The following is a 57,671-nucleotide window of genomic DNA, read 5'->3' on the forward strand; positions in this document are numbered from 1 at the left end:
TATGTTTGGCATGGTTTCCAGCCAGTTGTGAGTGCATTAGTTATTGTAAAATCCTCTGCCACTTTTGCAAGAGGTCTGTTAAAGTTGTCATAATAGCAACTTATTGTTGGCTAAAAACTGCCCAAACCCATTGGAAATACAGTGGTTTTGAACTTATACTTGACTATTTTCCGGACTTAGAAGGATTTGAGAAATGCAGTTTTTGAGGATGATAAGTCAGCAGTTGAGTCGATTTACGGCATTGGTTATTATTTTAGCGGCCGCAGTGACATTTATAGAGCCTGCGACTTTTTCTTGGGTGACAGGTGATGCCCAAGTCATCGTTCTGGGTGTCATTATGCTCGCAATGGGTATGACACTAGGTAAAGAAGACTATAAGGTGTTGGCCCAGCGCCCGCTTGATATTTTTATCGGTTCAATTATCCAATATACCATTATGCCGATTTTAGCGATTAGCGTGGCCAGATTGTTTGATTTATCACCTGGGTTGACACTGGGTCTAGTATTGGTTGGTACTTGTCCTGGTGGTGTGTCTTCAAACATTATGAGCTACCTTGCCAAAGGTGATGTGGCGTTTTCGGTAGGTATGACCACCGTATCGACCATCATTGCACCGTTAGTGACGCCACTTTGGCTAAATTATTTGGTTGGTCAATCTGTAGAGATGGATGGATGGGGTATGTTCCGCTTTATGCTACTAGTGACATTGTTGCCAGTCGCTATCGGCTCTATGTTAAACATACTATTCCAAAACAAACACTGGTTTAATGATGTACGTGCGGTGATGCCAGGCGTGGCTGTTTAGCTTTCGCCGCTATCGTCGGTGGTGTTGCCGCTGTATTTGGCGATCAGTTCTTGCAGTCAGGGCTAGTCGTTATCTTGGCCATTGCGGTACACAATATCGTCGGCTATATATTGGGTTACTACTCAGGGGCCTTATTTGGTATGAGCAAACCCAAAAAACGCACCATATCTATCGAGGTTGGCGTACAAAATGCAGGTCTGGCCACGGGCTTAAGCACTAAGTTTTTCCCTGGTAATGCAGAGTCCGCCATCGCTGCCGCCGTTGCTTGTATTTGGCATTCTGTTTCTGGCTCTATACTGGCCAATATCTTTGCTTGGTGGGATAAGCGTCAAGAAGCGAAAAATCCTACTGTCAGCGACACCTAAAGAGACCATAGAGCTTGGCAAACCAATCAGAAATCATTAGTACCAATAAAGGTAATACTGAGCTAGGTAATATTGAACTAGTTCATAAAATTAAAACGCTATGAGTTAAAGCGCTATGCTAGATTATTGTTTCTAGCATAGTGTTCTCTAATAATGTACCTCTTAACATAGAGACTTTTAACATAGTGTTTTTTAATATAGCGCTCTCCAGCATAGTATTTTTAGCATAGCACTATCGACAATTTGCATGAACTGCTAGCCTCTCTTCTAGGTTCTCACCTAACGCAGTCTATCGTAACTCATTTCCAAAACGTTTACGCACCTGACGCAAGTATAAAGCTGGCGCAATACGCCACAGTAAACTGCCAAAGCGCGAGAGAGGGTCCGGCAATATCCAACGTTTGCGCCGCTGCAAACCTTGATCGATCTGTTCGGCCATCCACTCAGCACTACGCATATTACCGATCATTGAGCGTGGATGCTTTGCGATACTGCCATCACGGCCGAGCGCGTGGTTCTCGATAGGTGTATCAAGAAAGCTAGGATAGACCATAAGGATATGTATACCCTCAGACTCTAGCTCCAAGCGCAATACTTCAAAGAACTGTGTCAGCGCCCCTTTTGCCGCACAGTATGCAGCCCGTCCAGGAACGGGCATCCAGCCAGCCATTGAGCCGATACAGATAATTTGGCCTTTAGATTCTCTTAGCATCGGTAACGCAGCCATGGTCAGCTCCACTGCTCCTTGCCAATCTACCGCCATAACTTTGCGGAACACCGCAGGATCAGTCTGATGTGCTGGTGATCGATGGGTAATCCCAGCATTATTCACCAATAAATCAAGACGGCCAAAGCGCTCGCTAACTTGCTCAATAAGGGCAGCAATATCATCAATTTGAGTGATATCAGTGACGACTGTCATGACTCTAGCAGAGTCCTCTAACTCACGAGCGCGGGCGATCAGCGCTTGCTCATCTATATCAGCGAGTACTAAGTGATGCCCAGCGGCATACCAGTACCGTGCCATCGCCCAACCAAGTCCTGATGCAGCACCAGTGATTAAAGTAACATTTATTGATGATATTGATGGCATCGATGATTTTCTCCCTATCAAGGTTTACGCAATTCATTGCATTCGATGAAGTACTCGAAGGTTTCGGCAGACGTTTTTGCCAAAGAGTAACCAAATTCTTCTTTGAGCCGCCTATTACTCAGTACTGGTCGATAACGCAAAAAATTAACCTGCTCTGGTCCAGTTGGCTTACCGGCCCACTTTGCCACTTGTAAGCCAGCTTTAACCAAACCCACTGGCAGGGTCAATAGCGGTTTATTAAGTCGGCTTGCGATGTCCTTCATCGTCAGTGCGCCATCGCCTGCCATGTTGTAGATGCCAGTTTTATCCTCGCAAATACCTATTTCCATCGCGCCGATCACGTCTTGATCCCAAATAAACACAAAGGGCGACTCACTGCCTTTGAGCGCAAGTACACGCGGCGCCATAAACAGACTGGTAACTTGATTGTGCGTATCAGCGCCTAGTATGGTGCCAGGTCGAAAGATTAGCTGCTGTAGTTGTGGATGCTGCTCGCGAAAATCTGCAAGCATTTCCTCGACTTGTCTTTTGTGATCCGAGTAGGCAAACTCAGGATTACCGCGTAGTGCATCTTGCTCATCAATCCATTCAGGATTGTCAGCGTGATATCCGTAGGCAGCACCCGAGCTGGTGAGCGTTATATGTGCGACACCTGCTTTGATGCAGCAATCAAGTACGTTGCGCGTACCATTGACATCGATATCATAGTCACGAGCACGATCTTTTGACGCTTGCAAGATAGAAGCGAGATGCACGACATGGGTGATGCCCTCTTCTTTTAGTAACGTTGCCAAACCCTCATCACGCACGTCTAATACGTGGATTGGAAAGTCTAAGTCATCGCGCTTGCGAATATCTGTACCGACGACATGGTAATGATCAGCCAGGCGATTGCCCAACTGATGGCCGATGTAACCTGCGGCACCAGTGATTAATATCCGTTTATTCACTATGCTTTTGTTCGTTACGCTTTTATTCATACGGTATCCGTGCCCAAATTTGTGAAAGTGTCAGTCCTGACACCAAATGCCATACGCCCCAGAACGCCGTGATCAGCATCATGCCGCCTGCCTCTGAAAAAAAAGTAAATAAAATAACCAGTCCTAGCCCTGAGTTTTGTATTCCTACTTCTAAAGTCACCGCGCGCCGATCCGCGACTGGCAACTTAAGCATCAGCCCCATGCCATAACCTAACGAAAGCGCCAAGCAATTATGGCCAACGACCAACCAAAAAAAGCTATGGAAACGCTCTAAAAATAGCGCGAAATTGCTAGAAAAAGCGATTGCCACAAAAGCCATAAGCACAAGCAGCGAGAAAATACGTAGCGGTTTTTGGATACGCACGACCAGATCAGGCGAGCGTCGCCCCGTTACCATCCCTAGTACTAAAGGTAACGCTAGCACTAATAGAACCAGTATCAGAATACTGCTAGGCTCAATCGTTATCTTTGTCAGATACTCACGCGTGTGTGGGTTAAGCCAACCATAAAAAGCAAAATTGACTGGTGTTAATATAGCAGCAGCGAGACTTGATACTGCAGTCATACTGACTGACACCGCGACATTACCGCGTGCCAGCCAAGTCATAATGTTAGAAAAACTGCCACCTGGGCAAGACGCGACCAAAATCATTCCTAGCGCCAACTCGGGATCGACATTCAACGCCCACGTAAACAGACACGTGGCTAGGGGCAATAGAAAGAATTGAGCAAACAGACCTGCTATCGGCGCAATGGGAGACAAAACGACACGCTTAAAATCTTCGAGACGTAAACTCAATGACACGCCAAACATCATCAGCGCCAAGATGAGATTTAGCAGAATCAAGCTCCGTGGCTCAAACGCCACTGCCGCTATCATACCTCTAACGCCAATACAGGCTGCTCTGTTTCAAGCTCGGCAATATGCTTGGACAGCGTTTCTAAGTATTCATCTTTGTTCACGTAATATGCCATACGTGCAAGCTTAATATAATCATAACCACCATCGAGTGTCTTGCCAGCTCGCTTACGTTTCACTTTATTGAACTGTTTAACGGCTGCTGTATTTTTCTGACGCTGCTGAATATATAATGCGACAAGCCGTGCTTGTTGATTTCGACCCTCCCAGCCCAGCCCTGCTGCCTCAACCATACCCATCATAAATAAATTATCATGCTTAGGATGAAAGACATTCATATAAAGCTGCGGCGCGTCATGATTGGCAGGCCAATTGAGCTGCGCGCGCTCAATAAATGGATAATCAAGCAAGTATCCCGTCGCCATAAGAATCAAATCATAATCCTGACTTTCACCATCACTAAAAGTCACCGTATGCCCATCGATGCGGCGAATATCACGGCGCGCTTTAATATCACCATGACCCAAATGATGTAATACCAATGAATTGACCACAGGGTGTGATTCGTACATGCGATAGTTTGGGTTTGGCAATCCATAATCAGAAGGCTTTCCGATAACCATACGAATCATCGCCGCATCCATACGCTGCTTAACTGGACGCGGTAACTTTAGTTTTCCGCCTAGTGTGTCAATCGGCTGACCCTTGATAAATTTGGGCAGAAAGTAATAACCGCGGCGTAGACTGATATCTACCGACTTGGCATGATGTACCGCATCAACGGCAATATCAGCGCCCGAGTTACCACAGCCAACGATCAACACACGTTTGTCATTAAACACTGACGGGCTACGATATTCAGAAGAATGCATCAACGTGCCTGAAAATTCGCCTGGCAAGCTTGGCATATTGGGAGTATGCAAAGTGCCATTTGCGATGAGCACACCATCAAACAGTCGCGACTGCTTTTGACCATTACACTCGCTAACTAAGCGCCAACCATCCTCTTCAGGCACCATGCTGATCACGCGCGTAGAGAATTCATAATGTGATTTTAGATTGAACGTATCTGAAAAGTCGCGGAAGTACTGACGGAGCTGGGTATGATAAGGATACGCCGCGACTGAGTCACTCATAGGAAACTCTTTGAACTCCGTCATACGCTTGGACGAAATCAAATGGGCACTTTCATACATGGTACTGTGCGGATTGTCGATATCCCATAGACCCCCTACATCTGTATGTAGCTCAAAGCCGACAAAAGGAATATTGAGTTTTTGCAAATTTCGGGCTGCAGCGAGCCCCATTGGACCTGCTCCAATTACTGCGTACATAAGCGCCACCTTAAAAATCCATTTCAATTATATAAATCAGTCAATTCCGTTTGACTGCACCTTTGGTGGGCGATACCAGCGTACTCCATGCCCCTGATAAAACAATAGCATACATTGATACGTGAACTGGCTCAAATGAATAAATTGTCCATATAGACTACTTATAATAGGTAAACCCATCCTCTGCTTTATACTTCTTTTTTACTTATCCTAAAAAACCTACTCTTCACCAGATGTAAAAGCACTGCCCTATTTATAAAGGATGCTATTAGCACCTTATCAAGCAACAGCCCTACTTTACCCAACCTAGTATATTTAAAATTGACTCAGTAATTCATTGTAATAGAAATGATTATCATTATAATAAGCATTTAACTTACATGCTGGAAATATTCATGCAACTATCTCGCTTATCTGCTGCGTTATTTAATCTTTCGAATGTATCTGGTTCTTCTCTACGATTAGCATCTATACCCTCGCGATTGGTATCGACGAAATCACCCTCTCTAAAAACACTATACTCAACCTGTCTATCTACTTCTGTCATCGTATTAGCAACGAGTCAATCAGCATGGGCACAGGCAGATGATGTAGATGCTCAAACCACTCCTAACGTGGTACTTGATACCATCGTAGTCACCAGTAGTGCTGATGCGTCAGCAGATGGACTACCAAGCGCCTATGAAGGTGGCCAAGTTGCGACCGGCAGCCGCGTCGGAATCTTGGGTAACCAAGACATCATGGATACGCCGTTCTCTACCACCTCATACACCAATGAATATATCGCCAATCAGCAAGCGCAAAGTGTAGGCGATCTACTCAAAAAGGATCCTACTGTTCGTGTAGCAAGAGGTTTTGGTAACTTTCAAGAAGCCTATTTCATGCGTGGCTTTATCACCACATCAGATGACACCATGTACAATGGTCTATACGGCATACTACCTAGACAATATATCGCAACTGAATTGTTCGAGCGCGTCGAGGTTCAGCGCGGTGCCTCAGCAATGTTGAATGGTGCGGCACCGAGTGGCGGTAACGCAGGTGGTACAATCAATTTGCTACCGAAACGTGCTGGTAATGAGCCACTACGTGAAGTGACGCTTGGTTATGGTCAAGGTGACCAAGGCAAAGTCGCAGTAGATGTTAGTGATCGCTTCGGTGCTGATGACGCTATTGGGGTTCGCTTTAATGCTGCTTATCAAGATGGAGACAGCGCAATAGATGATGAGTCTTCGACCTTGGGTCTGGCGGCGCTCGGTTTGGATTATAGAGCGGATCAGTATCGCCTATCGGCCGATTTGGGCTGGCAAGACAATAAGCTGTCAGAGACTCGTCCTAGTGTCAATCTTGGTGGGGTGTCTAGTGTACCAAAAGCACCAGACGGCTCAAAAAATTGGGCGCAACCTTGGACCTACTCCGATGAAGAGGATGTCTTTGGTACCATTCGAGGAGAATATGATTTTACTGATAACATTACCGCTTATGGTGCTTACGGTGTGCGAAGTGGCGAGGAAGAAAACTCACTAGCCACGTTAACTGTCAACAACGTTGATGGTGCGGGCACGATTTATCGCTTTGATAATTCCAGAAAAGATTTAGTACAAAGTGCCGAGCTCGGTCTGCGTGGTAAATGGCAAACGGGTGAAGTGGCTCATAATTGGGTACTAGCAGCTGATCTCTATGACCAAGAAGAAAAAGGTGCATTCGCGTATGATTTTGGTAATCAACCCGCGACCAATTTGTACCACCCTACCGACTACGCTGAGGTCCCTTTTACAAGCACAGCAATCTTCGGTGGTAACTTAGACGATCCAAAACTAACCAACAAAAAGCAGTTTCAAAGCTTTGCGTTAGCAGACACCATATCACTGTTCGACGATAAGCTAAAAACTACGGTAGGCGTGCGTCATCAGAACTTAAAAACAACCAGCTATGACTATAATACCCAAGCCAAAACAGCTAGCTATGATGAAAGCGCATGGACACCAAGCGTCGGTATCATTTATCAGCCAACGATGGACTGGTCTGTATATGGTAATTATATCGAAAGTCTAGCACCAGGAAAAAGAGCGCCTCTAACTAACGATAATGACGCTGTCACTAATGGTGGTCAAAATCTAGATCCGTACGTGAGTGAGCAAACTGAACTGGGTGTGAAATACGACAATGGTATGATTGGCAGTAGTCTCGCTGTCTTCCGAACTGATGAACCGCGTGCTTATATCAACAACTCAAATACGTTTACTGATGCTGGAGAAAATCGTCATCAAGGTGTGGAGTTGACTGTCTTTGGTAGCCCAAGTGAAAACATGCGCCTTAATGCGGGTGTTACTTACTTAAGTGCTAAGCAAAAAGACACTGGTGATAGTGCATTAGATGGCAATCGAGTGATTGGTGTGCCTACCTTACAGAGCAATGTCAACCTAGAGTATGATTTAGCCGCCGTTGAAGGACTGACATTGACGGGCGATATTATCCACACAGGCTCTCGTTATTCGGATAATGCCAATACCTTAAAGGTTGATGGTTATACTACCTTAGACCTTGGTGCACGCTATCGCACTATGTTGGCAGGACAAGACGTTACTCTAAAAGGCATGGTAACCAATGTCACAGGTGAAGACTACTGGCAGTCAGTAGGCGGTTATTCAGATGCAGGCTATCTAAATGCAGGTGAACCAACGGCCTTAAAAGTATCGGCAACGTTCGATTTTTAAGCTTTATTAGTAGGCTTTCTTAGGTTTTATAAAAGGGATTAGGCGCGACCTACTCCCTTTTCTGCTATCAAAAATTTATTTTATTACTGAGTTACTATGTCTTCTCGTACCACAGCGTCTTCTCATACCACAGCGTCCTCTCGTACGACCGCTTCTTTATATCATATGATTTGGGCGAATTATCGTCTGCCTTTTCTCAAAGTCATTTTGCTAAATTTGGTCAATGCCGCTGTCAGCGTCGGTATAATTGCCTATATCAATCACACCTTTATTAGTCAGCCAGTATTTGACACTTTATCTTGGCTCAGCTTGGGGCAGTTCTCCCTGCTGGTACTATTACTGCTAGTGACGACGTTTTTGTCGCAATATGCATTGACGCGATTGGGGCATCGATTTGTCTATGAGCTTAGAACCAAATTGGTCAAACAAATCATCGATACCACCGTGCCTCAGATAGATCATTTGGGTAGTGCACGCTTACTTGCCAGCTTATCCTCAGACATTCAATCGATTACTGTTGCTTTTGTCCGTATGCCGGAGCTGGTACAAGGTATTATTTTGTCTGTTGGCGTTGGGCTATATCTGGGCTGGTTGTCATTGCCATTATTGTTCATTGTCATGTTTTGGATTGTGATGACGATTTGGATAAGTACCATATTGGTCAAGCATGTCTATACGCATTTAACCGAATTGAGAGAGATTAATGACGCGTTATATCAGGATTATCAATCGATAATAGAAGGTCGCAAAGAGCTAGCACTTAACCAACACCGAGCAGAAAAACTATATACAGATGACTTCTTGGCTCATGCCAAATCGTACGAGAAGACCGTAACCAAGTCTGATACTTTTCATTTATCAGCGGTGAACTGGTCCAATATTATGATGTTCGCATCGATTGGTATCGTGTTTGCAGTAGCTAATTATCTTGATATACCGATGGGAGTTGCCACTACTTTTTCTTTGACGATTTTGTTTATGCAGTCGCCGCTCCTACATGCGGTTGGTGCTTACCCAACATTGCAGACCGCCCAAGTTGCGCTAGAAAAGATACAGTCTTTAGAATTGGCCGAGCATCAGCCAAGCTTTGCAACAGACACAGTTGCACAGGACTGGCAGTCCATAACTCTGAATAATATCAATTATCGCTATGTAGGCAGTAGTAGTCATGCAACAGACACAGCAGTTAATGATAATGCTCAAAATAGCGATAACAGTGCTAACAACCAAAACCCTGCCAATAATATCTTAAAGTCCGTCAATTTAACCTTGCAACGAGGTGACGTGGTTTTCTTAATCGGTGCGAATGGTAGCGGTAAATCTACCCTTGCCAAAATCATTACTGGTATCTTTACTCCTACCACAGGAACGGTACAAGTCGATGGACAATGCGTCGACTCAGAGAACAATGCCGATTTTAGACAGGTGTTTTCTGCAATTTTTAGCGACCAGCATCTATTTAAGCAGCTGATTGGAGATCAAGGCAATGAGCCTGATACGGTTCTAGTGTCTGACTGGCTGCATAAGCTCAATCTACAAGAAAAAGTAAGTGTGTCTGACCATAAACTCTCTACAGATAAGTTGTCGCAAGGTCAGCGCAAACGCTTGGCTATGCTAATCGCCGTCGCCGAACAAAAGGACATCTTACTGCTCGATGAGTGGGCAGCCGACCAAGACCCTGCTTTTCGCCGCGTGTTTTACCAAACGCTCATCCCTGAGCTAAAAGCCATGGGTAAGACACTGTTTATCATCAGTCATGATGACGGTTATTTTGAGCATGCTGATCGATTATTACTGATGAAAGAAGGCCGTCTCATTGAGCTAAATGCCGAAGAGCGACAGCGTGCCAGTAAAGATGCCATTGCTATGCTCAAGTAAGCAATGCTTTAACTACTAGCATGGACCGAGCTATTTCAATCCCATAAAACGTTTGATCAACTTTAAGCTAAGTAGCAGTTAATCTGAGCATTTTTCGAAATAATCCATTCTTAAAATCAGCAATTTTTAAGCAAAAAAAGGAGCGCCTTACTATAAGGCGCTCTTTTACTATATCGAGAACAACGATATCTTACCGTTCGCTTATTTTAACCATTTCTGCAAAAACCCAACTCGAGAAATCACCAAAAAGTCTAATAGCGCGATAGCTATAATCGCGATAATAGCAGTCGGGAATATGATGGCCACAATTAATAAAGGAATAGCAAGCGGCCACCAGACGGAAACATTTAAGCCGCGAGCTGGTGGGTTTAATCCCGCGCTATCACTCGCCTGACGAGGGCGACGCTGCCACCACATGATATAGCCACTGACACAAATAGTGATTACTGCTAGGCAAAATAGTACATTAGCCAGTACGCTCCACCATCCGAGCGTGCCCATATGCAGCGCGATACCAGCCGCCATAAACTTACCAAACGCATTATAATCGTCAAAATGAATATCAGCTAAGACATTACCCGAATAACGGTCGATATGTACCGTACGATCTGCTATCGGACTTTTCATATCATAGCTCATTGAATCTTGGCTAATGGTCCAGACGCCTGTACTACCTTGTGGTAGGTTCAATTGATAACGCCCTACAAAACCGATTTCACGAGCGTAGCGATCCACTGTATCAATCATAATCGGGATATTAGCAGCGATACCATCTTTACCCATGGTCGTGCCTGACACAGGCATCGGCGTCAGCTCAAGCACCCAAGGAACTTCTTTGGTGTCGCTTGAGTTTAGAGCACTGCCATGCGTGGGTGCTTCAGTATGCGCTTCAGACGCTGCCGCACCATGTACATGCGGCGCTGGTGTAGACTCTTGCATGGCAGCATGTTGACTGTGGTCAATCGATACGGGGACAGGTGCAACGCCCCACTTACCCGCAGGGAACTGGCTCCATGCTTGCACCACTCTCTCACCCCACACACCTGCCCATGCCATACCTGATATACAGAAAAACAGTAGCAGCACAGATATCCAACTACCCAATGTCGCATGAATCGTACGGATAAAAGAGCGTTTTTTCTTATGGCTTACCCTCTCGTTAGGTATCAACATCGCTTTGACTGATTTACGTTTTTGCCACCACAGATACCAACCAGACAAAATCATTAAAATGGTCAGTGATGCCGCCGTTTCTAACAAATAATCACCAACTTTACCAATCAGCAAATCACTGTGAATATCATTGAACGTACTATAAAGACCACTACTGGTAGGCACACTTTGGACGATATCGGCTGTATAGGGGTTGACTGCCACCATATTGTTTTGGTCGTCTGATTTTATCTGAAATAAAGCCACCGTATCGGTATCACGAGGGGCGATATATTTAACCAGTGTGCTATCAGACAAGGTGCTCAGCGCGTTCTTTGCTTGAGTAGAGACAGGTGCTTGAACCGTAGACTCTGGCACGATAACCGTTAAGCGGTCGTTATCACGTCCTACTGTGTTGGACATAAACAGCATACCGAGCGCCGTTATCGCTAAGACAATTAAAAAGGGAGCAACAAAAATGCCTGCATAAAAATGCCAACGCCACACTGTGAAATAGCGTTGGTTGTTGGTGGATTGGTTGGAGGGTTTGTCCATAAATGTGACCTTAAACAATCTTTGGTTGCTCAATGAACAACGTAAACCTATCGATAATAGTGATGTATCTGCTTGCAAGGCCAATCTTAAAAAGTCTCGCAAAGAACTAGGATGACGCCGTATGATGACTGCAATACAGCGATGTAAAAACTCTACTGTAAATAATTGTATTTAGAATGCTGCTGCATAATACGAGAAAATTCTGACAAAAACCATCGTTTAAAATACATCGTTCAAAACAGTAAGTCTGCATGGCTCTATTCGCAATACTCTGTCTTTAGCCTCTTGATAATAGTGCAAATACTTCTCAAAACTGTCTCGTTGTAATTTTTTAATGATAATAATTATCATTAGTGTTATTATTAGCGTCGTCATAAATTTGCTTTAACTGTCATAAATAATATTTAATCATTTTAGTCCAAGAGGAAATCTGATGCGGTCTCATCTAACCACTAACGTCATTCGCAAAAAATATCTCACCACAGCAGTACAAATTGGCCTGATCATGGGTATGAGTCACGCCGCTTACGCTTTAGAGACGACAGACAATACTGAAAACGATGAGGCTGCTACACCATCAGCCACCTTAGATGCTATTACCGTCTACTCAGATGGCTATCGTAGTACTGGCACCAAAACTGCATTGGACCCAAACGATGCGCCAATGAGCTATACCAAAATCGATCAAGAACTATTACAAAAGCGTCAGGCAGATAGTATCAATGCTGCATTACGTTATGAACCAGGCGTAAGCGCTGAGAGCCGCGGTACAGTCTCTATCTTTGACGAATACAACATTCGCGGATTTAAGACCTATTCAAACTTTTATGACGGTCTAAGATTGCCTTATGATGGTACATATAACCTGATGCCCCAAGTAGATATCTATGCAACTGAAGCGGTCGAGGTAGTGAAAGGTTCAGCATCTTCGTTGTATGGCTATGCAGCACCCGGCGGTATGGTGAACCAAATAGCCAAAGCTCCTAAGAGTACTCAAGAGAACGAAGTGCAGCTACGACTCGGCAATCAAAATCTAAAAGAAGTGGCCGTCGATAGTACAGGGCCTATCACGGACACATTGAACTATCGCTTAGTCGCGCTAAAACGCCAAAAAGACGGTCAAATGCAAACCACAGAAGAAGAGCGATTGCTGATTAATCCATCCCTTGAATGGCAGGCGACGGATGATGTCTCAGTACTTGCTAATCTGTTTTATCAAGACGATCCAGAGATGGTACCTTCTACCCCATTGCCTGCTGTTGGCACCGTCTACAATGCCAGCTATGGCAAATTGGGTAGCGATGCTTATGCAGGTGATGAATGGAATAAATTTAGCAAAGAAGTATTCATGCCAAGCGTCACCGTAAACTGGGATATCAATGATAAGTTAACGTTTAAACATATCACGCGCTATACCGATGCCGAAGCGCAGCAACGTAATATTTATAATTCAAAAGGTTATGTTCCCGGTAGTGACACGATACTAAACCGTATAGCTTACACAACAGATGAAAGCATGAAAAACTGGACCACAGACAACCAGCTTGCCTATAAATTCAATACAGCTAACACCTCACACAATCTACTGTTCGGTATTGAGTATCAAGAGACAGATAGCACTGCTGATTACTATAACGCTGGCGCAGATGGCACACCAAACCTTGATTTATCGAATCCAGATTTCTCACAAATCAATACTGACACTTTACCATTAGATAATTTTAATCGATACGATGATATCGAACAAAGCCAGCTTGGACTCTATGTGCAAGATGAAATGACGTGGCAAGACTGGACAGTGGTGGCAGGCTTACGACATGATAAATTCAAAAGTATCCTTGATCGAACCGATACATCGAAAGGTGAAATCCCTAGCGAAGAAATGATCGACAATGATGCGTCAGAAACCAGTGGACGTCTTGCTGCTATTTATAACTTTGATAATGGTCTATCACCGTTTATGAGCTACTCGCAGTCATTCCAGCCAGTAGTCGGTAGTAACTTTATTACTGATGAGCCGTTTGAGCCAACCACTGCCGATCAGCTAGAGGCCGGGGTGAAGTACTTGTCAAAAGATCGTGCCACTCAAGGAACAATTGCTGTATTTGACATCACACAAAAAAATGTCGTGGTTTCAGACTACGTCAACTATAGAAACCAAACCCAAACCGGTGAAATTGCATCTAAAGGCTTTGAGATATCAGGTAGCCGTATGCTCAATGACTGGGTAGATCTCGCGGCAAGCTATAGCTACACCGATGCTGAGATCACAGAAGAAGAGATTAACCCTGAAGTGGTCGGCAACACCCCTGCCCAAGTAGCCAAGCATAAAGCCACGCTATGGGCGGACTACTATGCTACGGACAAACTCACTCTCAATGCTGGTGTTCGTTATGAAGATGGTATGCAGATCGATAGACAAAATACAGATGAGCTACCAAGCGTAACGTTGGTCGATATTGGCGGTAATTATCAGATCAACCCAATGCTCGCTGTCGGCGCGAGTATCAACAATCTGTTTGACAAAACCTATGTCGGTGCTTGTTACGACATCAATAACTGCTGGATGGGACCTGAACGTCAAATGTCAGTCAGCCTAAAAGCCAATTTTTAATAAAATTTACAAGCAGCGGGTTGGTGCTATTAGTAAGCCAACCCCTAACCCGCTGTTAGAAGGAAAGCACAATATGGCAAAACCTACTCCAAGAGTACTAGAAGTTATTGGCACTAGATACATTACGCCAAATATGTGCCGTGTCACGCTTGGCGGTGCTGGCATGGTTGATTTCCCTATCGATCAAGAAAGTGCTTATATCAAACTGATATTCCCTCAAGATGCAGGTAGCCGCCCACTGATGCGTACTTATACGGTGAGCGTGCAACGTGAAGACGCAATAGATATTGATTTTGCTTTACATGAGACGGAAGGACCTGCATCGGCATGGGCACGAAATACGCAAGTCGGTGATCAGATTCTAATAGGTGGTCCAGGGCCAAAAAAACTCATTAATAATGAAGCAGATTGGTTTTTATTAGTCGGCGATATGACCGCTCTACCAGCGATTACGGTCAATTTGGCACAATTGCCTGCCGATGCTCGTGGTTACGCAGTACTTGAAGTGACGACTGAAGCAGATCGTCAGACGCTCAAAAAACCAGAGAACGTCGAGATAAATTGGGTGATTAACGCGCATCCAAATGCAGACGATAGCCCTTTACTGGACTGTGTTAAATCATTGAACTGGCTTGATGGTCAACCTGCTGTTTGGGCAGCTTGTGAGTTCCATAGTATGCGTGCACTGCGCCAGTACTTCAAAGTTGAGTGCGCAATACCAAAGACGCATTTATATGTTTCTAGCTACTGGAAAGTCGATAGCACAGAGGATCAGCATAAAATCGTCAAAAGTCAGGATGCGCAAACGGAAGATCAGTAGTTACGTATTTCGAAACAAAAAAGGAGGGGCTAATATTAGCCCCACCTTTTTTTATCAATCATCACTTATCATGCTTCAACCACCTTCCCCTCTTTAACCCGACTAATCGTCACCCCAGTAAACCCGAATAGCAGCGTCAGCAGCAGTGACAAATAACAGAAGAATGCATAAGGCAGATAGTCTAATACCGGCACCCCTAGCGCCTGACTGATAAATACTCCGCACACACTCCACGGCACCAGTGGATTGATCACCGTTCCTGCATCCTCAATCGTCCGCGACAGATTCTTCGGATGTAGATGTAAGCGCTCAAATGTCGAACGAAAGGCCGTACCAGACAATAAGATGCTCAAGTACTGCTCACCAATCAGCACGTTAATGCTCAATGCCGACATCGCTGCCGCAAAGATAGCTCGGCCTGATGTCGTCAATGTATCTTTAATACCAGATAGCAGTGCAGGCAAAATCCCTAGTGCCGTTAATAGACCACCTAAGCTTAATGCCAGTATCACAATCGCCTGAGTAAAGAACATACTCTGTACACCGCCACGCGACAGCATACCACCTACCTCACCCAGCTCTAATGACTCAGCAGGAGCATACCCTGCAAACAGATACCCACCCAATTGTCCAAAGCTTGGTGAGCTGTGTACGTAAGTAATAATAAGTGCCGCGGCAATGGTACAAATAATCGTATAAATCGCATTGACCCGAAACAGTGCCAATCCGACTAATACGACAAAGGGTAATACTGAATACCCATGTACCAGACCACTGTCTATCAGCTGACCTTGCAATATGGTCACTTGACTCAGATCAGCACTAGTCGTCTGCCCTGAGAACATCCAAAATAAGACGACTGTCAGTATCCATGCAGGCACTGTCGTATACATCATATTGCGAATATGCTCAAACAGATCGATACCCACTACAGAGGAAGCAATAGTACAGGTATCAGATAATGGCGACATCTTATCGCCAAAGAACGCACCTGATACCACTGCCCCCGCTGCTATCGCCACATTGGCATCAAACGCATTACTCATCCCGATAAACGCAACACCCAAAGTCGCAGCTGTAGTTAGACTACTACCCAAAGCAATACCAATAATAGAGGTCAAGATAAAGGCAGAAATGTAATAGTACTCAGGTGAGATCAGCTGAAAGCCTACATACATAAGCGTTGGAATCGCACCCGACATCATCAAAGCCGCAACCATCAGTCCGATAAAGAAGAACAAATAGATGGCACCAATACCGCGCATGACGCCTGATGCCATTTGTGCTTGCATGTCATCAAAGCTGAGACCTTTAAAGATACCGATAGCCAGTAGCACACAGATGGCGAGTATCAATGACAGATGAGGCACCCAGCCAAAGCCGATCATGGTGATACCCATGATACCGATAACGATGGCGGATATGATAAAGGCGAGCTTGGCACTGATTAAGGTGAGAGGTTTTGGTGGCATGACACATCCTTAAAATGCCAGTAAATACTGGCACTAAATTGGGTTTGATTTTAATTTTAATGGTAGAAGTACGATTAAAGTGACTTGCTAGTGAAGCAACTTATTACTTGCCTAGTAAGTCATCGGTCTTAGCTGCCATGACAAAATCATTACGATGCAAACCCTTGATACTATGCGACCACCAAGTGACCGTAGCCTTACCCCACTCTACCAATATACCCGGATGATGCCCTTCTGCTTCAGCGATTTCTGCCAGTTGATTGGCAAATGCCATTGCTGAGACGAAGTTTTTAAATTTGTACTGACGCTGCAATTGCTGAATACCATCCACCTCAATTAGTGACCAATCAGGAATTTGCGGTAATAATTCTTTTGCTTCGGCTTCATCGACTTTCGGTGCGCCAATGCGGCAAGCTTCGCAGCTGTTTTGTGATAACGCTGTCATAATAAAATCCTTTTATAGTGGCTGTTTTCGATGTCAGTTTTTAATGGTTGTTTTGATAGCTAGTTTCTAATACTCGTACGTTCATGTTGATATAGCTTTGCTGCTATCTCAATATTCCGCACTGAAGTGTTGGTTTTCATGTTTAATTTTGAATTGAGGTTTTTAACGAGTTTTTTCTGGATAGGTCGGCTCAAATAGTCCAAGCGACATAGCTTTTTTGACCATACCCATAATGTCACTATTGACGATATCAAATAAGGTATCTAATTCATCGATGACATAGTAGATCGGCTGTATCTGATCGATACGATAAGGCGTCCGCAACACATCGAGCAAATCAAACGCTCGGTGCTCAGGTTGAGACTGAGGTTGAGATTGCGGCTTATTTTGAGCGATTGAAAGCTCTTGCGGCGTCCGATCAAGTGCGTAGACCGTTTCAGAAGGTGAGCTTAATATACCGCCGCCATAGATTCTACGATTTTCCACGCGACTGCCGACCAAGCCAAACTCAATGGTAAACCAATACAGTCGTGCTAAAAACCAACGCTCCTCTTTTGTTGCGCTAAGACCAAGCTTACCATACGTCTCATTAAAGGCTGCAAACGCAGGATGAGTCAATAGCGGACAATGCCCAACGATTTCATGAAAGATATCAGGCTCTTCAATATAGTCCATGTCATCAAATCGACGAATAAACGTCGCCACAGGAAAGGACTTATTGGCCAGTAGTTTAAAGAATTTACCAAAGCTAATTAATGCAGGCACAGCAGCAGTTTGCCAACCTGTGGTCGCTTGCAATACCTCATCGATATCATGCAACTGCGGGATATGCGTCGTCGGTAAGTTTAACTTAGTCAAACCCTCTAGATGTGCAGTACACGCACGATTGGGCGTTTGTTCCGCTTGACGTGCCAGCAGCGCTTGCCACATCGCTTGCTCATCATCACTATAGTGAATATGACCATTACTATCTGGCTGGTGTGAGATATACGGCTGTTTTTTATTTGTCGCGTTAGAATGACTGGACGCATCGTTGCTTTGCTTACTAGTAGCAACGCTATTGGTACCGATGGCAGTATTAAGAGAATCTATCTGTGATAGGCGTTCCATGCCTGTATTCCTTTTATCGCAATGAGAGCATTACCTTTGCAATCGTGCTTGTAGGTAATACTCCTATTAAGGACAACACAAACTCCTTTTGTCTTGTCCATTGATTAAATGTGGTCTAAGCGTTAGATAATATTATAGGGTTTCAGTCTCTGGCTGACCGACTGTGCCGCGACGTACTTGGTCGCGCTCTATCGATTCAAACAACGCTTTAAAGTTACCTTCACCAAAGCCATCGGCATAATCACCTTTACGCTGAATGAACTCAAAGAATACTGGGCTACCCAAAATAGTTTCAGAAAAAATCTGTAGTAGCAGACGCGGTGCACCGCCTTCTGTCGTACCGTCTAACAAGATACCGCGCGTTTGCAAGTCAGCGACATTTTCACCATGGTTCGGTAAGCGCTCGCTCAGCATTTCATAGTAAGCAGCATTTGGTGCGGTCATAAGCGGAATACCAGCCGCTTTTAGCTTATCGATACTGGCAAACAAGTCATCACTGGATAGCGCAATGTGCTGAATACCTTCGCCATTGAAATGCATTAGGTACTCTTCGATTTGACCACCGCCCTGTTTGGCTTCTTCATTCAGTGGAATACGGATTTTTCCATCGGGTGCGGTCATGGCTTTACTGGTTAGTCCTGTGTACTCACCTTTGATATCAAAGTAGCGAATCTCGCGGAAATTAAAGATACGCTCATAGAATTTTGCCCAGTACGCCATGCGTCCACGATAGACGTTATGCGTTAAATGGTCGATAACTTTGAAGCCATAGCCGACAGGGTTTCTGTCGATATCTGCAAAGAACTCAAAGTCGACGTCATAGATAGATTCGCCATCTTTATAGCGGTCAATCAAATAGATTAGTGAGCCGCCGATACCTTTGATAGCTGGCAATCTAAGCTCCATCACCCCAGTTGGCACGTCTACTGGCTGCGCGCCCATTTCAACCGCACGCTCATACGCTTTTTTGGCATCTTTTACCCGAAAGCCCATGCTACAAGCACCAGCGCCGTGCTCTTCAACGAAGTAGCTGGCTTGGCTTTTTGGTTCGCGGTTTAGGATAAGGTTGATATCACCTTGGCGGTATAGCGCAACGTCTTTCGAGCGATGATTGGCGACATGGGCAAAACCAAGCTGCTTAAACAATGCGTCGACTGCATCAGGCTGCGGAGAAGCAAACTCTACAAAATCAAATCCATTTAGTCCCATTGGGTTGTCAAATAAATCTGCCATTGTAATTATCCTTAATTTCAATTGGTGGTAAAAAATCGATTATTAGTAAAAGTCTATAAAACGATTAGTAATCAATCTTTATTGTTGACGTTTTATTTATATTAGATTAGCTTTATTTATAAGACTAATTGTTTTTTATGATTTATTTATCAGGTTTACTTATGAATATCAGCATTCGCCAATTGACCGCATTTATCAAAGTCGCTGACAATGGCAGCTTTACTCGTGCGAGCGAACAGATGTATCTGACCCAATCTGCCGTTAGTGGATTGATTAAGGAATTAGAGACTGGCCTCGGTATCGTGCTGTTTGATCGCACCACTCGCCAGTTGTCTCTGTCAGCAGTAGGACAGCATCTACTACCGCAAGCGCGGCGCATCTTGAATGAGATGCAGCTGTTTGAAAATGAAGCAAGTAGTTTGACCAGCTTGGCCCAAGGTCAGGTGCGCTTGGCTGTATCACAGTTTGCAGCATCATCCCTACCTGCCGTCATCGCCCAATTTGCCAAAGAATATCCAAATATCGGCGTCTCGCTATTGGACTGTTCAGCCGAGAATTTGCTTAAGCATATCCAAGATATCGAAGTCGATTTAGGCGTTGGTACTGAGCTTGGTTTTATAGAAACTGAAGATGATATCGGGGCTGACTTGTTGTATCAGCTACCATTTTGTGTGGTTATGCCAGACAATCATGCACTGGCACAAAGAGACGAAATCACTTGGCAAGATTTATTAGAAACGCCGCTGATTACCTTACAAGGCCCGTTCCTAGATCAAGTAACCGCAGAGCTCGACGACTCTATCTCCGTTCACGTTCAACAAGCTCGATACAAGGTGAACTTTATGTCCACCGCGCTTGAGATGACACGCCAAGGCTTTGGTATCACGCTGTGTCTGCCTTATATGCCTGAAGTTATTGATTGGGTCAGCGCCAATAGTCTGCTGATGCGACCACTCACTCAACCAGTCAAAATGCGGCAATTCTTTATCTATCAACGTGCTTCACGGGCGCTCTCTCCGGCGACCATTGCTTTTAAGCAGTTCTTGCAAACGTATTTTGCGACCCATTATAACGACCTACATCACTCTGACTCATCGTCTAGCGAATGACGTATAGCCCCTCAAATGCCTTTGATAAGCAGATAAATAACTTATTTGGGTATTTATTTTACTAATTGCACCAGATAACCCACTCTCATGTTGAGTTAATCATCAATTTGCTCTATGATTTTCGGCTGCTCGGTTTATATTTTTATAAGGAAATGGCATGTTTGAACGTATCGATTATTACGCTGGTGATCCAATCTTAGGTCTTATGGAAAAATACTCAGCAGATAGCAATCCTAACAAGGTCAATTTAGGTATTGGTATTTATTATGATGAGAATGGCGTATTGCCTGTACTCGACTGTGTAAAAACAGCCGAAGAGCGTATTGCTGATCCTATCGCACCGCGTCCATACCTACCAATGGCAGGTCTTCCAGGCCACCGTAAAGGCTGTCAGGAATTACTGTTTGGTAAAGACGCTCAGATTTTAAAAGACGGCTTGGTCGCTACTATCGCTACAATCGGTGGTTCTGGCGCATTGAAAGTTGGTGCTGAGTTTATCCATGACTGGTTCCCACAAGCTAAGTGCTATGTGAGCGATCCAACATGGGGCAACCATATTGCTATCTTTGAAGGCTCTGATGTAGAAGTGGGTAAATACCCGTACTACGACAAAGCCAACAGCAGTATCAAATTTGAGGAAATGATTGCGTTTTTTGAGACATTGAACAAAAACGACGTCATCTTGCTACACCCATGCTGTCATAACCCAACCGGTATGGATTTGACCCAAGCGCAATGGGATACTGTACTCAACGTCGTGAAGGCACGTGAACTGATTCCATTCATGGACATCGCTTATCAAGGGTTTGGCGAAGACATGGACAGCGACGCTTACGCTATTCGTAAAGCGGTTGAGATGGGCTTGCCATTGTTTGTTAGCAACTCATTCTCTAAAAACTTATCGCTATACGGCGAGCGCGTCGGCGGCCTATCAGTCGTCTGCCCAACCGTAGACGAAACCGAGCGCGTATTCGGTCAACTTAACGCAACCGTACGCCGTATTTACTCAAGCCCCCCATCACATGGTGGACGCGTGGTCGATATCGTCATGAATGATGAAGCACTATATGAGCAGTGGGTTGGCGAAGTTTATGCGATGCGCGACCGTATCAAAGCCATGCGCCTAAAGCTAAAGTCAGTGTTAGAAGCCAAAATCCCTCACCGTAACTTTGATTACATCACTCGTCAAAACGGTATGTTTAGCTTTACTGGCTTGACGCCTGAGCAAGTCGAGCGTTTACAGACTGAGTTTGGTATCTATATGGTATCTAACTCACGTATGTGTGTGGCTGGCCTAAATACCAGCAACATCGACTATGTGGCCAATGCCATGGCAGACGTCTTAAAAGATTAATTAGTCCAAGTTACTTAACATGTTCCTCAATATGTAACTTTATAAAAAATAAACATAGATAAGAAAGGCTGAGCGATTGCTTGGCCTTTTTTTTGTGCCTAGTATTTAATCAAAATTATTTCGTCAAAACTATTTTATTAAAATCATCTAGTCAGAACCGTTTAGCTAAAACACTGACAACCACTTTTCAAAGCAGCCTTTTCACAAAAGACATTGCACAAAAAACTTGCAATCCATATATCAATAAATTACATTATACGTAAGTAATTAATTATAACGTAATTCATAATGTATATTAGCAAGGAGCAAATCATGTCAACGACTGACAGCACCCTCACCTCTTTTATCGATATCGCTGCTGACTCTGACTTTTCTATTCACAACCTTCCTTATGGCATCTTTAGCGAGACCAAAGACGCTGCTGGTGATAGCAAGCGCCGTGCAGGCGTTGCCATCGGTGAGCATGTACTGGATCTATCTGTACTCGAAGCCGAAGGATTATTAAGTTTGAACGGTGGTCCGTATTTTGACCAATCTACGCTAAATGCTTTTATTGATTCTGGTCGAGACAATTGGACGCAAGCACGTACGACGATTCAGACACTGCTGTCTAGCGACAATGACACCCTACGTGACAATGCAGACTTGCAAAAAAAGGCGCTATTTAAGCAAGCAGACGTCACCATGCATTTGCCAGTGCAAGTACCGGGCTTTACCGATTTTTACTCATCGAAAGAGCACGCGACCAACGTCGGCACCATGTTCCGCGATCCAAACAACGCCCTACTGCCTAATTGGACCGAAATGCCTGTCGGCTATAACGGACGCGCCAGCACCGTCATCGTCAGTGGAACTGATATCGTGCGTCCATCCGGTCAGCTAAAGCCTAGCCCTGACGACCGCCCTATCTTCTCTGCCTGTAAGCGCTTGGATTTTGAGCTAGAGACCGCATTTGTCGTTGGTAAAGGCAATCATATCGGTCAGCCAATCGCCGTAGATGATGCCGCTGATCATATTTTTGGCATGGTGTTGCTCAATGACTGGTCAGCACGAGATATCCAAAAATGGGAATACGTGCCTTTAGGTCCATTTAATGCTAAGACCTTTGCCTCCGAGGTTTCTCCTTGGATTGTCACCATGGATGCGTTGGCTCCGTTCAAAACAGCTTGTCCAACACAAGAACCCAAGCCACTTGCTTATTTAAATGAAAAATCGAGCGACAACAGCTTTGACATCAATCTATCGGTTGAATTACTACCTAAAAATGCGGAAACAGCGACCATCATTTGTGAGACCAATTTTAAATACATGTATTGGTCAATGGCACAGCAGCTTACCCACCACACCATCACTGGTTGCAAAGTTGAAGTCGGTGACATGATGGGTTCAGGTACGATTTCTGGGCCAACGCCTGATTCTTATGGCTCAATGCTAGAGATTGCTTGGAACGCTACCAAACCAGTCACGCTAAAAGGCGGCGAGACGCGCAGCTTTATCGAAGATGGTGATACGGTCATCATGAAAGGCTATAGCAAAAAAGACGGCATCCGTGTTGGCTTTGGTGAAGTACGCGGCAAGGTATTACCAGCACTGAGCTTTGATTTTGATAAGTAGTATTTGGAAAGTAGCGACTGATAAATAGTATTTAAGAAATAACACATACAGAGAAACAGCAAAATAGGCGTGAAAATTCTCATGCAGGCGGATAGGAAAACAAACGCATTCACCTACTCATCGTTATGTGAATACAGCCAAATGAGTGACGCGCCTTATCAAAAGGAGTTTGATATGAGCTTTCAAATTGAGAAAATCCATCATGTGGCTTATCGCTGCAAAGATGCCAAAGAAACCGTCGAATGGTATAAAAAGAATCTAAATATGGATTTTATTCTGGCATTCGCAGAAGATCATGTGCCTTCGACCAAAGCCTTTGACCCTTATATGCACGTCTTTTTGGACGCTGGTAATGGAAATGTCTTAGCGTTTTTTGAAGTACCCAATCAACCTGAGATGGGCTTTGATCCTAATACCCCAAGCTGGGTGCAGCATTTGGCGCTAAAGGTTAAGGACCGTGACGAGCTAATTGTTGCCAAAGAGCATTTAGAAAATGCAGGCATCGATGTCATTGGCGTGACCAATCACGGCATCTTTCACTCGATTTACTTTTTTGATCCCAACGGTCATCGTCTCGAGCTGACCTATGATGATCCAACCTCAGAAGACAAAGTATCGATGATTACAGATGCCATCAAGCAAGACATGCTAGATGAGTGGTCTCGTACCAAGCGTGCTCCTGCACATACACAGTTTCTGCATAGTGATGAGCTGGCTGAAGCACGCGAAGTTGCTCCTGTCGGCGAGTAACTCTCCTGTCATTCTGTTTACTGCCTTTTTAAATGATCAGTTAATCATCGCTTTAATTATAAAAGTGCTAATTGACGACATACCCTAGGTATTAATGAATAGCGAACCATATCTAACCATCATGAAAGGACTCTATGATGAAAATAAGAACCCCTCTAGGAATATTCTTAGCCGCCTCGATTGCGATGACTGGTTGCTCCAATAACGACCAAGCAGGAGGCGCGTCTACAGATGCAGGTGAAGTGACAACATTGCGGTTCTCGCATTTCATGACTGCCACTGACAATATAAACACCGAAGCGTTAGAGCCATGGGCAAAGAAAATTGAAGCAGATTCAAAAGGTCGCTTAAAGGTTGAGATATACCCTTCTGCGACGCTCAGCAAACCAGGTGCTACCTATGACGCTACAGCTAAAGGTAGCGTAGATATCGGTATGCAAGCGCAAGGATATACAGCAGGACGTTTTCCTTTGACTCAAATCGTAGAGTTGCCAGGCATCACAAATACTGCACAGCAGCAGAGCTGTATACTTCATAAACTATATGACGAGGGTGTCATTAAAGACGAGTACGAAGACACTCACTTGCTAGCGCTGATAGGCACTGGACAAGGTGCACTTCATACGGTTGATAAACCGATTCGCACGCCAGCTGATATGAAAGGTCTGCGTATTCGCCAACCTTCTGCGGTTGCTAGCCACATTATCGAAGCCACTGGTGCTGCACCTGTCGGCATGCCTGCCAGTGATACTTATACCTCTCTGCAGCGCGGTGTCATTGATGGGCTCAGCTTTACTTGGCAACCCATTCAAGCGTTTCGCCTTGATGAGCTGATCAATACGCACACCAATATTCCTTTTTATAACTCCACCTTTGTGATTAGCATGAACAAAGAGAAATATAACAGCTTGCCTGATGACCTCAAAAAAGTGATTGATGACAATTCTGGCGCAGAGCTGGCAGCACATATCTCTAAAGTATTTGACATCAGCAATGCCAAAGCGATGGCCGCCGCCAAAGCAAAAGGCGATATTATGATTGATATTCCTGATCCACTCAATGACCCAGATTGGAGAGGCCCATTAATGGAAGGCTCTCAGCATTACCTAGATGAAGTAAATGCAACTGGCCTAGACGCTGACAACGTATACGAAAAAGCAAAAGCGGCCAGTAGCGCCTGTATGGTCTAAAGGATACATATCAGATGACTATGGCGTGAATTGAAGGCACGCCCCAGCTTATAGCACCACATACTGGCTAGGCAATTTGATAACGCTGTGCTATCGCCAGTATTTGCTTAACCACATTATGTTGCTCACTCATAGGCAATTGCTCTGTCGTTCCAATGATAGTGATGGCATATTCTAGCGGTAAATCTTCACTATCAGTTTTGTCACTACTCGTGGATGGTTTAGTAGCACTATTGGCAAGCTGTGGCAATATAACAGGAATCGTAATGGCGTTAATCCCCATAAGCATATCGCCCGTCACTGTCGCATAGCCTTGAGTACGAATGTTGGCTTGTAGCTGGGTAAAGTGCTGCCATTTCTCGGTCATATCTACGGTGGTATTACTCGTATGCCACTCAGCTGTGACCAATGGCTGAATGACGGCATCAGGTTGATAACTGGCAAATAACTGCCCTGTGGCCGATGTCGTCAGAGGCATACGTGAGCCAATGCGAGTAATGATACTAATCGGACTGTCTGGCTCAACGGACTGAATAATAATAGGGCCTTCGCTAAACCATTTGGCAATTTGCACACCGCAGTTTAAGGTGTCTTTGATTTCAGTAGCCACTTGCGTGAGACGTGCCAAAAGATTGTTTTGGTTGAGTTCCGTATGTCCTAGTGATGCCAATGCATTGACTCTATCGCCAAGCCCATAGCGACCATCATCAAGCTTACGCGCATAGTTTTTGCGGATGAGACTGACCAAGTAACGATGGGATTTTGCTGGGTGCATTTGCATGGCTTCAGCGATATCTTTTAGCATCATAGGCTCATTACGGTCGATCAGCACATCGAGTATCGACAGCCCAATCTCAAGCGACTGGACGCCACTTTGGTTTTTACTGGTGATAGAACTGTCTATAAGGGGTTTGTCTGCTGGCATGATTTGCTCGATTCTGGTGTGCTTGGTTATTTTCTAATGACGGTCTGCTTGATAATGGTTTTTTCAATAATGACTTGCTCGATCAAATACCAGTGAGATACAGACCTTACTTCATAATATTTATCTTTACAAAAACACATCTACATAAGGACATGAATCATGATGACACTTTATGGCTACTTTCGTAGTAGCACGTCTTACCGTACTCGTATCGCTATGAACTTAAAAGGCTTAGATTACGATGATATCACGATCAATCTGGCACAGGATGAGCAATTAGAATCTGCTTTCAAAGCGATTAATCCGCAAGGATTAGTACCTGTCCTACAAGCTGAAGATTTATTATTATATCAAAGTCCAGCTATCTTGGAGTGGTTAGAAGAGGTCTACCCTGAGCATCCATTATTACCTAACGATGCTGCTGGACGTATGCAGGTACGCGCGCTGAGCGCCATGATTGGTTGCGACATCCACCCAATTAATAATCGCCGCATTTTACAGTACCTACGCAATGAGCTGTCAGTAGACGAGGAAAATGTGATTGCATGGTGCAACCGCTGGATCAGTGAAGGATTTTCTGCTTTAGAGACACGCTTAGCTGCGGATAACAATCGCGGACAATTCTGCTATGGGGACAGTCCTACTCTCGCAGATTGTTATTTGATTCCGCAAGTCTCTTCTGCTCGCCGCTTCAAAGTAGATTTGAGCGCTTATCCCAATATCGTCGCTATTGATACTCATTGCCGTACACTAAAAGCGTTCGCAGATGCCGATCCTATGATGCAACCTGATGCGCCGAAGCGTGAAGCCTAATTTAAGACAGTTTTTATAGGATACCTATCTTTATAGAATATTTATCTTCTCAGCCAAATATTAAGTGACTTAAAATTAACACTTAATATTTGGTCTAGCTTTATTCTTCACACCTTCATATTTTCGCAGCTTAATCTCTAACTTTATCGCTTAACTTTGCCTCATTGATTACTATTTATTCAATTTTTACAATATAATTTTTAATATATTCATATTAACGGTTGTATGGTGGGCAGCTGTTGGTTATTCTTTATATAAGCATTTGTCATCTCTCAAATTTGTACTTTATCAGCTATAGAAAAAAGTACTGTCTTATTCATCACAATAAGGTTGAACAATATGAATGATATATCCTCAGCAAAGATAACCACCCTACCATCGGATGCAGCAAACAAGATTTATGCATCAGCAATCATGTTCAGAGATGAAACAGAAAGCGCTAGAAAAATTGCACCCGTGGTGGCCAATAAACTTTCAGAATTTGCATTATTTAGAATGGGGTTGCCTAAATCGTTAGGAGGATGGGCAGGCAACCCAGTAGAAACGCTAAAAACTTATGAGACGTTGGCCAGTGCTGAGGCCTCCGTTGCTTGGATCGTTTGGAACAACCATTTGGCCTGTACATTCGGTCGATTTTTGGACGAGTCCAGTATGAAAGAAGTATATAGCGACCCCTCTCATATTTATGCCAATTCCGCACGTCCTGAAGGCGTGGCCCAAACAGTAGATAATGGCTACATGGTATCAGGACAATGGACACTCGTCTCTGGAAGCCAATTGGCTGACTGGTTTGTGCTCCGTTGTCTCGTTATCTCCGAAGGCTCTCCTACGACCCTTGGCCCAGGTGCAAACTTAAAGCTATTTTTTATTCCCAAGAAAGACGTAAAAATCATTGATACGTGGGATGTGGGCGGTCTAAATGGCACAGGTAGCCACGATATAGTCATCAAAGGCGCTTTTGTCAAAGAGGCTTATGCAGTTGACTTTGATAGTCCTGTGGCTGTCGATACTGCCTACAGTCGTCTGCCTATCGGCTGTATCAATGCTGCTGGCTGTGCAGCGATGGCGCTAGGCGTATTAAAAGCCGCCATGGACGACTTGGTTGATATGTGTCTTGAAAGGGTAACGCCTGATAAGAGTCCAGATTTACGCGACCGTGCAACGGTACAGGCTACTATTGCTAAGAGCAAAACAATACTAGCATCGAAACGCGCCCAACTGCATTATAGTGTCGAGGTACTGTGGAAAGAGGCACAGCAGCAGAACACCTTTACTGATATACAGCTTGCAGATGTATGGGCAGCTTCTTGTGAAGGCGCAAGAGAAGCTCGTGACATAGTATCTGAAATTTACGCAGTAGCAGGCACAGCCTCCCTATATAAGAAGCATAAGATAGAACGAGCGCATAGAGACATTCATGCGATTTTGCAGCATGGCATTATTCAGCCTCACTGGATGAATCAAGCAGGTATGGCCTATGTTGGACTGACACCGAATGGTGCAATGTTTAGAATATAACAGCGTCTTAATTATAAATCATAAGCGCTTGTAAGATACAACTTACAAGCGCTTATGATTTATCGATAGCTTTATTACTTTAATTGTTTATCTTTAAGCCGTAAAAAAGCAAGACATTGGATGTCTTGCTTTTTTATAGCCTACCGATAACTACAATTGAAAGGCTTTGTTAATCAAAATGGAAGCCTGCACCCACTGCACCGCCTACGTTGCCTTGAGTATCTGCTGTACCATTTACCTTGATGACCCAGCGACCGTCATTAGATAATTTAGAGAAACCAATTGCTACAGCACTCTCTCCATTATAGGTACCGACACCGCCACCGATCAATGACTTACCTGCGATATAAGCCTGAGGCATTGCCGACATTGCCATTGCAGCTGAGATACCTGCGTTTGCATCGTCTTCTACTTCGTCGATTTTGTAGCCAAGATCGCTCATATTGTTATTGAGTCGACTATCAAGCGCGCTAAGCTGACTATAATTGACGGCGTCTGTTGCTTCGACCCCATCAGCGACACCAGTCATACGTTGGTTACCAGCATATAGACCTTGAGACGTCATACTTGGCCCATCTTGCATACTGATGCCCTCACTATTGATAACCGTTGTCCCAACTGTGACACTATCAACGCTGATATTACCGTTTAGGTCAAACTTAATACTACTGCCATCTGCTGTGGTGGTGATGTTATTGCCACCAGTGAAGCTGAGAACGCTACCATCGCCAATTGGTTTGTTAATATTGGCACCACTGTCTGCGCCAAAATTGAGTCCAGCATTTAGCTTATCCGTATTGGTTTTGATATTCGTGGTATTGGTCGTGATATTGCTGGTATTCGTAGCAATATTTGTCGTATTGGTCGCGATATTGGTTGTATTAGTGGTAATGCTCTCTGTGTTAATTTGCACATTTTCACTAATTTCAATCGTACCTTGTCTGATAGAAGCAATCGCACCATCAATATTGCTTTCACCCGTTCCACCAATGTCACTGTTGGTAAAAGTACCATCTTCGGCATTGTAAACAGTGTCACCACCGATAATACTGCTGATACCAGTTCCTTGAGCATAAAGCTGACCACCATTTATAGCGTCCTGACTTGTCGCCGAAACTTCCCCATTTTGAACGTTGGTAATTTTGGTATCAGCGGCATCAATACCACTTTTTGTGATGCTTGGGCCACCTGCAATGGTCAGTCCATCGTCATTCATAACCGTACCACCAGTGGTTACGCTATTCAAAGTAATATCTGGGTTCAGATCAAAGCTAATATCATTAGCATTGGTAGGTATGGCTGCAGCTTGCAATGATGGACTACTATCGAAAGCAGCCACATCACTCACTGATTTCCTAGATACCTTGATATTACCGTCTTTACTGCTAAGGTCGACAGCATCTCCTTGTTTTACCATCGTAGCGATATCACCTTGAGCGGTGATGCCCCAACCTTGATCCAAGGCAATGGCGACATCTTTTAACTGCCCAACATTGACAGCATCCGTATTTAGCACACCTTCCCCAACGTTGCGAATGGTGTTGCCTCCGTTATCTAGACCACGGCTACTCAATGAGACCTGCGAAACCATTCTATTCACGCCATTTCCAACGAAGGTAAAGCCTGCATCACTCATGATGCTATTGCCTATCTGTATACTGCCATCATCTCCGAGGTCTAACTGATTATTCAGTTTCACTTGGACGCCAGTCGCAGAAGCGACAGTAGTCAGATTGTTATCTCCTGTGACATTGATGGTATCGCCTAATGCAAATTGCTGATCATTGGCACTATTGCCGTCACCAATTTTGATGCCTTTAGCGATTTCATCATTAGTCATAGTGAGCTGTGCAAAGTTTACGGCATCGGTTGGGGCAATTCCCTTATCAACTTTGATAATTCTATTATTACCATTATCAAGACCTTCGTTGCTTAACGTAATGGTCTGATTAGGACCATCAGTGATGGTGACGCCTGCATTGTTAAGTACCGTGCTTTCCATTCTCACGCTACCGTTTTTACCAAGCATGACATCTTCAGCCAATCTAACATTTAGATTGCCCTCTTCATCAGCGATCACACCGATATTGTTCTCAGTTAACTCTGTCGCGCCTCCTTGGAGTGTCAACGTTTGACCCAACTTGCGATTGACGACAACGGTTGTATCATCTCCTGTGAAGTTCAGTCCTAGGTCCACTGTATTGTTGGTTGCATTTAATTGTCTAACATTGACGGCATCTGTATCTCCCTGACCATCATCTACATTGATGATTCTATTACCGCCATTATCAAGACCTTCACTACTCACACGAACTGTACTATCAGCAAAACTGGCACTCGTGAAAGTGACATCCTCTTTTGTAGCGATTTTAATACCACCATCCTCAGCAGTGAGAACAATGTTATCTCCTGTTAGGAAATTAGCCGTATTGTCCGTTTGGTTAAGCGTTTTGACATCAACGCCATCTATTTGAGCAACAATGGTCTGCATGGCACTGTCCGCTTTTACCAGACTGGCTTTGCTATCAGCACTTAAATCAACAGCATAATCGGTCGTGTTGGTAAACTCGTCTTTGTCACCTGCTGTGACCGTAACGGCAGAAGAGCCTGCTGAAGCAGTCACACCATCTGCATTGATGGTATAAACGTCTTGACCGCTACCACCTGTAGACTTCACAACACCCGCAATATTAGTACCTGCGGCGACCTTTGTTTTAGCGGCAGCGGAGGCACTGTTAAGTTGGCTGACATTGACAGCATCATTTGGGTCTTCACCGTTATCAACATTGATAATCTTTTTGTTGGCAGCATTGATACCACCAGATCTGGTCATGCTTGGACCATTCAGAATAGTTAGACCATCACTGGTTAGAGCAGTACTAGGAATACCTAGTGGGCCATTTACTATAATACCTGCACCAGTAACCACTGTACTGCCTAGCCAATTACCTGTCAAGACACCTAGGCTATTAACAGTTGTTACAGGACCTAAATTATAAGGAAGGCTACTACTACTTCCCATTTTGACACTTCCATTAGTGCCAAGGTCTACGTTTTCAGCTAACTTTACAGTTAGGGTATTATTACTAGCATCAGACTCTACCCCAATGTTGCCTGTAGTTAAAGCAGCAGTGGCCTCTGCACCACCTTTGATATTAAGTGTCTCACCAAGCTTACGATCCACGGGAGCTCCTCTATCACTCGCAAAGGTAATCTTGCTTTCTGATAAATCTTCAATAGATTGATTAGTAGCGTGTAGCTGACTACCATTGATAGCATCAGTACTGTCTGTATTGACTGCTCCAGCAGCAACGTGCTTGATCTGACGCTCATGTTCTACTGAACCAACAGATACTTGTGCTCCTTTATCACTTGTTACACCAGCGTAATTATAGATCTTGTTGCCGATAATAAGGTTCTTTTCCTCCGTAGCTTCACTAAGCGTAGTTGATCCTACACCTAAAGCTACAGAACCGTCTCGACTTGCTGACGCCCCCACACCAAAAGCAGAGGATGCTGCACCTACTGAGCTTGAACGGACACCGACAGCAGTAGAAAGATTACCTTCGGACCGTGCTTTAACACCAACTGCTAAGGATGCAGCGCCCCCTGCTTCAGTATGCCCATATGGATTATTTGGATCCTCTATAAGATCACTACCAGTATATGCATTGAATAAGTCGTTAACACCATCAACATTTGCAGCAGCATCTAAATCATCACCACCAATAGCAATAGATGAATGTCCTTTTGAGACAACATTCGCGCCAATAGCAATAGACTGCTCGCCACTTGCCAACGTTTGTTGTCCAGATTCCGAGCTACCAATAGCAATAGTTTGACTGCCAGTCGCCTTTGCATTGCCACCCATGGCCATAGCGTTATAACCTGTTGCGCCATCGTTGTTGGCATTGCCAATAGCTTCAGAGTCAACACTATAATATTTGGTTTTATTGTCTTTGACTATGTTGACCAATCTGTATAGCTGCGAGCCATTAATTGCATCTTTACTCCCTGCCATCACAACACCATTGGATACATTGGTGATTTTGTTATTACCATTGTTTAGGCCACTATTGCTCAAAATGACACTATTGGCTGGATTTATGACTGTAATCTTAATGCCTGAATTATCAACTAAAGTATCACCCGTTTTGAGACTGCCATCAGTCCCTAAGTCGACATTTTCATCGAGCTTTATCGTTAGCGCTTTATCACGCCTATTGGCAGTCACGCTGATATTTTTGGTATTGGGATCACCAATGACCGTTTCTCCACCCTGCACCGTTAGCGTTTGATGAAGGAATGAACTGGTATGTATTCTAGGTGTTGGGTCGTCTCCAACAAAGTAAGTACCCAATGCATTTGCCTGCATGCCAAAGCCAGCAGCTAGTAGCCCAAGCGCTATAGTGCTCAGACGTAACGTATGGATAACGGACAGGTTAGACGTTGTGTTAATGGTAGCGTTAGAGCTAACGCTAGATTTGGAAGATTTGCCACGTCCCTTCGCGTATTCACCAACGGCGGTAAAACAACTTAAGGCTTCATTCCAGATGACTTTATAGATGCGGTTCATGATGCGTACTCCCTTACAGACTTGTCAGATTTAAAAAATCAGAGATAAGATCTATGTCAGAGAGACGATATGACAAAATAAAACGGGTTATAAGCTTATAATAACGAGACCTTGTTCAAATAGTAGTTGTAGTAGTCTTTAAGGAATAAGACGTTTTGTTTTGTATAATCTTTATCACTCTCTGTATATATTAGTATTACCGAATATATACAGAGAGACAATACCGTTCATCCGTGTTTTGATACCGTTCGTCGGTTATATTCATATAAACGAATATAACTACTTTTAATTTTTTTTATTTATAATAAATTACGTCGGTTTTAAAAAGAGTCAGCTTTTATCTATTACTAAATATGCGCTTATACACATTAAAAATACATGATAAGCGCATATTAGTTACATAAATTGTTTCTGCATTATTTATCTTTTTGTCTGCTAGGTAGCACTATTTGAACCACCAACCCTTGGATACCATCTTGGCGATTATGAGCATTGATATATCCTTTATGCGCCATGACTACAGCATGGACAATGGCCAATCCAAGACCATAGCCGCCAGTATCACGATGCCGAGCAGTATCGAGCCGCACAAAGGGATGAAAAATACGCTCTAAGTCTTTTTCTGCGACACCGCCACCTTCGTCTGTTATATTAATTTGAACAGCTGGTACCTTATTGTCCATTTGTATTGCCTTTATTTCAGCAATCACTGTCGAACCCGCTGCTGTGTGCATAAAGGCATTGCGAATGACATTTTCAAGCGCGCTATACAACTGCTCTGCATTACCTTGGACTGTCCAAAATCCTTCCAAACTATCTAGCGCTGAGGCTACAGGCGGTTGCCATTGCCAATGTACGTCTTTATGTTGAAACTCAAAGCAGACATCCTCTCCAATATTGCTAATGATGTCGGATATGTCGACTGCTTCACTTTCCAAATTATCGACGGTATATTGCTGCATTTGTAGAGACTGAATATGAATGATTTGCTCAATTAGCTCATTCATTCGTGTAGATTCTTTATCGATACGGTCCAGATAACGATTGGCATTGGGCGCAAAGTCTCGAGTCAGCTCAGTCGCGACATCCAGACGAGCAAGCGGCGAACGCAGCTCATGTGAGATATCACTAAGCATTTGCTTACGTGCCAGCTCACTATCGACGAGCCTCGTTGATAGATGGGCAACGTCTTTAGCTAGTAGCCCCAATTCATCATCGCCCATCTTGGACAGTTCTGGATTGGCTTGATAATTACCATCGATCATACGGTGTACGGTATTTTGTACACGGCCAATTCGCTGGGTCAGCGTACGACTGAGCCATATGCAGACCAATACACTAAAGATAACGATCAATAGCAAACGGATTGGAAAATTACCGTGCTGTATCTCTACCACGTCTGAAAAACGCAAGTGCGGACGCAACTGTATGATGATTGACTGACCATCAGGTAATTCAACAGACATATCGGCCAGTTCAGGACGAGTATCGATATCAGCCACTGCTGCGCTACTTGCCGTTCTTGGCTTTAGGAGTTTTTGCCAAAAAGACGGCTCATCTTTTGGTATCTCAGTGTCGTGTTCACGCAGTCTATTGTCAGCATTGCGACCTTCTAGACCATAAACGCTATTCTCTACTCTAGGTGGCCTAGGTGGTATTTGCTGCAACGGTTGTATCGCACGATCCATTAGCCGCCGACCACTTTGCAACTGTCCTTGCGCGCGATCGTCTTTGTCACGATAACGCGGGAATATAATAGCGCCCTGCTCATCATAGACTCTGATTTGATTCATCAGCTGGCGGTCTTGACGATACATCTGCCTGACAGAGTCTACATCACCAGCCCGTAGCGCCGCGACCATCTCTTCACGCTTTATCAATAGACTATCGATTTGTACATCCATACGAGAGGTCAGCTCTTTTTCAGCTAACCAGCGCTCTACCATGATAGACAATACAGAGGTGATTAAAATCGTCAGTAATAAGCTCAGAAACATACGCCAAAACAAGGTAATGCGCACCTTAAACTTAGGTGCTTTTTTGAGGGTCTGCTCAGAAGCTTTCATCGATATGTCCGTCATTACAGCACCAGTTGATAACCTTTACCACGCACCGCTTTTATTGGTTCATCGTGGAAAGGTTGAAGTTTTTTGCGTAAGCGAGATACATGCACATCAAGGCTACGGTCAAACGGCTGCAACTCACGCTGCAAGATATTTTCTGACAGCCATGCTTTACTCACCACTTCCCCTTTTTGTTTGAGTAAGGCAACAAGTAGATCAAACTCTGTACCAGTGACTTGTAGCGTTACCCCATCTATCTGACAGGCGCGTTGGTTTTGATCGAGATGCAAACGACTCTCTGGCAACGGAGTATGCTCTGATGCGGTCGTATTGGTACGTTTAATCACTGCATTGATACGCGCTAGCAGCTCTCGAGGGTTACAAGGTTTGGTGATATAGTCATCGGCCCCAAGCTCTAGACCAATAATACGATCAATCTCCTCCCCTTTCGCCGTTAACATAATGACTGGGATATCGATAATATTTGGTAATTGACGCAGCACACTCAGACCATCTAGTTTTGGCATCATAATATCGAGCACGAGTAAATCATAGACCGTATCTTCGTGTGCTACTGTCTTGAGTCGTTGTATGACCGCTGCACCATCATGCACGCAGTCACAGCGAATGCCGTGATTGTCCAAGTACTCTTGCAATAACTGAGTCAACTCTTCGTCGTCATCGCCTATCAGGATGTTTGGCATGCTTCTCTCCTTTAATTTTTAGTTATCTCTATTTACTCAATCTATAGTAATCATGACGCAATAAGTCCACGTACAAGTGTCACTGTAATATGGCTAGCGAGATTGCCGCCGTGGCATTTTTATTGCCCCTAGACGGTAGTTAACCATATTATCAGGCAAGCACTTGCCAATTCACCAGAAACGTTACCTTTCTTAATACTTCATAAATGTTCGTAACCTTTAACTGTCGTAATATACTCCTATCAACAGCAAGTATTACATTTCTAAGATGGCTGACCATAACGAGCGATAACGTTCAACAGATGCTACTTGCGAGATAAAAATTTAGTACTTATGAAATCAAACTCAATGTAATCAAGGATATTATGATGAAAAAATTACTATTAGGCTCAGTATTAGCAGCGTCTAGCATATTTACAGTAACGGCTTGCACCAGCGTTAACGCGACCACTGATACAACGCCAACTGCGCAAATGCAAAAGAACCACAAAGATGGCGCGATGAGAGGCCCAATGTCAAAACTGGATCTAACAGCGACACAGCAGGCGCAAATCAAGGCCATCATGCAAAACAAACGTGGCGATCGCACTGCTGACCGTGCAGAACATCAAGCAGAACGCGCGCAAATGGATCAGCAAATACAAGCACTGACCAATGCCAGCACTTTGAACACTGCTGCTTTAAACCGTCTGGCTGATCAACGTGCGGCAAAAGAAAAGCAACGCTTTATCGAACGTGTACAAACCCAACATGCCATCGCTCAAGTGTTGACTGCTGAGCAACGTGCAAAACTTGCACAAATGAAAGAAGATAGAAAAGGTGACGACGAAGGCCGTCGTGGTCCAGACCATCGTGAGCAACGTGGTGATCGTGCACAGCAAGGTATGTAATAAACCACTCCGGAAAAGTGTTATTTTACCCAGCTGTATACGTATAAACTAAAAAAGCGCGCCGTTAATAGGTGCGCTTTTTTATTTCTCAAATGGAATCTCAATCAATTAGATATTTTAATTAACTTTAAAAATTCTTTCTCTACAAGAATTTTAATATCCAGCCCACTCTGTATCAACTCTTCTACCTTTCGATGCTTACTGCTTTTTTCATGACCTGCTAGCAATGTTAGATCCTGAGAACCAACTACAAGATAGTTTAACTTTTTTGAAGCCCCTGCTTTGACATTAAAACCATTTTTAGCTGCTATGTCAGCAATCTCTGCTCTACTAATACTAAGGTCTCCTGTAAAACAAATATTAAGACCTGCATATCTTCCTGACTCACTCCCTACCTTCGTGATATTACTTGGATAACTTCTACTATTAAGACGTCTTTGCTGGTGATAAATACGATTATAGTTGCTATCTGTCACCCAATCATGAATTGATAGACTATTTTCTCTAAGGATAGTTACCGTTATAAAGCCACATGCTTTAGCATCTTCAAGTGCATCGTGATGGTTAAATTGGTAGTTCCACTCTTTACATACATTTGCCAGACTATAGCCTTTTACTGCGAAACGATGACATGTCCTACGTACTAATACAGTTGCATCTACCCACTGTAGCTCTGGTACTGGTAGTTTGTGAGCTTCTAAGCTTTTTATCAAAGCTCTTTGATCAAAATTAGTGTAGCTAACAACAACGTTATCGCCAATAAACTTTAGTATCTGCCCATATATATCGTACATAGACGGCGCATTTCTTACCATCCTGCTAGTAATCCCATGTACTTCTACATTTTGACCACTAAAAGAAGTTTGGGGTAATACTAAAGTGCAGTAGGTATCAATTAATTTACCGTTTAAGTATTTTGCTAGACCTATTTGACAGATAGACCCTACATCGCTATTAGCGGTTTCAACATCAATGGTAACAAAGTTCACTATATATTCCTTAATACAGTAGGCCCACTCTAAATCACCTTTACCTACTCAACCGAACCAAAACGCTCTCTGACCATCGGCAACATGTTAAATACCATTTTGCCTACTGCCGTGCCATTACCATCTTGGTAATATTGCAGCAGCTCTGGAGCATACTTTCGTAAATCAATGCTATTGCTAGTGTTCGGCGTTTGCACATTGCTTGGTAGGTTAGGAAACGCCAAGTCCTTAGTGCTGATAGCGGAATACTGCTGCAACACATCTATCCTCATACCCTTATTGTTATTCGCTTCGCTAGTGTTATCTAACTGACGACGTAAGTGCTCCCATTTGAGTTGACCACGTTTATCAAACCCGTATAGTTCCTGTACTTCTGTATTGGCAACGGTCTCACCTGTCGTTGCTTCCTCATGCATTTGGTCTTTTATCATAGCCAGTATTTTTTGTACTATAGACTTACTGGTAAATGCCTTTGGGTTTTGAATCGACTCAAACGCTGTCATCGGTTCGGGCTCTTGTACCAGCTCTGGGTATTTTTCACTGATTCGACCATAAAAAATTTGCATATATTTCTGTTGCGACGTTTGATAATCCTCAAAGTTTTGTACTCGGCGAATGATTTGATCGCTTGGTAGCATAGCCGATAACTGGTGCGCGGGCAGCTTTGGAGACAGCGAAGCAAGTGAGTCAGGGGCAACATAATTAAACTGGCTGACAGGAGCCGCATCATAAGTCGCATCTAATGCCGCAAAGTGGCTCTTGATTACTTCACCACCAAATCCTTTAGGTAACGTACCATCATCAATGGCTATTTTTAACCACTTATTTTGCCATTTTGTACCGAGTTTATCGTCCAACAATTCTGAGTTTAGAATCGCAAAATTATCTGCCCATAAGTAAATATCACCGTTTTTAAAATCCATATAAATAGGCTGGTTGATACTGCTGTGATGATTACGTGCTTGATATTGCGCACTAGCGAGCATCGTAGCCTTGCCTGCCATCGGTTGATAGATCCCTTGAGAGTCGATAGAGAGCGGCTTCAGTAGGTACTCATCTAATAACTGTGCTTTCTTCCTATCTAACGGTCTTTGTTTATCTTCATAATTATCAAATAGCGCTTGATAATCTGGTGCTACTTTTACATCGCTATCGTATTGATGGTCATCCCATGCATGATAGGCATCTACGCACTCAAAATACGACTGCCTTATGCTGTCACGCTTAGTATCATAATCTACCGCTAAGATATCTTTTTTTTGCTGTTCAGCTTGCAGGATTAGAGCAGCGTACGCTTGGTCATGCGCTTCTTCGCAGTGTTCATCTACATAGTCTGATGCCGCCATTTTCTCCGTACCAGTATTAGTATCGGCATCTATAAATTGTTGGTTATTGCCAATCTCAAGATTGCTATGGTAGCTAAATGACTGACGACGCTGTTTTTGTAGGGCTGTCTCTAGTGTTTTTTTGGCCATGCTAGGCGCTTGTTTTACAGCCGCCGTGTTGGACTGGCCCAAACTGGCAGACTGGCAACCTGTTAACAACAGCGCCCCTGTCAAAAATGCGCTGGTTATTAGCAGATTGTTTTTAGTCTTAAATGGCAGACGTTGTGCGATGGTGTGATGTACTGTTTTCATTTTTTATCCTTAATAGATATGAGCGTAAATGCAATAAGATGATGTCATTTGACTTCTATTTTTCATTCATATCATCTTGAGCATCGTCAACTCGGCTCTCATCGACAGCGTCTGCGCCATTGTCTTTATCGTTACCATACTCATCGCCGCTATAAGCACCCTCGACACTGCTATAAGCACCTTCGACACCGCTATCTTGATAGTCGTAGCGTGCATAGCGAGCCGTTTGTAATCTGTCTTTTTTCTCGCGCTGCGTAGCTATCCATGCATTGCCATCGATAGGAGGCATCGCGTCTGGACCAAAAGACTCAGTAAGCAGTGGTGTCAAGGCATGACGGTTAAAGCTGGCTTTATCGTAACGCACTTGATTTAGCATGGTTGTGGTCGACCCCATCAAATCACCACCGATATTGACACGTTGCTGCTTGGCCAGCAGTCGATCTGAGCTGTCTAAGTAATAGTAGTTGATTTGATTAAAAGAGATAGGACCGATAGCTTCGATCAGCTGCAATAGCGAACCGACATCCGCGCTTTGATAGCCTTTATTGTATAATTGCGCTTTAGCAAGTGCTGTCTTTAGTGCGGCACCATCAGGATATTTATCTGGATTGGCATCTACATATTCTTGCAGTGATTTCGTCACATATTTGAGCGTCTTGCCAATTACTTCACCGCTTTGCTGGCTACCGAAATAGACTTTTACGGCGCGAGTCGCACCGACTTCTTTGGCAAACGCGTCACCACTGATATCTACTGCGCTAAAATGCTCAGGCGCGAGCTCAGCCATGCTGTTCTGTATCGCATTAAGTACCGCATCGTAGAGCACTGCTGGTGGCAACTGCGCCGTGACACTTTCAGGTAAACCAAAGCTCACCGTGTGCGAGGTCATCTGTGCTGGTAATGGCGTATTTTCAGGGTTGACAAGTGCAACAATCGGCATAATGGCCGATGGATCTACTACGACACTGCTGTTATTAAAATCAAATGCTAACGGCATCTGTATCGATGAGCTAATCGTTGGTGTGGCGTAGTCGTAGCTATAGACGCTTTGTAGTTGGCGCTGCTTGGGACGGTATTGACTGACACTATTGAATGTTAAATGCTCATACTGATAGGCATTGGATGCAGCTATTTGCTCAGGAGTGCGGTGGAACATATCAAGTATATTGCCAATCATACCTGTAGATGACATTGGTAGGCTGCCACGATTTACCGTCTTTGTCTTAGCTTGCTGTTTTGCCATTTGCATGGCTTCATACTTTGCAGCCATTAACTTGGGACTTAAACCTGACATCCCTGAGAGCATACCTTCAGTACTGCTGCTGTATTCATCATAACTATCATAGTCCTCACTACTGTAATTATCGCTGCTATAGTCATCTGCTGTATCGTAGGCATACTCGTTATCGCTGTTGGTATCACTGCTCGTAGGCTCATTCTCCCCTGCTTCAGCCAATATAGCAGCAATGGCCTTTCTTTCTGCTTCAGCGTCTGCTCTAGACTTATCATAGTTACTAGGATAGTCGGACTCTATCGAATCTTTTGCGTCATCATAATTGTAGTTAATACCCTCTACCACACAGACTTCATAAGCGTCATCATCTTCGTTTTCATTGCATTTATTCGACTCTACACCTACCGCTGCTAATTCTGCTCTAGCCTCAGCTTGCGCCTCATCATCGCTACTATCATATATACCCTCAGGCTGATACGTATAGGTTTCTATAATCGTTCTGAGCAAGCTACTAGATCCTGCATCGATACTATCTGGGTCAATGAACGGTGCTGAGCGATAATTGGCTGTGGCGACTGCGACATGCTCGGTCGCCAAGTGCTGACGAATGGCTGCAAGCAAGTGTGATTTGGCTTGGTTTTCGGTATTTGGGTGCTTCTCTTGATCAAACAGCTGCTCATAACGCGCGGCCTGAGCATTTTGACTGGCAGTAAAGGCTTGACCCTGACGTTGGCTCTGCGCGGTATCTGCGACACTAAAGTCCATCATGATACTAGAGACGCTGACGCTGCTATTCGACGACAGATTGGAAGATGAGCTAGCCGGAGTTGATTGGCAACCTGCGAGAACGAGCGAGGCACTACCAACTAGCAATGCGATAGACGTTAATTTACCGGTTGGATATAGATGACCGTTGTTATTTTTACCATTATAGTTTTTATGATCAGTGTTAGATAAATAAGCAGGCGCAGTCTCAGAGTAGCGCTGTCGATTGCGGTTATTAATATGGTGTGATGACATAGTAATCTCTTTGTATGAATAGACAGTCGATAATGAGTGTACAGTGGTACCGTTATTTATATCACAAGACGTTACAGTTTAGTAATATTAGCGAATATTTTTAAAGAATCTCTTCATTCATAAATAATTTTCTCTGCATAACAGCTGTCTTATCATTAGCTTCATCTACTTGAAAATTAGCTTCGTTTATTTGAAATACAGCTAAACGCTATAAAAGCGTACACCACAAAAGATAATAAACAACTTTCTACTATTTCATATTTTCGTTACTATTTAGGCTTATCTATTTCCTAGCTCTATTCTCTCCACTCGCGTAAAAAGGACTTTGCGATGTCACAGTTATTATCTCGCCACCATCGAACCGCTCAGCAGCGTAAACCAAAAATTAATACCTTACTCAAATCTAGCGTCGTGCTCATTACCAGTACGCTACTGCTATCTATATCCGCACAGGCTGTAGAGCCAACGACCTCAACAAGTAACGCCACGGTCAACAACACATCAATCAATACCAGTGCTATAAACTTGGCCATCATGGCTGATAGTCCAATGGTACTCTCTGAAACCAAGCGCATCACGCGAGCGAAGACAAATACCCTTAGCACCACATCGAACAATGCTAACAATGCTAATAGTGACCAAGCCATCTATTCTGAAGACGCCATTCATCATCCAGTTTGGGCAAAAAACGGCATGGTCGCTACCCAAGAAGCGCTTGCCTCTGATATCGGTTTACAGATTCTAAAGGACGGCGGTAATGCGGTAGATGCTGGCGTTGCAGTGGGTTTTGCCCTAGCAGTAACCTTGCCGCGTGCAGGTAATATCGGTGGTGGCGGTTTTATGATGATTTATGATGCCAAGCAAGGCAAAACGGTGGCGCTTGATTACCGTGAAAAAGCACCGAGTAGCGCCTCACGCGATATGTACCTTGATAAAGAAGGCAATGCTGTCAGCGACTTATCTCGCTATCATGGCTTGGCCATTGGCGTGCCAGGGACAGTAGCAGGACTACTAAAAGCATTAGAAGAGCATGGTACGATGAGCCGCGAGCAAGTTATGGCACCAGCGATTGCACTGGCTGAAGACGGCATAGAAGTCACCGCTGGCTTGTCCGAGTCACTCACGGCGTTGAGTGATCGCTTGCAAAAATGGCCAAGTACCAAAAAAGTGTTTTTTAAGCCTGATGGCAGCGCTTATCAGCCGGGCGAACGTTTAAAGCAGCCTGAGCTTGCGCGTTCGCTAAAGCGGATTGCGATACAGGGTACCGATGGGTTTTATAAGGGTGAGACCGCTCAAAAACTGGTCAAAGCAGTCAATGAAGCAGGCGGCAGCATGAGCCTGCAGGATTTGGCCAATTATCAAGCCATCGCTCGCGAACCTGTCAAAGGCGACTATCGTGGCTATGAGATTGTCTCTATGCCACCGCCTTCCTCTGGCGGTATTCATATCGTGCAGATTTTAAATATCTTAGAAGGCTATCCGCTCAAAGACTATGGACAAAACAGCGCACAGACTATTCATCTAATGGCGGAAGCGATGCAGTTGGCGTATGCAGATCGAGCTGAGTATCTGGGAGATGCTGACTTTATCGATGTACCTGCCAGCGGTTTAACGTCACAAGCCTATGCAGATAAACTGCGTACGTTGATTGACCCCAATAAAGCCACGCCAGCAGCCACTATCAAAGCAAACAATCCTGTGCCGTACGAAAGTGATCAGACCACGCATTTCTCTATCGTTGATAAAGATGGCAATGCAATAGCCAACACCTATACGTTGAACTTCTCTTATGGTACTGGTCTCGTTGCGGATGGCACGGGCATTTTGCTTAATAATGAAATGGATGATTTCTCTGCCAAACCTGGCGTACCAAACGGCTACGGTCTACTTGGTGGCGATGCCAATGCAGTGGAAGCCAATAAGCGTCCACTATCCTCTATGAGTCCGACGCTCGTATTCAAAGACAGCAAACCTTACATCGTTACTGGTAGTCCAGGCGGTAGCCGTATCATCACGACTGTCACTCAGATTATCTCTAACGTCATCGACCATGATATGAATATCGCTGAGGCAACGCATGCGCCGCGTATCCACGATCAATGGCTACCTGATGAGATTCGAGTCGAAAAAGCACTGAATATTGATACCGTGAAAAAGCTCGAATCAATGGGTCATACGGTCAGTCCAAAATCCGCGATGGGATCTACGCAATCGATCATGCTCACACCAAACGGTGTTTATGGATCGTCTGATCCACGTATTGTCGATGCGGCAGTGGTTGGTTATTAAACAAACTGACTTTAATTATCAATTACATAGCCCTCTATACCTCGTTGTATTGGGGGCTTTTTGCTGTTGTCTATAACCGAGTTTTTACATCTTAATGACTTAACTTACGCAGATTAAACCCTTTGAACCTGTGGCTGTCTGCGGCAAATAATGCTATTATTGACGACCCCATTTAAAACGTATCAATATGGCTATCAAGGTCTTATCGGCCTCTAGATATCAGCATAATTGATTGATAATAATCAATTATTTTAACGGTAGCTTATTTCTTTGATCGTACCAGTAAGAGTCTTCTATGGCATTTGTACACCTTGGCATTCACAGCGAATATTCCATCACCGATTCTATCGTGCGTATCAAGCCGCTGGTAAAAGCTGCTGCGGCTGATAATCAGCGCGCGTTGGCATTGACCGATTTGTCCAATTTATATGCCACGGTGAAGTTTTATCGTGCCTGCTTAGGTGCGGGTATCAAGCCTATCATTGGCAGTGAAGTCATCATGGATAATGAAGACACACGCCTCACCCTACTCGCGATGAATAACGAAGGGTATCAGAACATCACCCGTATCGTATCGCTTGGGTTTACCGAAGGTCGTGCTGATCCTATCAATCATGGCACACCGGTTATTAAGCGCAGTCATATCTTGGAGCATGCAGCAGGTGTGATTGTACTGCTCACAGAGAAGTCAGACGTGGGTCAAGCATTGGTCGGCTCGATGCCAGAAAAAGCCGATGAACTACTTACTGAGTGGCAGGCACAGTTTGACGATCGTTTGTACTTTGCGATTAAGCGTACCAATCGTTCAGGCGAAGATGCTTTTATTAGAGCAGCTATCCATTCAGGCGCCAAACACAATATCCCTATCATTGCGCACAATGACGTGCGTTTCTTAGAGCAGGATGATTTTGATGCCCATGAAGCCCGCGTATGTATTGCAGGCTCTTATGTCCTTGCTGATCCAAACCGCCCGCAGACTTACTCGGATGAGCAGTATCTAAAAACACAAGCTCAGATGGAGCAATTATTTGCTGATATTCCGCAGGTCATTGACAATACCTTGCGCCTCGCTACACGCTGCAATATTACCCTAACGCTTGGTATTAACGTCCTACCTGATTTTCCTGTGCCTGAAGGCGAGACGATTGAATCGTTTTTCCGTGCCGAGTCACAACGCGGTCTTGAGCAGCGCTTAGATAAGCTGTTTCCTGTCGAATCACGTACGGACAATTGGAACGATTTCCGTCAGAGATACGATGAACGTCTCGCATATGAGTTAGATATTATTCTATCCATGGGCTTCCCCGGTTACTTCCTAATCGTCATGGACTTTATCCGCTGGGCAAAAGCCAATGGCGTACCAGTAGGCCCTGGACGTGGTTCTGGTGCAGGTTCGTTGGTCGCCTATGCCCTAAACATTACCGACCTTGACCCGATTCATTACGATCTACTATTCGAGCGCTTCTTGAACCCTGAGCGTGTATCGATGCCCGATTTCGATATCGACTTTTGTATCGAAGGTCGTGACCGCGTCATTGATTATGTCGCGCAAACCTATGGTCGTGATGCCGTATCGCAGATTATTACCTTTGGTACTATGGCCGCAAAAGCGGTTGTGCGTGATGTGGCACGCGTACAAAGCAAATCGTACTTTTTAGCCAATAAAATATCCAAGCTGATTCCAAAAACGCCTGGCATCACACTGAGCCAAGCGCTTGAGCAAGAACCACAGCTCAAAGACTTGATCTCTAATCCTGATAATATGGATTATGAAGATGCCATTGAGATTTGGGAGATGGCGATTAAGCTGGAAGGTGTCTGTCGAAACGTCGGTAAACATGCCGGTGGTGTATTGATTGCTCCGCACAAAATCACTGACTTTAGTGCCATTTACTGTGATGATGAAGGTCACCGCGTCAGCCAGTTTGATAAAGACGATGTAGAAGCTGTTGGTTTGGTAAAGTTTGACTTTTTGGGTCTACGCAACTTAACCGTCATTAATGCGGCAGTTGAAAACATCAATTTGCGCCGTGCAAAAGAAAACGTACCTGCCTTAGTTTTAGAAGATTTGCCGTTAGATGACAGCAAAGCCTATAAGCTGCTGCAAGATGCCAAAACCACGGCGGTCTTTCAGCTAGAAAGTATGGGCATGAAGAAATATCTTGCTAAACTGCAACCGACCAATATCGAAGATGTTATCGCCATGTGTGCGCTGTATCGTCCCGGCCCACTCGATGCAGGCATGGTAGAGATGTATATCGACCGTAAGCATGGTCGCGAAGAAGTCATTTATGATCATCCCAATCTTGAGCCGATTTTAGAAAACACCAATGGCGTTATTGTCTATCAAGAACAGGTGATGCAAATCTCGCAGGTGATGGCAGGTTATAGTCTGGGCGGTGCGGATATGCTACGCCGTGCGATGGGTAAAAAGAAACCTGAAGAGATGGCCAAGCAGCGCGATATTTTTGTCACTGGTGCCACCTCACAAGGCATTGATGAAGTCACGTCAGGCGGTGTATTTGACTTGATGGAAAAGTTCGCAGGTTACGGTTTTAACCGCTCGCATTCTGCGGCTTATGGGGTATTGGCTTATCAAACGGCTTATCTAAAACAATACTACCCTGCCGAATTTATGGCAGCGGTCTTAACTTCAGATATGAACAACACCGACAACGTCGTGTTCTTTATCAATGACTGCCGTGAAAACTTTGGGTTAACCGTAGTCAATCCTTCGGTCAATCGTAGTGAGTGGCATTTCGTTGCCGATACTCCGACCAATATCATCTATGGTCTTGGCGCAATCAAAGGCGTGGGTGAAGGCGCGGTAGAGTCTATCGTAGATGCACGTCGCCGCGATGGTCCTTTTAAAGATTTATATGACTTCTGCCGCCGTGTCGACATCAAGAAAGTCAATAAGCGCACCCTTGAAGCGTTGGTCAGCGCTGGCTGTTTTGATGACTTTGCCGCCACGCTACGACCTGACTTGCCAGCCGATGAAGCTTACGAGATTCGCGGTGCCTTAATGAGTCAATTGCCAAGCGCCGTACAAGCCGCTGAGCAAGACCGTCAAAACCGCGAAATCGGTATGATGGATTTGTTTGGTGAAATGGACGGTGTGGTCGCAGCGCCGCCGTTAGTCATGACGCCAGAACTCATCTGGGGTGACAAACACCGCCTAAAAGCCGAAAAAAACACCTTGGGACTGTACTTAACGGGACATCCAATCAATGAGTATTTGGATGAGTTGAAACGCTATACCTCTGGTGCGCGTCTCGACAAGTTAACCGATACTGGCTATAACGGCAGTTGCTATTTTTCGGGGCTTATTATAGATATTGCCAATTTTGGTAATCGTAACGTGATTACTTTAGATGATGGTACATCGAGACTCGAGGTCAGCTGCTACGCTGAGCGTTTTAATCGTGTCAAAGAGCAGTTGAAAATCGATGAAGTCGTCATTATCAAAGGCAGTATCCGTGAGCGTGATGGACGTTTGTTTGCACGTCTTGATAGTGCCATGAGCATGGTAGATGCCAGACTACGTTGGCTCAAAAAAATCAGTATCAAAGTTCACGGTAGTGATATTAATTTGCTCACACGTCTACAGCCATTACTCAAATCAGCCCAAGCTGACATTATTCCTGAGCCGCGTCTGGCTTATAACCAAGAGCAAGACGAGCAAGGTAGCAACGGTAACAGTGTCTACGATCCTGCAATGGGTGGCAGCTTGTATGATGAGAACGGTAATGACTTATTGGCATTAGAGAGCGACATGAACCATGATGCGGCCAATCAAAACGGTATGTCAGCCAGTTATGCCAATAATGCCCTGAGTAATACTGACGCTTCTATCAATGATAATTGTCTACCACTTGGACTAAGCATTTATGAGGTCTATGGCATCGCAAATGTTGGACTGTCTGAACACTGGCGCGTTTACCCAAATGACGACAACCTACAGACATTAAAGACTTTGGTCAGTGAAGAGAACTTACATTTCCATTACAGCTAAGACGTACATTACGTTTTAAAAATTCATTATAGTAATCTTATTGCTTTAACTTTTATAAATTGGACAACCACCATGGATGACACTACAAATAATAATATGCTCGGACAAACTGATGAAGAGATTATCAATCATGAACAGTTCGAGGACATGCGTGACCTGCTCGAAGAAGACTTTGTTGATTTGATACAAGTATATTTTGCTGATAGTCAGCAAAGAGTTGCAGCGCTGCGAATTGCCCATCAAAAAGACGATAACGCCAATGGCTTTGAAACTGCTCATGCTCTAAAAGGTGCCAGCGCCAATTTGGGTACGACTCAATTAGTTCGTCTTAGCAGCCAGTTACAAGAATACTGCCGTGAGCGCCGGATTAATGAGCAAGCCGTCCTGATCGAAGAGATTGCCATTGCATTACATCGTGCTGAACAAGAAATCAATCAGAGACTGGGACAATAATGAGTAACGACGCTTTATTAGCCGTATCATCACATTCAGTGAACGACTACCTTGCTTGCCTACAAGTAGTCATGGTCAATACAACTTTGCCTGCTAATATTGGTTCGGCTGCCCGTGCGATGCATACCATGGGCTTATCTCGCTTAACGGTGATCGACCCCAAATTACCGATTGACGAAACCAGTGTGTCTCATGCAGCGGGTGGCAATGAACTATTATCGTCAGCTTTGATTACACCCACTTTAGAATCTGCTATCTCAGACTGTCAGTTGGTGTTTGCCGCTAGCAGTCGTAGCCGTCATATGCCGCGCCCTGTGGTGACACCTACGCAAGCCGCTAAGATTATGTTTGACTTTATCGATGCACAGGCAGCTTTAGGTGCAGACGATAGTAGTGTTGATACCTCATCTGCTACTTCCAACAAACCAAATATTGCTATATTATTTGGACGTGAAGACCGTGGATTGACCAATGAAGAATTGGCTTATGCTGATTATCACATTCAAATCGACGCCAATCCTGCTTACCCTGTATTAAATGTTGCATCAGCGGTGCAAGTCATCGCCAGTTTTATTTTTGCTTATGCTCAAACGCACATTCAGACAGCTGATAATTTAGATTCGGATGCAAGCACAGACGCCCAATCGACAATCAATGTGAATTTGCGTCAGCAATGGGATGAGCCTGCTATTAATCAGCAGCAGCTGCAACAGCTCACTCAGCGCACCACTGACCTTATGGTACAGCGTGGCCTAGCAAATAACGAACATCTAAAGTCATTGCCATCACGCTTGTCTAGACTTGGGTCACGTCTACAGCTTGATCAAAAGGAATATCAGTTATTAAGCGCTTTGATTGCAAAACTATCAAAAGACTAAAACAAGCCATAGTTTATGAGCTTGCCTTTATTTGACAGCTTTTTACTATATTTTGCCGTATAAAGCTGGTATAACTTGCAGAAGCTTAGCGAAAATATATATTCCTGATTATCCGAACTTTATGACCACAGATTAGAGGCATCGCTGTTTTCGCAACGACACTCTACCGACGAATAGATAGGACGCTTTATGTCATTGCCATCCAAATTGTTCAAATCACTTGTTACCATCAAGAACGATTTGAAAGAAGATATTGATGCAGTATTCACCCGAGATCCTGCGGCGCGTAATAGTCTGGAAGTTATCCTAACTTATCCGGGGATACATGCGCTTGTTTTGCATCGCGGTGCACACTGTCTTTGGAACAATGAACAAAAACTAGCCGCTCGCGTGATCTCCTACGGCTCGCGCATCATGACAGGTATCGAGATTCACCCTGCTGCTAAGATTGGTAGACGCTTTTTTATCGATCACGGTGTCGGTGTCGTTATCGGTGAGACCGCTGAGATTGGCAACGATGTGACCTTATACCACGGTGTCACTTTAGGCGGGGTGTCTTGGAACAATGGCAAGCGACATCCAACACTAGAAGATGGTGTAACAGTCGGCGCTGGGGCCAAAGTATTGGGGCCATTCACTGTCGGTAAAAATGCCAAAATTGGCTCAAATGCAGTGGTGGTCAAACCGGTACCAGCAGGTGCAACGATGGTCGGTAGTGCGGCTCGTATGATCTCAGATTATCATGATGAAAAAGGCAACCCGCTTACGACTAAGGTACAAGATGCCAAGCAGCAAGAGAAAATTGCGAAAGCAGGTGACAGCAGCGAAGATCAAACAGCTGATACGACCCCTACCGCGAAACGTACCAATACCTTCCGCGCTTATGGTATCGATCCCTATTCGCAAGACCCTGTCGCAGAAGCATTTGCTAAAATGCTTGAGCACATTCAGCAATCAGAGAATCGCCTAGATCAATTGCAGTCAGCAATGTGCGATATCGACCCTAGCTTCTGCAAGAAAAAATACGATAAGCTGTGTCTAGAGGATTTAAATGTGATTGGTCGTGCTGATATCAATGACGTAGATAATGAGAAAAATCGCTAAGACAGTCGTTAAATGTAGGCAGTACTATTGCCGTATAGACTGATAACAAATGCTTATATAGATTTTAGTGAAGAAACAATGAAATTAAAGCAGGATTGGATAGAATCTACCATGTCCGCATACATGGTAGATTCTATCCAATCCTGCTTAACTCTCTAGAAAATGTCAATCTTGCGAGTCGTTGCTTTTCATCTCAGAGTAAGCAGCACGAGCTAGTAGCGCGTGATAAAAGATGTCTTTAATCGACTGTGACATAGTAAGCATCCTTGATTTTAAAGTTAGTTAATTACTTGTTAGTATGAATATTGAAGAGTGATTTTCTTGGAATTAGGGTTTTTTCTTTTGAAACATATCTTTCTGTTTGAATCTCGCCAGTACCAAATTGTGCTAAATAGTTTGACCCCCAAAACCAAGCATCTCCTTGAGATGAAATAAATGCATTTTCATTACCTTCAGCATATTGAGAAATAGTAATATTGCTCATCACTTTAATAGGCTTAGAGATGTTGCTTCGATTTGAGGATAGCTTTCCTTCAAAGGTATACATACCCCAAATATATAAATCACCATTTTCTGTATTGGCAGAGTATGAATTCATTTTCACTACTTTACTAAGTCCATCAACCTTTTTAGGCTTGAGGCTATTTTGAAGCGTTCCTTGAGCTGTCCATCCACCACTACCATCACCCCAACTCCATAAAGAACCATCTTCTAGAAGTGCAAAATTTCCGAACCCATATGAGAAATCAGCTACTTTTCTAGGAACATTTACCTTCTCAAGTCCAAATAGATCTTTTTTGTGTTTGAAATTTTGATACCCTGAATTATCTTCAAACCGTCCTAAATCTTTTGGATAAAAACCTGTCGTATACATTTCACCTTTGTCATTAAGTGCGAAAATCGTACTAATGCTACCTTGTATTTTCACTATATTCATATAATTAAACATAGTGATTTTACATATCCTAAACTCGTTACATTCGCTAGGATAGTCATTCTTATTTCCTAAAATATAAACGCTTCCATCTTGTGTTAAAAATATCGAAGCAAACTCACTAGCATCTATGTCTACAACATTCTCAATTCCTTGAATCTCTCGTAACTCTTCAATAAATGTATCATCATCACTAGGATCTATCTTTCCATGATAGTTACTACCCCAACCCCATACTGTGCCATCCTCTTTAAGCAGTAGCATATGACCAGCACCTGATACGGCTACCGCATCATTCACGCCCTCGACTTGCCTAGGCGTTGGGTCTTGTCCTGTCTTAGTCTCGCGCAGTAGACCATCTGTACCCCATGTCCAAAGCGTACCATCGTCTTTTACTCCTGCACTCCATGAGCTGGTCATGGCTAAGCGCTTGGGCTCAATATTAATCTCAAGTGGAGTTTCTAGTGGCTCGTCTGGCATATTTGCCACAGGGTAGTTATCTTCGGTAAAAGATTTAAGGTGCTCGGAAGGGGATTTATCGCAGGCAGGTAAAGTAGATATAATGATGATTGCTACTAAACTCTTGATTATTTTTTTATTCAAAAAGTTCATTGGTTTTTGCATAGGTAGTAGTATCTTGAAGATTACATCGTCACTTATACTAACAACTGCTTAGATAATCGCATAGTTTTTATTAGATTTTTGTCTAGGAAACTGATGGGTTAAGGCAGAGTGAGTACTGAACAGCGATGGTTTCAGATAACAAGATACAATGGCGATTAAGATACGGCTACTTATTAGCCAAACTATAGCTTGGTTAAAATCAATTCTTTAACTCCCGCTTCCTCATGCGCTTTAAACGGATAACGATCTGCCATTACTATCAAATCAGACATTGATTTAGATACTAATTTCTTGCTTAGGCTATTATTTTCTTTTGATAATTTGATGAGCAAGATATCAATGTCTATCGTCACACGCCTTATTTGGTTAGGCTCAGTCTGCCGACATCTATGACAATCGCCTTCAAGCGTTTTAAAAGTTTGCTGTAGTTGTTGCAGACTCATCGGTGTGGTCAATGTTAGATGGACACACTGATTGGTATAATCAGGTTTTGGTAATTGGGTAGTCGCAGTAAAATCAGGATTTTGAAAAGCCGTAGACAATCGCACCTCACCTAGCGCTGCTAATCGCTGCCTAGCAAGCGGGAGATACTTGTCGGCTTGATAGTTACTACCTAGCGCTAACACTAGCTCTACCACAGGCTGCGCTTGCACAGTCTCAGGTGCGCATTGTATTAGCGTTGCCACATTCAAATCCACTGACGTTTTATACATCATCAGCTTGGCTGTCATTAACTTCTTTGGCAGCTTCTTTAGTAGCTAGCTCGTCGGTTGATGCTGGCGCATAGCGCGTTATTTGCACCCCTACCGCATCAGCTTGAGCAATAGCGGTAGGCTTAGCAATGCTCAACGTTATTTTTTGACAGTCATATTTTGCAAATATCTTATCAGAGATCTGACCAGCCAAATGCTCAAGCAGCTTTGCTTGAATCTCTTTGCACCACTCACTCACATCATCGCAGACTTCTTTATAACTCAGGGCATCGCTGACATCATCTGACACAGCAGCACGGCTAATGTCAGTCTCAAGCGCGATATCAATGAGTAATGGCTGAGTAATGGCTCGCTCCCAATCAAACACACCGATTACTGCATCGACTTTTAGACCTTTTATAAATACCACGTCAGACTGAGTATGAAACATGCTTTCATCCTTGTTTGCTAATTTTTTTCGTGTTTTTAATATTTACTTAACCGATTTTAGCGCTTCTTCACGTAGACGCGCCGCTTTTAACGCTTTACTTGGACGATGGCGCCACAGGTCGATGCTGAATAATAGCAGACCTAACCAAATCAAACCAAATACTGCTAAACGATGTAAATCGAATGGTTCTTTATAATAGAACACCGCCAAAAAGAAAATGAAGGTCGGCGTCAGATAATTCATAAAGCTCAGAATACTGTATGCAACGAGCTTGGTAGATTTATTGAATAGTAAAAGTGGTATCAGCGTAATCGGGCCTGCGATCATAAGCAGCCAAATGTTTGAGCTAAACCAAAAGCTCAGTTGGTGGCTTGCCACATCAGACTGCCAAAACCACCACAGACATAAAGGTACTAGCATTGCAGTCTCGACAAACATGGCATCGACAGCAGTCAATGGCGTTTGTCGTTGAATCGTCCCGTAAGTACTAAAACTGAACGCCAAAATCAACGATATCCACGGCAGACTGCCAAGCATCACCACTTGAATGACCACAGACAACAGTGCAAATCCAATAGCGACCCATTGCAAAGGACGCAAACGCTCTTTGAATAGAATCATGGATAGTGCAACGCCAACCAATGGTCCGATAAAGTAACCCAAACTGGCCTCAAGGATACGGTCTTGATTGACCGCCCATACATAGGTCAGCCAGTTGGTTGCGATAATCACACTGGACAATAGAGATAGTGCAATCCATCTTGGGTTTTGCTTGAGCGTTTCTATCCACCCCCAACGTTTGGTAGCCACTAACACAATCAGTAGGCAACAAAACGTCCAAACGATACGGTGACCTATGATCTCCGTCGCATCATAATCAGATAGCTGCTTGAAGTATAGCGGAAATCCACCCCAAATAAAGAACGCGATAAGCGCAGTAATAATTCCGCGTCTGGTTGTGGTGATTGGGGCAACGGGTTTTTTGATGACATTTTGGGTAGTCATAATATAGGACAACTTTTTAGAGCAAAGCGCGCTCTCACCTAATTCTAATTATTATTGTCAATCGAATCGTGAAAGCGCAGGGTTACTACAGTGAGATTATAAGGTAAAAAGCAATGTACTCATACCAATAGTGACATGAGTACATTGCTAACGATGTTAGATTAAATTTTTAAGAGTTAATGGTAGCTTAGCGACTTACTCAGCACCAGTATCCACTTGGATAGACATACCGATTTGGTTGGCAAGTTCAGCAAATCCTGGGAAGCTAGTATTGACCGTTTCAACCCCTTCAATGGTAATTTTCTGGGATGCACGCAGACTGGCAACAGAGAAGCTCATTGCAATACGGTGATCATGATGCGAGACAATATGACCGCCACCAAAAACAGGTTGGTCATTATTGACTTCACCATTTTCAGTAGCAGCGCCTTTGCCTTCGATAATGAGACCATCATCAGTCACAGTACAATCAATACCAAGCGTATGTAGCCCTTCTGCCATCACAGCAATACGATCTGATTCTTTGACACGCAGCTCTTTAGCACCAGTCAATACCGTACGACCTTGTGCACAGCTAGCTGCGATAAATAGCACAGGGAACTCATCAATCGCCAGTGGTACGAGATGCTCTGGTATCTCAATACCGACTAGGTTTGAGCTGCGAATCGTAACATCAGCAACTGGCTCGCCGCCCACATGTGTCTCATTGCTTAGGCTAATATCTGCATTCATTAATTTAAGAATATCAATGACGCCAGTACGCGTAGGGTTGATACCTACTTGGGTCAAGGTCAGCTCACTGTTTTGACTGATGGCCGCTGCCACCATAAAAAACGCTGCAGATGAGATATCAGCAGGAACTGCGATATCGCCACCTGTTAGTGTGCCGCCACCAGTGACACTGATGCGATTGCCTTCAACGGTTACCGGATAACCAAAGGCCGATAGCATACGCTCAGTGTGGTCACGGCTGATCTCAGGCTGTGTGACCGTTGTCGTACCCTCTGCCCATAGACCTGCTAGTAGCAAGCAAGATTTTACCTGAGCTGAAGCAACTGGCATATCATATTCAGTGCCTTGTAATGGCTTGCCAACCGTGTCACGACCAGTGATACTCAGCGGCGCCGTACCACTATGACCAGTACTCTGAATCACAGCTCCCATAGACCGTAGCGGTGCCGCCACGCGCTCCATCGGGCGTTTATTCAAGCTAGTATCACCTGTCAACACGCTATCAAACGATTGCGCTGCCAAGATACCAGACAGCAGGCGCATACTGGTACCAGAGTTACCCATATACAGTGGCGTTTTGCTAGGTTTTAAACCATTCATACCGACACCATGGATGGTCAAGTTGCCATTGTCAGGGCCTTCGATAGTCACGCCCATATCACGGAATGCTTGTAGCGTCGCTAGCGCATCTTCCCCTTCCAAAAACCCAGTCACATTTGTCACGCCTGTGGCAAGACTGCCCAGCATAATGCTGCGATGCGAGATAGATTTATCACCAGGGATCGCGATGGTGCCAGAAACAGTATTGCTAGGGGTAATATTATAAGAAGCTGACATAGGAGAAGTATCCGTATAAGGGGTGCTGGCTAACATATGGCCGAAATGTCGCCGTGCGGCTTGCGCGCGGCCCAAAAGTCCCATCAGGGCGGTTGAATCTTTATCAATAATAAGTTGGCGCATCGTCTGTAAATAGACACCATACTCATCAAGGGCGCTGACAATCGCGCTTTGATTGGCAAAAAATATATCATGCCACATTTTAGGGTCACTGGCAGCGATACGCGTAAAATCGCGAAACCCACCAGCGGCATAACGAAACATATCTAAATTATCATCATGGCTTGCCAATTGCTCAACCAAATTAAAGGCAAGTAAATGTGGCAAATGGCTGGTGTGCGCTAATATGCGGTCATGGTGCTCAGCATCCATTGACATGACATTTGCGCCTACTGATTCCCATAATAGTCGCAACTTTGCAATAGCAGTTGCACTGGTTGTCGGTAGCTCGCAAATAATGACGCTATGATTGACAAATAAACTGGCGCGGCGCGCATGATACCCTGAATTTTCAGCCCCAGCAATTGGATGCGCTGGCACTAATCCTATCGGCAGCGAGCCGAACACTGCTTTAGCGGCATCAATGATATTGACCTTAGTACTACAGACATCCGTCATGATGCAATCACTGGCAAGCTGTCCGTTATCCATCGCTTGTTTGATATCAACAAACACTGCTTGGACTGCCTGTACTGGCACTGCAATAATGATTAAATCACTGCCAGCGATGACGTCCTGTGCGTCTGCACTACCTGCATCTAGCAGACCATGCTCAATAGCTTCTGTAATACTTGGCGCATGTCTATCGACTGCTACCAGACGCGCGCTTAAGCCATTGTCTTTGATGGCTTGCGCAAAACTGGCACCAATCAGTCCAAGTCCAATCACACAAACTTGTTTAAATATAGGTAGCGTAGTATTTAGAGACGATTGAAGTTTATTATTTTTCTGACTACTCACGGCTTTTCTCGTTGGACACACTAAGACATAGATAGAGCCAGTCTTAGTGTTATAAATTTTAATGGCTAATTAAGAACAGTTTTTAAATTACAAAGCACTTATAGATGCGCTTAGTCTTCAGTCAAAATAGAACGCAAAGTATCAATCAAACGTAGGTTGTCTTCAGCCACACCTACTGTGATACGCAGCCAGTTAGGCAATCCATAAGCATCCAACGGGCGGACAATAACGCCTTGTTCAAGTAGTGCCTGATGGATAGAAGCAGCGGTTATATCTTCCATCTCAACCTGCACTTCGACCATAATAAAATTGGCATGCGACTTCACAAAACCCAATCCTAGCGCGTCAAACTGCTTTTCTAACCAACGCATTTGCTCATCATTTATCAGACGAGTTTTTTCGATGAAGTCTTGATCGGCAAGCGCAGCAGCAGCAGCAGCCAAACCAACACGGCTGACATTAAATGGCTGACGAATTCGGTTTAGTAAATCCGCCACTGCCACCGAGCTTAGAGCATAACCGACGCGTAAACCTGCCAGCCCGTAAGCTTTTGAAAAAGTACGCACAATAATGACATTATCGAATTCATCCAATAAGGCGCGGTTGTTACTCTCAGGACTATACTCGATATAAGCTTCATCTAGTACCACCAAGACTGAGCTTGGTACACTGGCAACGAACTGATACAGCTCTTTTTGCTCTAGCTGCGTACCCGTTGGATTGTTCGGATTGGCAATAAAGACGATTTTGGTATTCGGATTGTCTTGAACCGCTTGGCTCATGGCTTTTAGATTATGGCCGAAGCGTTGAGCAGGTACTTCAATTCCCGTGGCACCTTGCATCTTCGCTAGCATAGGATATACCACAAAAGCATACTGG

41 protein-coding genes (1 of these 41 running past the window's edge) are annotated in these 57,671 nt (G+C 44.1%); 19 read left to right on the top strand and 22 right to left on the bottom strand.

The features are described from left to right. The first annotated feature begins 193 nt into the window (after positions 1 to 193). Both HCZ91_RS13850 and HCZ91_RS13855 read left to right on the top strand, forming a co-directional pair. Entirely contained in the window at positions 194 to 805 is a 612-nt protein-coding gene (locus tag HCZ91_RS13850) for a bile acid:sodium symporter family protein (protein ID WP_218869986.1), read from the top strand. Positions 806 to 855: 50 nt separating this feature from the next. Next, a complete protein-coding gene (locus HCZ91_RS13855; protein ID WP_218869988.1) occupies positions 856 to 1,170 on the top strand; it encodes a hypothetical protein in 315 nt (104 codons plus the stop codon). Between the two features lie 289 nt (positions 1,171 to 1,459). Here HCZ91_RS13855 and HCZ91_RS00010 read toward each other — a convergent pair whose 3' ends face one another. From HCZ91_RS00010 to HCZ91_RS00025, 4 genes are read right to left on the bottom strand one after another with little or no spacing between them, the layout of a single operon-like run. Further along, positions 1,460 to 2,263, bottom strand: a complete 804-nt coding sequence (locus HCZ91_RS00010) for an SDR family oxidoreductase (protein WP_218869990.1) — start codon at positions 2,261 to 2,263, stop codon at positions 1,460 to 1,462. A 17-nt stretch (positions 2,264 to 2,280) separates the two neighbouring features. Then, positions 2,281 to 3,243, bottom strand: a complete 963-nt coding sequence (locus tag HCZ91_RS00015) for an SDR family oxidoreductase (protein WP_179797162.1) — start codon at positions 3,241 to 3,243, stop codon at positions 2,281 to 2,283. Beyond that, positions 3,236 to 4,123 (bottom strand): bile acid:sodium symporter family protein, encoded by an 888-nt coding sequence (locus HCZ91_RS00020; RefSeq protein ID WP_179797164.1) that lies wholly within the window; start codon positions 4,121 to 4,123, stop codon positions 3,236 to 3,238. Before HCZ91_RS00020 ends, HCZ91_RS00015 begins: the two co-directional genes overlap by 8 nt. Continuing rightward, entirely contained in the window at positions 4,120 to 5,436 is a 1,317-nt protein-coding gene (locus HCZ91_RS00025; protein ID WP_179797166.1) for an NAD(P)-binding domain-containing protein, read from the bottom strand. The genes HCZ91_RS00020 and HCZ91_RS00025 overlap by 4 nt, the downstream gene beginning before the upstream one ends. Positions 5,437 to 5,831: 395 nt before the next feature. Between HCZ91_RS00025 and HCZ91_RS00030 the strand changes: the two genes are divergently transcribed. Both HCZ91_RS00030 and HCZ91_RS00035 read left to right on the top strand, forming a co-directional pair. Next, positions 5,832 to 8,153, top strand: a complete 2,322-nt coding sequence (locus HCZ91_RS00030; protein WP_179797168.1) for a TonB-dependent receptor — start codon at positions 5,832 to 5,834, stop codon at positions 8,151 to 8,153. A 96-nt stretch (positions 8,154 to 8,249) separates the two neighbouring features. Beyond that, positions 8,250 to 10,031 carry a multidrug ABC transporter permease/ATP-binding protein gene (locus tag HCZ91_RS00035; RefSeq protein WP_257019919.1) on the top strand — a complete coding sequence of 594 codons (1,782 nt, stop codon included), beginning with the start codon at positions 8,250 to 8,252 and terminating at the stop codon, positions 10,029 to 10,031. Between the two features lie 201 nt (positions 10,032 to 10,232). On the opposite strand, the gene HCZ91_RS00040 is transcribed toward HCZ91_RS00035, so the two are convergent. Next, entirely contained in the window at positions 10,233 to 11,738 is a 1,506-nt protein-coding gene (locus HCZ91_RS00040) for a PepSY domain-containing protein (RefSeq protein WP_179797170.1), read from the bottom strand. 433 nt (positions 11,739 to 12,171) lie between these two features. Here HCZ91_RS00040 and HCZ91_RS00045 point away from each other — a divergent pair, with 433 nt between their 5' ends. Together HCZ91_RS00045 and HCZ91_RS00050 are read left to right on the top strand one after the other, a co-directional pair. Next, a complete protein-coding gene (locus HCZ91_RS00045) occupies positions 12,172 to 14,352 on the top strand; it encodes a TonB-dependent siderophore receptor (RefSeq protein ID WP_179797171.1) in 2,181 nt (726 codons plus the stop codon). 73 nt (positions 14,353 to 14,425) lie between these two features. Beyond that, positions 14,426 to 15,172 carry a siderophore-interacting protein gene (locus HCZ91_RS00050; protein WP_179797172.1) on the top strand — a complete coding sequence of 249 codons (747 nt, stop codon included), beginning with the start codon at positions 14,426 to 14,428 and terminating at the stop codon, positions 15,170 to 15,172. A 68-nt stretch (positions 15,173 to 15,240) separates the two neighbouring features. Here HCZ91_RS00050 and HCZ91_RS00055 read toward each other — a convergent pair whose 3' ends face one another. From HCZ91_RS00055 to hppD, 4 genes are all read right to left on the bottom strand, one after another. After that, entirely contained in the window at positions 15,241 to 16,644 is a 1,404-nt protein-coding gene (locus HCZ91_RS00055) for a Na+/H+ antiporter NhaC family protein (RefSeq protein WP_179797173.1), read from the bottom strand. A 103-nt stretch (positions 16,645 to 16,747) separates the two neighbouring features. Beyond that, entirely contained in the window at positions 16,748 to 17,089 is a 342-nt protein-coding gene (locus HCZ91_RS00060; protein WP_102092724.1) for a 4a-hydroxytetrahydrobiopterin dehydratase, read from the bottom strand. Positions 17,090 to 17,251: 162 nt separating this feature from the next. Next, entirely contained in the window at positions 17,252 to 18,199 is a 948-nt protein-coding gene (phhA, locus tag HCZ91_RS00065; RefSeq protein ID WP_179797174.1) for a phenylalanine 4-monooxygenase, read from the bottom strand. Positions 18,200 to 18,331: 132 nt separating this feature from the next. Next, positions 18,332 to 19,432, bottom strand: coding sequence for a 4-hydroxyphenylpyruvate dioxygenase (gene hppD / locus HCZ91_RS00070; protein ID WP_179797175.1), 1,101 nt, complete (start codon positions 19,430 to 19,432; stop codon positions 18,332 to 18,334). A gap of 161 nt (positions 19,433 to 19,593) precedes the next feature. On the opposite strand from hppD, the gene HCZ91_RS00075 reads away from it, so the two are divergent. The 5 genes from HCZ91_RS00075 to HCZ91_RS00095 all read left to right on the top strand — a co-directional run bounded on the left by HCZ91_RS00075 (position 19,594) and on the right by HCZ91_RS00095 (position 25,449). After that, positions 19,594 to 20,541 (top strand): LysR family transcriptional regulator, encoded by a 948-nt coding sequence (locus HCZ91_RS00075; RefSeq protein ID WP_179797176.1) that lies wholly within the window; start codon positions 19,594 to 19,596, stop codon positions 20,539 to 20,541. Between the two features lie 157 nt (positions 20,542 to 20,698). Next, positions 20,699 to 21,895: an amino acid aminotransferase gene (locus HCZ91_RS00080; RefSeq protein ID WP_179797177.1), complete on the top strand. Its 1,197-nt coding sequence runs from the start codon at positions 20,699 to 20,701 to the stop codon at positions 21,893 to 21,895. Positions 21,896 to 22,207: 312 nt separating this feature from the next. Next, complete coding sequence (gene fahA, locus HCZ91_RS00085; RefSeq protein ID WP_179797178.1) at positions 22,208 to 23,509, top strand: fumarylacetoacetase; 1,302 nt, start codon at positions 22,208 to 22,210, stop codon at positions 23,507 to 23,509. A gap of 174 nt (positions 23,510 to 23,683) precedes the next feature. Then, positions 23,684 to 24,259 carry a VOC family protein gene (locus tag HCZ91_RS00090; protein WP_179797180.1) on the top strand — a complete coding sequence of 192 codons (576 nt, stop codon included), beginning with the start codon at positions 23,684 to 23,686 and terminating at the stop codon, positions 24,257 to 24,259. Positions 24,260 to 24,396: 137 nt separating this feature from the next. Continuing rightward, entirely contained in the window at positions 24,397 to 25,449 is a 1,053-nt protein-coding gene (locus tag HCZ91_RS00095) for a TRAP transporter substrate-binding protein (RefSeq protein ID WP_165597521.1), read from the top strand. A gap of 67 nt (positions 25,450 to 25,516) precedes the next feature. On the opposite strand, the gene HCZ91_RS00100 is transcribed toward HCZ91_RS00095, so the two are convergent. Then, positions 25,517 to 26,374, bottom strand: coding sequence for an IclR family transcriptional regulator (locus tag HCZ91_RS00100; protein ID WP_179797182.1), 858 nt, complete (start codon positions 26,372 to 26,374; stop codon positions 25,517 to 25,519). Between the two features lie 162 nt (positions 26,375 to 26,536). Between HCZ91_RS00100 and maiA the strand changes: the two genes are divergently transcribed. Together maiA and HCZ91_RS00110 are read left to right on the top strand one after the other, a co-directional pair. After that, a complete protein-coding gene (gene maiA, locus HCZ91_RS00105; RefSeq protein ID WP_218869994.1) occupies positions 26,537 to 27,187 on the top strand; it encodes a maleylacetoacetate isomerase in 651 nt (216 codons plus the stop codon). Between the two features lie 339 nt (positions 27,188 to 27,526). After that, positions 27,527 to 28,705, top strand: a complete 1,179-nt coding sequence (locus HCZ91_RS00110) for an acyl-CoA dehydrogenase family protein (protein ID WP_179797186.1) — start codon at positions 27,527 to 27,529, stop codon at positions 28,703 to 28,705. 169 nt (positions 28,706 to 28,874) lie between these two features. Here the strand turns inward: HCZ91_RS00110 and HCZ91_RS00115 are convergent, their stop codons facing one another. From HCZ91_RS00115 to HCZ91_RS00125, 3 genes are all read right to left on the bottom strand, one after another. Then, positions 28,875 to 33,281 carry a YadA-like family protein gene (locus HCZ91_RS00115; protein WP_179797188.1) on the bottom strand — a complete coding sequence of 1,469 codons (4,407 nt, stop codon included), beginning with the start codon at positions 33,279 to 33,281 and terminating at the stop codon, positions 28,875 to 28,877. A gap of 416 nt (positions 33,282 to 33,697) precedes the next feature. After that, positions 33,698 to 35,347, bottom strand: a complete 1,650-nt coding sequence (locus tag HCZ91_RS00120) for an ATP-binding protein (protein ID WP_179797190.1) — start codon at positions 35,345 to 35,347, stop codon at positions 33,698 to 33,700. 14 nt (positions 35,348 to 35,361) lie between these two features. Next, a complete protein-coding gene (locus HCZ91_RS00125; protein ID WP_179797192.1) occupies positions 35,362 to 36,048 on the bottom strand; it encodes a response regulator transcription factor in 687 nt (228 codons plus the stop codon). A 368-nt stretch (positions 36,049 to 36,416) separates the two neighbouring features. Between HCZ91_RS00125 and HCZ91_RS00130 the strand changes: the two genes are divergently transcribed. After that, complete coding sequence (locus HCZ91_RS00130) at positions 36,417 to 36,938, top strand: Spy/CpxP family protein refolding chaperone (protein ID WP_102078240.1); 522 nt, start codon at positions 36,417 to 36,419, stop codon at positions 36,936 to 36,938. Positions 36,939 to 37,042: 104 nt separating this feature from the next. Here the strand turns inward: HCZ91_RS00130 and HCZ91_RS00135 are convergent, their stop codons facing one another. The 3 genes from HCZ91_RS00135 to HCZ91_RS00145 are packed head-to-tail and all read right to left on the bottom strand — an operon-like array spanning position 37,043 to position 41,818. Continuing rightward, positions 37,043 to 37,927, bottom strand: a complete 885-nt coding sequence (locus HCZ91_RS00135) for an exonuclease domain-containing protein (protein WP_179797194.1) — start codon at positions 37,925 to 37,927, stop codon at positions 37,043 to 37,045. A gap of 44 nt (positions 37,928 to 37,971) precedes the next feature. Beyond that, on the bottom strand, positions 37,972 to 39,564 hold the full coding sequence (locus HCZ91_RS00140) for a hypothetical protein (protein ID WP_179797196.1): 1,593 nt from the start codon (positions 39,562 to 39,564) through the stop codon (positions 37,972 to 37,974). 55 nt (positions 39,565 to 39,619) lie between these two features. Further along, on the bottom strand, positions 39,620 to 41,818 hold the full coding sequence (locus HCZ91_RS00145; protein WP_179797198.1) for a hypothetical protein: 2,199 nt from the start codon (positions 41,816 to 41,818) through the stop codon (positions 39,620 to 39,622). 330 nt (positions 41,819 to 42,148) lie between these two features. Here HCZ91_RS00145 and ggt point away from each other — a divergent pair, with 330 nt between their 5' ends. From ggt to cysE, 5 genes are all read left to right on the top strand, one after another. Then, on the top strand, positions 42,149 to 44,107 hold the full coding sequence (gene ggt / locus HCZ91_RS00150) for a gamma-glutamyltransferase (protein ID WP_179797201.1): 1,959 nt from the start codon (positions 42,149 to 42,151) through the stop codon (positions 44,105 to 44,107). Positions 44,108 to 44,402: 295 nt separating this feature from the next. Next, positions 44,403 to 48,122, top strand: a complete 3,720-nt coding sequence (dnaE, locus tag HCZ91_RS00155) for a DNA polymerase III subunit alpha (RefSeq protein ID WP_179797204.1) — start codon at positions 44,403 to 44,405, stop codon at positions 48,120 to 48,122. 72 nt (positions 48,123 to 48,194) lie between these two features. After that, positions 48,195 to 48,575, top strand: a complete 381-nt coding sequence (locus HCZ91_RS00160; RefSeq protein ID WP_179797205.1) for an Hpt domain-containing protein — start codon at positions 48,195 to 48,197, stop codon at positions 48,573 to 48,575. Further along, positions 48,575 to 49,453, top strand: coding sequence for a TrmH family RNA methyltransferase (locus HCZ91_RS00165; protein WP_179797206.1), 879 nt, complete (start codon positions 48,575 to 48,577; stop codon positions 49,451 to 49,453). Before HCZ91_RS00160 ends, HCZ91_RS00165 begins: the two co-directional genes overlap by 1 nt. Positions 49,454 to 49,642: 189 nt before the next feature. Next, positions 49,643 to 50,557, top strand: coding sequence for a serine O-acetyltransferase (gene cysE, locus HCZ91_RS00170; RefSeq protein ID WP_179797207.1), 915 nt, complete (start codon positions 49,643 to 49,645; stop codon positions 50,555 to 50,557). Positions 50,558 to 50,843: 286 nt separating this feature from the next. On the opposite strand, the gene HCZ91_RS00175 is transcribed toward cysE, so the two are convergent. The 6 genes from HCZ91_RS00175 to hisC all read right to left on the bottom strand — a co-directional run. Beyond that, complete coding sequence (locus HCZ91_RS00175) at positions 50,844 to 52,115, bottom strand: hypothetical protein (RefSeq protein WP_179797208.1); 1,272 nt, start codon at positions 52,113 to 52,115, stop codon at positions 50,844 to 50,846. Between the two features lie 182 nt (positions 52,116 to 52,297). Then, positions 52,298 to 52,846 (bottom strand): 2-amino-4-hydroxy-6-hydroxymethyldihydropteridine diphosphokinase, encoded by a 549-nt coding sequence (locus HCZ91_RS00180; protein WP_257019920.1) that lies wholly within the window; start codon positions 52,844 to 52,846, stop codon positions 52,298 to 52,300. After that, complete coding sequence (gene folB / locus HCZ91_RS00185) at positions 52,821 to 53,258, bottom strand: dihydroneopterin aldolase (RefSeq protein WP_179797209.1); 438 nt, start codon at positions 53,256 to 53,258, stop codon at positions 52,821 to 52,823. The genes HCZ91_RS00180 and folB overlap by 26 nt, the downstream gene beginning before the upstream one ends. Positions 53,259 to 53,300: 42 nt before the next feature. After that, complete coding sequence (gene rarD, locus HCZ91_RS00190) at positions 53,301 to 54,263, bottom strand: EamA family transporter RarD (RefSeq protein WP_179797210.1); 963 nt, start codon at positions 54,261 to 54,263, stop codon at positions 53,301 to 53,303. Positions 54,264 to 54,458: 195 nt separating this feature from the next. After that, on the bottom strand, positions 54,459 to 56,792 hold the full coding sequence (locus tag HCZ91_RS00195; protein WP_179797211.1) for a bifunctional prephenate dehydrogenase/3-phosphoshikimate 1-carboxyvinyltransferase: 2,334 nt from the start codon (positions 56,790 to 56,792) through the stop codon (positions 54,459 to 54,461). Positions 56,793 to 56,902: 110 nt separating this feature from the next. Further along, a protein-coding gene (hisC, locus tag HCZ91_RS00200; protein WP_179797212.1) for a histidinol-phosphate transaminase crosses the window boundary here: on the bottom strand, positions 56,903 to 57,671 show its 3' portion. Its footprint extends 374 nt past the window's final position; 769 of the gene's 1,143 nt are visible here — the last part of the coding sequence; its start codon lies beyond the right edge, outside the window — the gene reads right to left on this strand; its stop codon occupies positions 56,903 to 56,905.

The organism is Psychrobacter sp. BI730 (assembly GCF_013414195.1).
In the GTDB taxonomy this organism is placed as follows: Bacteria; Pseudomonadota; Gammaproteobacteria; order Pseudomonadales; family Moraxellaceae; genus Psychrobacter.

What these genes read in the sequence shown, in the direction of transcription:
- HCZ91_RS00015 (WP_179797162.1), bottom strand. Translation starts at nt 3,243, where the DNA reads ATGAATAAAAGCGTAACGAACAAAAGCATAGTGAATAAACGGATATTA.
- HCZ91_RS00130 (WP_102078240.1), top strand. Translation starts at nt 36,417, where the DNA reads ATGAAAAAATTACTATTAGGCTCAGTATTAGCAGCGTCTAGCATATTT.
- HCZ91_RS00025 (WP_179797166.1), bottom strand. Translation starts at nt 5,436, where the DNA reads ATGTACGCAGTAATTGGAGCAGGTCCAATGGGGCTCGCTGCAGCCCGA.
- HCZ91_RS00145 (WP_179797198.1), bottom strand. Translation starts at nt 41,818, where the DNA reads ATGTCATCACACCATATTAATAACCGCAATCGACAGCGCTACTCTGAG.
- HCZ91_RS00110 (WP_179797186.1), top strand. Translation starts at nt 27,527, where the DNA reads ATGAATGATATATCCTCAGCAAAGATAACCACCCTACCATCGGATGCA.
- ggt (WP_179797201.1), top strand. Translation starts at nt 42,149, where the DNA reads ATGTCACAGTTATTATCTCGCCACCATCGAACCGCTCAGCAGCGTAAA.
- rarD (WP_179797210.1), bottom strand. Translation starts at nt 54,263, where the DNA reads ATGACTACCCAAAATGTCATCAAAAAACCCGTTGCCCCAATCACCACA.
- HCZ91_RS00050 (WP_179797172.1), top strand. Translation starts at nt 14,426, where the DNA reads ATGGCAAAACCTACTCCAAGAGTACTAGAAGTTATTGGCACTAGATAC.
- HCZ91_RS00125 (WP_179797192.1), bottom strand. Translation starts at nt 36,048, where the DNA reads ATGCCAAACATCCTGATAGGCGATGACGACGAAGAGTTGACTCAGTTA.
- phhA (WP_179797174.1), bottom strand. Translation starts at nt 18,199, where the DNA reads ATGGAACGCCTATCACAGATAGATTCTCTTAATACTGCCATCGGTACC.
- HCZ91_RS00035 (WP_257019919.1), top strand. Translation starts at nt 8,250, where the DNA reads ATGTCTTCTCGTACCACAGCGTCTTCTCATACCACAGCGTCCTCTCGT.
- dnaE (WP_179797204.1), top strand. Translation starts at nt 44,403, where the DNA reads ATGGCATTTGTACACCTTGGCATTCACAGCGAATATTCCATCACCGAT.
- HCZ91_RS00055 (WP_179797173.1), bottom strand. Translation starts at nt 16,644, where the DNA reads ATGCCACCAAAACCTCTCACCTTAATCAGTGCCAAGCTCGCCTTTATC.
- HCZ91_RS00165 (WP_179797206.1), top strand. Translation starts at nt 48,575, where the DNA reads ATGAGTAACGACGCTTTATTAGCCGTATCATCACATTCAGTGAACGAC.
- HCZ91_RS00095 (WP_165597521.1), top strand. Translation starts at nt 24,397, where the DNA reads ATGAAAATAAGAACCCCTCTAGGAATATTCTTAGCCGCCTCGATTGCG.
- fahA (WP_179797178.1), top strand. Translation starts at nt 22,208, where the DNA reads ATGTCAACGACTGACAGCACCCTCACCTCTTTTATCGATATCGCTGCT.
- HCZ91_RS00120 (WP_179797190.1), bottom strand. Translation starts at nt 35,347, where the DNA reads ATGAAAGCTTCTGAGCAGACCCTCAAAAAAGCACCTAAGTTTAAGGTG.
- HCZ91_RS00080 (WP_179797177.1), top strand. Translation starts at nt 20,699, where the DNA reads ATGTTTGAACGTATCGATTATTACGCTGGTGATCCAATCTTAGGTCTT.
- HCZ91_RS00020 (WP_179797164.1), bottom strand. Translation starts at nt 4,123, where the DNA reads ATGATAGCGGCAGTGGCGTTTGAGCCACGGAGCTTGATTCTGCTAAAT.
- HCZ91_RS00030 (WP_179797168.1), top strand. Translation starts at nt 5,832, where the DNA reads ATGCAACTATCTCGCTTATCTGCTGCGTTATTTAATCTTTCGAATGTA.
- maiA (WP_218869994.1), top strand. Translation starts at nt 26,537, where the DNA reads ATGACACTTTATGGCTACTTTCGTAGTAGCACGTCTTACCGTACTCGT.
- HCZ91_RS00160 (WP_179797205.1), top strand. Translation starts at nt 48,195, where the DNA reads ATGGATGACACTACAAATAATAATATGCTCGGACAAACTGATGAAGAG.
- folB (WP_179797209.1), bottom strand. Translation starts at nt 53,258, where the DNA reads ATGTTTCATACTCAGTCTGACGTGGTATTTATAAAAGGTCTAAAAGTC.
- HCZ91_RS00060 (WP_102092724.1), bottom strand. Translation starts at nt 17,089, where the DNA reads ATGACAGCGTTATCACAAAACAGCTGCGAAGCTTGCCGCATTGGCGCA.
- HCZ91_RS00075 (WP_179797176.1), top strand. Translation starts at nt 19,594, where the DNA reads ATGAATATCAGCATTCGCCAATTGACCGCATTTATCAAAGTCGCTGAC.
- hppD (WP_179797175.1), bottom strand. Translation starts at nt 19,432, where the DNA reads ATGGCAGATTTATTTGACAACCCAATGGGACTAAATGGATTTGATTTT.
- HCZ91_RS00090 (WP_179797180.1), top strand. Translation starts at nt 23,684, where the DNA reads ATGAGCTTTCAAATTGAGAAAATCCATCATGTGGCTTATCGCTGCAAA.
- HCZ91_RS00115 (WP_179797188.1), bottom strand. Translation starts at nt 33,281, where the DNA reads ATGAACCGCATCTATAAAGTCATCTGGAATGAAGCCTTAAGTTGTTTT.
- cysE (WP_179797207.1), top strand. Translation starts at nt 49,643, where the DNA reads ATGTCATTGCCATCCAAATTGTTCAAATCACTTGTTACCATCAAGAAC.
- HCZ91_RS00180 (WP_257019920.1), bottom strand. Translation starts at nt 52,846, where the DNA reads ATGACAGCCAAGCTGATGATGTATAAAACGTCAGTGGATTTGAATGTG.
- HCZ91_RS00045 (WP_179797171.1), top strand. Translation starts at nt 12,172, where the DNA reads ATGCGGTCTCATCTAACCACTAACGTCATTCGCAAAAAATATCTCACC.
- HCZ91_RS00175 (WP_179797208.1), bottom strand. Translation starts at nt 52,115, where the DNA reads ATGCAAAAACCAATGAACTTTTTGAATAAAAAAATAATCAAGAGTTTA.
- HCZ91_RS13850 (WP_218869986.1), top strand. Translation starts at nt 194, where the DNA reads ATGCAGTTTTTGAGGATGATAAGTCAGCAGTTGAGTCGATTTACGGCA.
- HCZ91_RS00010 (WP_218869990.1), bottom strand. Translation starts at nt 2,263, where the DNA reads ATGCCATCAATATCATCAATAAATGTTACTTTAATCACTGGTGCTGCA.
- HCZ91_RS00140 (WP_179797196.1), bottom strand. Translation starts at nt 39,564, where the DNA reads ATGAAAACAGTACATCACACCATCGCACAACGTCTGCCATTTAAGACT.
- HCZ91_RS00040 (WP_179797170.1), bottom strand. Translation starts at nt 11,738, where the DNA reads ATGGACAAACCCTCCAACCAATCCACCAACAACCAACGCTATTTCACA.
- HCZ91_RS00100 (WP_179797182.1), bottom strand. Translation starts at nt 26,374, where the DNA reads ATGCCAGCAGACAAACCCCTTATAGACAGTTCTATCACCAGTAAAAAC.